The sequence below is a fragment of the Pseudaquabacterium pictum genome, assembly GCF_005403045.1.
Lineage (GTDB): Bacteria > Pseudomonadota > Gammaproteobacteria > Burkholderiales > Burkholderiaceae_C > Pseudaquabacterium > Pseudaquabacterium pictum.
Window position 1 is genome coordinate 55,552 of sequence record NZ_BJCL01000016.1, and the last position, 57,502, is coordinate 113,053.

Below are 57,502 nucleotides of genomic sequence, written 5' to 3' on the forward strand. Positions count from 1 at the left end.
ATGGTGAGGATGGTGTCGCTGTGCGCCGCCACCTCGGCCGGCGTGGCGGCCACCCGGGCGCCCGGGCCCAGGCGCTCGGCCACCTGGCGGGCGGCGGCGGCATCGGCATCCAGCAGCGTGAGGCGGTGGCCGGCGGCCGCCAGATGGCCGGCCATGGGCGCGCCCATCACGCCGAGGCCGATGAAACCGAGGGACAGGGACGGGGTGGCGGACATCGGGGCTCCTGGGGCGGGTGGGCAGCGCAGCCGCAAGCGTGCACAGGTGGCGGGCATGGGGCGTGTCGCGGGCATGACAGCCGTGCCGCCCGGCGGCGGAGACGCTCCAGGGTTGCCCCTGACCGCAGCCTGCGCCGCGCCCGCTCCTGATGCCCCTCATGATCTTGTCCCGCTACCAGCAGGCGCTGGCGCGGCGCAGCCAGCACTGGAGCCCGACCACCCGCGGCCTGCTGTGGACCAGCGCCGCCGGCTTCATCTTCAGCATGCTCAATGCGCTGATGCGGCTGCTGACCCAGCAGATCGACCCGTTCCAGGCGCAGTTCCTGCGGTATGCCTTCGGCCTGCTGGTGATCCTGCCGCTGGTCTGGCGCGGCGGCGTGGCCAACTTCATGCCGAAGAACATGCGCGACCAGTTCAGCCGCGGCCTGGCCCACACCGTGGGGCTGTGCCTGTGGTTCACCGCGCTGCCGCAGATCCCGCTGGCCGACATGACGGCCATCGGCTTCACCGGGCCGATCTTCATCATGATCGGCGCCTACCTGGCCTTCAAGGAGCCGATGCACTGGGAGCGCTGGGTGGCGGTGGCGCTGGGCTTCGGCGGCGTGCTGATCGTGGTGGGGCCGAAGCTGTCGGCCAGCGGCGGCTGGTACCACCTGATGATGCTGGCATCGGCGCCGGTGTTTGCGGTGAGCTTCCTGCTGACCAAGGCGATGACACGCTACGAGACACCGGGCGTGATCCTGGTGTGGCAGTCGATCACGGTGTCCATCATCACCCTGCCGCTGGCGCTGTGGGTGTGGGCGCCGTTGACGGGCTGGCAGTGGCTGGGCTTCCTGGTCAGCGGCTTCCTGGGCAGCGCCGGCCACTACTGCCTGACGCGCAGCTTCGCCGCGGCCGACATCTCGGCCACGCAGTCGGCCAAGTTCCTCGACCTGGTGTGGTCGGCGCTGATGGGCTTCCTGCTGTTCTCCGACATCCCCAGCCAGAGCACCATCATCGGCGGCGTGGTGATCGCCAGCGCCACGCTGTGGCTGGCGCGGCGGGAATCGGCCAAGGCGGCCGCCCGCAAGCGCAATGCCGCCGAGGTGGAAGCCGAGGCCGAGGCCAACGGCAGCCCCTGAGGGCCGGCCAATTGCCGACAATCGGGGCATGAAGACCTACGACATCGAGATCCGGCGGGTGAAGTCCATGCACCAGGGCCACGGCCTGGTCTACATGCGGCTGGACGCCGCGGTGCAGCCGCAGCCCCGCCACCGCGACGACGACGGCACGCTGGAGCCGTCCACGGTGCTGAAGCTGACCGAAGAGAACGCCCGCGTGCTGTTCCTGCTGCTCAAGCAGCAACTGGCCGACTTCGACAAGAAGAAGCCCAAGAGCCGGTTCTGAGCCCGCCCAGGCGTGGCAAAAGCCACCGCCGCACCTGGGCCATGCAGATTTGCCCACCCCAAGATTGCGGGTAAACCCTAGTATTGCGGCTGTGCTGGACAGGCGGCGATCCCGTTGCCCCGGCCACAGGAGCAATCACCATGTCGGCATCGATCACCAGCGGCACCTACCCCCGTGCCAACCGTTCCGCGTCCGGCGGCCTGCGCCGCACCGGCCTGGCCGTCTGGCAGGCCCTGCTGCAGGCCAGCGCCCGCCGTGCCCAGCCCGAGCTGCTGCGCATGGCCCGGCTGAAGGCCCACAGCGACCCCGCGCTGGCCCGCCAGCTGCGCGAGGCCGCGCGGGACTTGATGCAGGGCTGACCCGGCCTGGGCAGTGGTCAGCGCCAGCCGGCGCCAGCAAGATGAACGATGCACAGGCGGCCGCCGGTCGACACACTCGGCGCCGTCCGACGCTGCAGCTGTTGCGCGCGGACACCAACCCGCCCCCAAGGAGCCTGCCCATGCGCCGATTCATCCTGTTGCTGCTGGCGACTGCCGCCGGCAGCGCACTCGCCCAGACCGCCCCCACCAGTTTCCCCGAAGGCGCCACGCCACTGACGGCCGAGGACCTGGGCAAGGCGCTCACCGACAAGGTGTTCCATGTGCAGCCGGCCAGCGGCGCACCCTGGCGCGTGCAGTACAACGCCAACGGCTACTGGTTCATCAATGCCGGCAGCTTCGCCGATTCGGGCAAGTGGAGCGTCAAGGACAGCACCGTCTGCGGCGAAGGCAGGCAGCTCAAGCCCGCCTGCAACGAGATCCGGACCAAGGACGGCACGCTGTACCTGAAGCGCGAGAGCGGCGAAGTGGTGAAGTTCGAGCCGCGATGACTGCGCGGCCTCAGCCGCAGGCCAGGCGCCGGAAATCGCTGGGCGGCATGCCCAGGTCGGCACGCGCCACACGGCTGAAGTGGGCCATGTTCTGGAAGCCCAGCGACAGCGCGATGTCGGTCAGGCTGCGGTGCAGCTGGCTGCGGTCCTGCAGCAGGCGCCGGCAGGCCGCCAGGCGCTGCGCCAGGATGTAGCCGGCCACGCCGTCGGGCTCTTCGGCAAAGGCGTTGTAGAGCTGGCGGCGGCTGCAGTGCAACGCCGCGGCGATGCCGTCCACCGTCAGCCGCGGGTCGGCCAGGTGCAGCCCCACATGCTGCTTGATGCGGGCGCGCAGCGCCTCGCGCTGGGTCTGGGCGGTGGCCTGGCCGGCCAGGTCCAGCAGGCTCAGGTGCAGCAGCTGCACGATGGCGTCGCCCACGCCGCGGGCGGCCGCATCGGGCATGCTGGGCAGTTCGGCAAAGGCATTGCGCATGGTCTGCAGCGCCAGCGTGGAGATGCCGCCGCTGCCGCCCAGGCGGCGGGCCATCAGCGCGTCCAGGTCGAGCCCACGCTCGGCCAGCAGCGGCTTGGGCACCATCACGATCAGGTGCTCCACCCGCTCGGGGTTGGCCACCGCATAGCTGTCGGTGGTGTCGTAGATGCACCACTGGCCCGGCGTCACCCAGGTCTCGCGGCCCATCTGCTCGACGCCGGCGCAGCCGGTCCAGGGCGCGACGATCTTCAGGAACGGCGTGTCGCCCCGGCGCGCCGCCGCCGGTGAGCGGGTGACGCGGTGGCGCGTGGCCTCCAGCCGGGTCAGCACCAGATCACCGGCCTGCAGGGTGCGGGCGCGGCCGTCGAAATCGGTGTCGCCGTACTCGTCGCTCTTCAGCCCCTGGAACAGCCGGCCGATGAAGCCGCGCCAGTGCGCCACCCGCTCGGCGGGCGGGACGACACTGGTGTCCATGGTCTGCGGGCTTTGCGGCATCGGGTGGGTGCGGCGGCGGATGGAAGGGGCAGCGGCGCGGCAATGTAGCGCCCGGTGGCCTGGCGCGGGGCCGCGATAACCCTTCCCCGGGACCGGCCTGCGGGAAAGTCCGCCCCCGGCGTGCACGCCGCGTCAAGCCCGGTGCACGGCCAGCAAAGCCGGCCGGCCCCCGGCCGCGAAGAATCCGCTGCCACACCACCACCAGGAGACAGCCCCATGACCTTGCACCGCCGCACTGCCCTGCAGGCCCTGGCCGCCGCCGGCGCCAGCGCCGCCCTGCCCGCCCTGGCCCAGGCCGCGCCCGTGCGCATCGGCTACGCCATGGCCCGCACCGGCCCCTGGAGCGTGGGCGCCCAGACCAGCCAGGAACCCAACTACCTGCTTTGGGCCGAACAGGTGAATGCCGCCGGCGGGCTGGATGTGAAGGGCACCAAGCGCCCGATCGAGCTGATCAGCAGCGACGACCAGAGCAACATCGAGACCTGCGTGCGCACCTACGAGAAGCTGATGGGCAGCGACAAGGTCGACCTGATCCTGCCGCCCTGGGGCAGCAACGCCAACTTCGCCGTGGCCCCGCTGGCCAACCGCTTCCAGTACCCGTTCCTGGCGCCCACCGCGCTGAGCCGCCGGCTGGTGGAGATGAAGCTGCCGTACTTCTTCCTGCTGCTGCAGCAGCCCAAGCCGATGATGGACGCGCTGGTCGACATGCTCAAGGCCAACGGCGCCAAGACCGCGGCCGTGGTCTATGTGGACGACCTGTTCGGCCTGGAGAACTACGCCGCACTGAAGGTGGCGCTGCAGGGCAGCGGCATCAGCCTGGTCGAAGACAAGAGCTATCCGCTGGGCGTGAAGGACCTGGGGCCCGTTCTGCGTGGCATCCAGGCCAAGAACCCCGATGCCTTCATCGGCCTGACCTACCCGCCCGACACCATCCTGGCCAGCCGCCAGGCCAAGGAGATCGGCTTCAACCCGAAGTTCTTCTACGCCAGCGTGGGTACCGCCTTCCAGCTGTACCGCAACGTGATGAAGGACGGCGCCGAGGGCGTGCTGGGCATGGGCAGCTGGAACGGCAAGACCAGCCCCGGCGCCAAGGCCTACTTCGATGCCCATGCGAAGAAGTTCAGCGCCCAGAAGGAACCCGACCGCTGGGCCAGCGGCCACACCTGGGCCGGGTTGGAGATCCTGACCGCCGCAGTGGCCAAGGTGGGCCTGGACCGCAAGGCCATCCGCGACTACGTGGCCGCCGGCACCCACAAGACCATCATCGGCGACGTGAAGTTCGCCGGCAGCGAGAACGTGGGCGTGCCCGGCACCGTCAGCCAGTGGCAGAAGGGCGAGTTCGAGGTGGTCTGGCCCAAGGCCCGTGCCACCGCGCCGCTGAACCCGGCCAAGCCGGCCTGGGTCTGATCCAGTCGACTGCGGGCGCCTGACGCGATGACCTTCACCGCCTGGCTGGAACTGCTGGCCTCAGGCCTGATCACCGGCGCGGTGTATGCGCTGGTGGGCCTGGGGCTGAACCTGCAGTACGGGCTGATGCGCATCCTGAACATCGCCCATGGCGAGTTCCTGATGCTGGGCGCCTTCATCACCTGGATGGCGCACAGCCAGCTGGGCCTGCACCCGCTGCTGATGGTGCCGCTGAGCTTCGGCCTGCTGATGGCGGTGGGCATGGTGGTGCACCGCCTCACCTTCCGCCGGCTGGCCCGCACCAGCCCGGATGTGGACGTGTTCGAGGCGCGTGGCCTGATGGTGGCCTTCGGGCTGATGTTCCTGGTGCAGAACCTGGCGCAGAGCGTGTGGGGCGCCGACCTGCGTGGCTACGACTACCTGACCGAGCCGGTGAAGTTCGGCGGTGGCGTGCAGTTCGCCGGCAACAAGCTGCTGCTGGCGTTCTTCAGCCTGGCCTTTGCGGTGGCGCTGATCGTGGTGCTCCAGCGCACCCTGCTGGGCAAGGGCGTGCGTGCGCTGATGCAGAGCCCCACCGGCGCGCAGCTGGTGGGCATCGACACCCAGCGCCTGCACCCGCTGATGTTCGGCGTGGGGCTGGGCCTGTCGGGCGTGGCCGGCTGCCTGCTGAGCATGGCCTACACCATCACCCCGTCGATGGGCGAGCCCTACACCGTCACCGCGCTGATCGTCATCACCCTGGGCGGCTTTGGCAGCATGGGCGGCGCGCTGGCCGGCGGCCTGGCGCTGGGCGTGATCGAGGCCGTGGGCATGCACTTCACCAACCCCTCGCTGAAGAGCCTGCTGTCGTATGCGGTGTTCATCGGCGTGCTGCTGTGGAAGCCCAACGGGCTGTTCAACAAGCGATGAACTCCACCTCCTGGAATGAACGGCTCACTGGCTGGCTGCTGGACCGCCGCCTGCTCGGCCGCGACAGCCTGGTGCTGCTGGCGCTGACCGGCTGGGCCCTGGCCATCCCCCACTGGGGCAGCGAGTTCGCCGTCTCGATGGCACTCACCTGCCTGATGTACGTGGCCCTGGCCACCAGCTGGACGCTGTTCTGCGGCACCACGCGCTATCTGTCGTTGGCCACCGCGGCCTTCTTCGGCATCGGCGCCTACTTCAGCGCCATCTTCATCGAGAACCTGGGCTGGTGGGGCGTGATCGCCGCCGGCGCCGCGGTGGCCGCCGGCGTGGCCGGCATCATGGGCGCGGCCGTGCTGCACCTGCGCGGCACCTATTTCGCGGTGCTGACCTTCGGCATGACCGAGCTGATCCGCCATGCCGTCACCTACTGGGAGAAGCAGGTCACCGGCACCGTGGGCCGGGTGCTGACCGTGGTGCCCGAGCGCGACGTGATCTACGGCACCGTGCTGCTGCTGGCGGTGCTGGCGGTGGCCGCCAGCATCGTGCTGCGGCGCACCCGCTTCGGCCTGGCGCTGGCCGGCATCGGCGCCGACGAGCAGCGCGCCCAGACGCTGGGCGTCAACACCCGCGTCGTCAAGGTGCTGGGCTTCATGCTGACCGCCGCCTTTGCCGGCGCGGTGGGCGCGGCGATGAGCGTGCGCTGGACCTACATCGACCCCGGCACGGTGTTCAACCCCTTCATCGGTTTCCAGACGGTGCTGATCGCGCTGATCGGCGGCGTGGCCACGCTGTGGGGCCCGCTGATCGCCGCGGTGGTGTTCAGCCTGCTGGCCGAGACGCTGCGCCTGGCCGCGCCGCAGCTCTACCTGATGACGCTGGGCCTGCTGCTGATCCTGTGCGTGTTGTACCTGCCGGGCGGCCTGGCCTCGGTGCGCGCGTCCACCTTCACCCAGTGGCGTGACGACTGGCGCGGCTGGATGACCGAGTTGCGCCGCCGCCCGGGAGCAGCGCGATGACCAACCACCCCCTGCTGGAAGCGCGGGATGTGACGGTGCGCTTCGGCGGCCTGACTGCCGTGGACGCGGTGAGCGCGGCCTTCGGCGCCGGTGAGCTGGTGGGCATCATCGGCCCCAACGGCGCGGGCAAGACCACCTTCTTCAATGCGCTGTCGGGCGTGCAGCCGCCCACCGGCGGCGAGCTGTTTGCCGGTGGCAAGCGGCTGACCGGCGCCAAGCCGCACCGCTATGCCGCCGCGGGCGTGGCCCGCACCTTCCAGACGCCGCGGGTCTTCGCGGGCCTGGGCGTGGCGGCCAACATCGACTTCGGCCTGCAGTTCGCCGGCCGGGGCCGCCAGGCCAGCTGGCTGCTGAAGGACGCGGCCAGCATCCTGAACCTGATCGGCCTGACGGCTCAGGCCAATTTGCCGGCCGCCGCCATCACGCCCAGCCAGCAGCGGCTGCTGGAGATCGGCATGGCGCTGGCCACGCGGCCACGCATCCTGCTGCTGGATGAAGTGGCCGCCGGCCTGACCGAGGCCGAGGTGGACGCGATGGCGCAGCTGATCCGCCGCCTGCGCGACGAGCTGGACCTGACGGTGATCTGGATCGAGCATGCGGTGACCACCCTGCTGCGTTATGTGGAGCGGGTGATCGTGCTGCACCAGGGCCGCAAGATCGCCGACGGCACGCCGGCCGAGGTGGTGCGCAATGCCGAGGTGGTGGAGGCCTACCTGGGCGACGAGATGAGCGACATGGCGAGCACCCAGGAAGAGGCCGCGGCATGAAGAACGACATCGAGGCCGCGCTGGACCAGCGCCTGGCCCACCTGCGCATCCGCAACCTGTCGGCCGGCTACGGCGCCTTCCTGGTGCTGCGCGACGTCTCGCTGGAAGCCCGCCCCGGGCTCACCGTGATCCTGGGCCCCAACGGCGCCGGCAAGACCACGCTGCTGAAGGCGGTGAACGGCCTGATCCCGCGCGGCGGCACGCTGACGCTGGACGGCGAAGACCTGCCCACCGACGCCAAGACCAGCGATCTGGTGAAGCGTGGCCTGGTGCTGGTGCCCGAGGGCCGGCAGCTGTTCGCCCAGATGACGGTGCATGAAAACCTGGAACTGGGCGGCTGGCTGGTGGCGCCGGCCGAGCGGGAGCGCCGCATCGCCCAGGCCTACGAGGATTTCCCGAAACTGAAGCAACGCGCCCGCCAGCTGGCCGGCACGATGAGCGGCGGCGAGCAGCAGATGGTGGCGGTGGCCCGCGCCATGATGAGCGCGCCGCGCCTGCTGATGCTGGACGAGCCCTCGCTGGGCCTGGCGCCGAAGATGGTCGACGAACTGCTGGCCATCGTGCGCCGCATCGCCGACCAGGGCGTGACCGTGTTGATGGTCGAGCAGAACGTGAAGAAGGCGCTGGCCATCGCCGACCGCGGCTACGTGATGGAACGCGGCCGCCTGGTGGCCAGCGGGCCGGCCGGGCTGCTGACCCGGTCCAGCGTGGTGCGCGAGGCCTACCTGGGCAAGGCCGGCACCACATCCACCACCAAGACATCCTCTTCGACGCTATCCAAGGAGACCCCCGTGTCCGATGTGCAGATGCTGATCAATGGCCTGGCCGTGTCGGCCGAGCGTGGCGCCAGCTTCGAGCGCCGCAACCCGCTGGACGGCAGCATCGCCAGCCGCGCGCCGGCGGCCAGCACGGCTGACGCCGTGGCCGCGGTGGAAGCCGCGGCCGAAGCCTTCACCACCTGGCGCCACACCGGCCCCAGCGAGCGCCGCGCCCTGCTGCTGAAGGCCGCCGACGCGCTGGAAGCCAAGACGCCGAAGTTCGTCGAAGCCGTGCCTGCGGAGACCGGCGCCAGCGCCATGTGGGCCGGCTTCAATGTCATGCTGGCCGCCGGCATGCTGCGTGAAGCGGCCGCACTCACCACCCAGGTGGGCGGCAGCCTGATCCCCAGCGATGTGCCCGGCAGCCTGGCCATGGGCCTGCGCCAGCCGGCCGGCGTGGTGCTGGGCATCGCACCGTGGAACGCGCCGATCATCCTGGGCGTGCGGGCCATCGCCACGCCGCTGGCCTGCGGCAACACCGTGGTGCTGAAAGGCAGCGAGAACTGCCCGCGCACCCACCAGCTGATCATCGAGGCGCTGCAGGACGCCGGCTTCCCGGCCGGGGTGGTGAACTACGTGACCAATGCCCCGGCCGATGCCGGCGCGGTGGTGGAGGCCATGGTGGCCCACCCGGCGGTGCGGCGCGTCAACTTCACCGGCAGCACGCGGGTGGGCAAGCTGATCGCCCTGACCTGCGCCAAGTACCTGAAGCCCAGCGTGCTGGAGCTGGGCGGCAAGGCACCGATGGTGGTGCTGGACGACGCCGACCTGGAGGCCGCGGTGAACGCCGCCGCCTTCGGCGCCTTCGCCAACTCGGGCCAGATCTGCATGAGCACCGAGCGCTTCGTGGTCGACCGCAAGGTGGCCGACGACTTCGTGGCGATGTTCGCCCGCAAGGCCAGGAGCCTGCCGCTGGGCGACCCGCGCAAGCCCGAGCCGGTGGTGCTGGGCAGCGTGATCGGCATGGGCACGGTGGAGCACTGCAACGCGCTGATCGACGATGCGCTGGCCAAGGGCGCGAAGCTGGTGTGCGGCGGCAAGGCCGACAGCACGCTGATGCCGGCCACGCTGCTCGACCATGTGACACCCAAGATGCGCATCTACCACGAGGAGACCTTCGGCCCGGTGAAGTGCATCGTGCGGGTGGACGGCGTGGACGCCGCCGTGGCCTGCGCCAACGACAACGAGTACGGCCTGTCGGCCAGCGTGTTCGGCCGCGACACCGCGCGCGCCCTCACTGTGGCCCAGCGCATCGAGAGCGGCATCTGCCATGTCAACGGCCCCACGGTGCACGACGAGGCGCCGATGCCCTTCGGCGGTGTCAAGGGCTCGGGCTGGGGCCGCTTCGGCGGCCAGGCCGGCATTGCCGAGTTCACCGAACTGCGCTGGATCACGGTGCAGACGGCGCCGCGCGGCTACCCGTTCTGAACCAGTCCGACAAGCGCTCGACATAGTCCGTCGGCAACAGATGCCCTGACGCGAAGCGCAGGTGCCTCTTGTCCTGGCTGGGGATGGCCTGGAACAGGGCCTGGTTCTGCTGCGTGCTGGCATGCTCGTCGTCGTCACCCGTCAGCAGCCAGACGCGCTTGCCCTGCAGTCCGCCGACCAGGTTCATCGGTGCCACGACGGCCACGTTGTCGCCCAGGTGCGGCGGCACCATGGCAGCGACGGCCTGCACGCGGTCGTCCAGCCCCGCGAGCAGCAGCGCGCCCTGTGCGCCCATGCTGTAGCCGGCGGCCAGGATGCGCCCGGCGTCCAGCTGGGGTTGCGCGACCAGCCAATCGAGCAGCACGCGGTGGTCGCGCACGGTGTCGACGATCATCTGCTCGTAGGCCTGCCGCTGTCCGAACCAGTGCATGTCGCGCATGGCGCGTTGCGCCAGGGTCCGCTGGCCGAGGTGCCTGCGCTCACCATGCCCGCGCGCATCGATGGCCACCACGGCGTACCCCTGCTGCAGCGCCATCTGCGTGATGCGGTGCGTCTGCTCGATGGTGGGTCGTCCGCCGATGTCCGGCAGCCACCAGCGCAGGTGGCTGCGGCCCATCGCATGCATGCCGATCAGCACCGGAAACGGCCGGCGCGCCTGTGCCGGATCGCCGGGGTAGACGATGCGGCCGTGCAGCAGCGCGCCATCGAAGCTCTGCAGCCGGATGTGGACCGAATGGCCTTCGCCCGGGGTGAACGCCGCCTTGTACGCGTACCGCGCCTGCAGCTCGCTGGGGGTGATGCTGTAGGGCTTGAGCCAGACGAAGTGCCAGATGGCGGCGGCGACCGCAGCCGCCAGGCCCATGAAGATTCCGATCACGGTGAATGCGCGCTTGTGTTTCATCATCGCTCCGATGCATGTTGAGAACGCAGGGCCCGGCCCGGGTGGCAACGCACCGGGGCAGGCCTGCGACGCAACGCTAAGGAGGGCGGTGTGAATGGCGCGTGAAGCCCGGACCAGGGCTGCCGGCGGACCTTCAGTGCGGGCCGGTCAAGCGCTGGCAGAACCCGCAGGCGGGGCCAGCCAGCCCCTGGGGGCCCACAGCAACTGCACGCGGGTGTTGCCGTCCGCCTGGCTGAGCGCCAGCGCCAGGCCCTGGTGCTCGGCCAGACGGTGCACGATGGCCAAGCCGAGGCCGAAGCCCGCGCTGGCGGCACCCTTCTGGAAGGGTTGGCCCAGCCGTGCGCTCAACCCGGCCGGCAGCGCCTGGCTGCGGTTCTCCAACTGGAGACCCTGGACGTCGGCGGACACGCGCACCGGCCCGGGTTCGCCATGGGCAAAGGCATTGCCGACCAGGTTGGACAGCAGGATGTGCAGCACGCCCGGTGGCAGGTCCAGGCGCAGTGCCGGGCTGACATCGATCTCCAGCTGGATGTCCTTGCCCTGCAGCCGCGACATCTGCTCCAGCACCACGCGCTCCAGCAGCGGCAGCACCGCCAGCGCAGCGGCGGCGGTGGCCGGTGCCCCGTCGGCCAGCGCAACTGGCGCGGCTGGCGCATGGCCCTCGCGCGCCAGCGCCAGCAAGGTGTTGACGGTCTGCTCCAGATCCCACAAGGTCTGGCGCATCTGCTGCAGCTGGGCCGGCACACCGGTGGGCAGGTCGTGGCGCCCCATCAGGCGCTCGGTGGCCATGCCCAGCACGGCCAGCGGCGTGCGCAGCTCGTGGCTGACGTCGCGTGTGAAGACCCGTTCGCGGTCGATGAAGGCCTGGGTGCGCGCCGTGAGCGCGTCGAGGTGGCGGGCCAGCAGGCCCACCTCGTCGTCGCGGCGGTCCAAGGCGTCGGGGCTGGACCGTGTCGAACCGTCCCCCGGCCGGCTGCGTGCGATGGCGTCGGCCAGGCGCACCAGGGGCGCGCTGAGGCGCCGTGCACGCCAGGCAGCCAGCCCCAGGGCCGCCAGCACCAGGGCGCCGCTGCCAGCCGCCCACCACGCCAGCAACTCGCGGCGAAAGGGCCGCACCACCAGCAGCCCGCTGACCTCGGCCACCAGCAAAGGGTGGCGGGCGTCTGGCACGGGCGGGTCGGGCGGCGCGCCGCGCGGACGGTCCAGCCAATGGAGGTGGTAGTGGCGGCCCTGGGTGCCGGCATGTTCGCGCCGGAGCGGCCGGGCCTGCCAGGCCTCGCGCAAGTCGGCTGGCAGGCTGGCGGCCGAGTCGTGCCGCTGCATGAAGGCCTGCGGCGGCGCCGGCCAGCGTAAGCTGACCTGGTGCTGGCGCTGCATCGCAGAGGCCGCGCGGGACAGCGTGTCCGCGATGAAGCGGTCTTCCACCGCGTACACAAAGACCATGGTGAACAGGCCCAGCAGAACGCTCACGCCCAGGGTGAAGAGCGTGAAGCTGAGCATCAGCTGGCGTTGCAGCCCCTGGCGGGGCCTGGGCAGAGGCGGCAGCGTCGGTCCGGGCGCGCAGGACGCCGGTGGAATCTCAGGCACGCGGCAGTTCCAGGGTGTAGCCCACGCCGTGCACGGTCTTCAGCATCGGCGTGCCGAAGGGCTTGTCCAGCGCCTGGCGCAGCAGGTACAGGTGGCTGCGCAGGGCGTCGGACTCTGGCGGCTCATCACCCCACACGCTGCGCACCAGCTCCGACCGCGTCACGACGCGCGGCCAGGCCTGCGCCAGGTGCAGCAGCAACTGGTAGGCGATGGGCGTCAGGTCCAGGGACCGGTCGGCCCGTTCGGCCCGCCCGCGGGTGCGGTCCAGCCGCAGCGCGCCGAGCACCAGCACATGGGGCTGGCCCAGGCGGTGCCGGCGCGACAGGGCGCGGCAGCGCCAGAGCAGCTCTTCCCCGGCAAAGGGCTTGACGAGGTAGTCGTCGGCACCGGCCGCAAAGCCTTGCGCCTTGTCGTCCAGACTGTCGCGCGCCGTGAGCATCAGGACCGGCACGTGGACGGATGCGGACTCGCGCAGCGCGCGGCACAGCTGAACGCCGTCCAGGCCCGGCAGGCCCAGGTCCAGCACCAGCACATCGGGTGGCTGCTCCAGCGCCATCTGCAGGGCCAGGCGGCCGTCGCTGGCTTCCTCGACGGCGTGGCCCGCGTCACGGAGCAGGGCCACCACCTGGGTCCGCAGCGGCCCGTGGTCCTCGACCACCAGGACGTGCAGTGGTGCGACTTCGTTCATGCGCGCTTTCCTCCAACCGGCAACGCGGCACATGTCTTCCCGGGTGTGCGCTTCATCCAGGCCTCTCCAGGACGCGGAGGAACCAGTCTACGGGCGCCCATGTGAAGCCGATGTCAAGCCATGCCCTGGTGGCCGCGAATCGGCATCTGCAGACGCGCCACATTGGCCCATGGGAGGCCAGCGACCGGCACCGACCAGCGGCCGCGTTCCGGACCCGGTGGCCGGATCTGCCCGTGTCAGACCGGCAGGTCGACCGTCCGCACGCAGGCCTGCCCCGCGCTGTCGAACAGGTGCAGCGCCTCGGGCACCAGCCGCAACGTCAGCTGGCTGCCGGCAGCGCGGCTCACGCTGCCATCCATCTTCACCGTCATCGTCGGCAGGCCCGGGCCCACGTTGACGTAGAGCAGCGACGAATCGCCCAGCCGCTCCACATGCAGCAGGCTGGCCGGCAGGGCGGCGCCCTCGCCGCTGTCGGCCACCGCCATGTGCTCGGGCCGCACGCCGATCTGCACCGCGCTGCCGGCCGGCACCGCACGCGCATCCACCGCGGCGGTCAGCACCTGGCCGGCCACCTCCACGCGCGCATGGCCGGCCTCGGCCGACTGCAGCCGGCCGGGCAGCAGGTTCATCTTCGGGCTGCCGATGAACTCGGCCACGAAGGTGCTGGCCGGGCGGTGGTACAGCGTCATCGGGCTGCCCACCTGGGCCACGCTGCCACGTTCGTCGATCAGCTGGCCGGTGTGCAGCAGCACGATCTTGTCGGCCAGGGTCATGGCCTCCACCTGGTCGTGCGTCACGTAGATCATGCTGGCCGAGCCCAGGTCGTGGTGCAGCTTGGCGATCTCCAGCCGGGTCTGCACCCGCAGCGCGGCGTCCAGGTTCGACAGCGGCTCGTCGAACAGGAAGACCTTGGGCTCCTTGACGATGGCACGGCCGATGGCCACCCGCTGGCGCTGGCCGCCCGACAGCATCTTGGGCAGCCGGTCCATCAGCGGCGTGAGCTGCAGGATGTCGGCCGCGGCCTTCACCTTGGCGGCGATGGCCGCCTTGTCGGCGCCCATCACCTGCAGGCCGAAGGCCATGTTCTGTGCCACCGTCATGTGCGGGTACAGCGCATAGCTCTGGAACACCATGGCCACGCCGCGCTTGGCCGGCGGCAGGTCGTTCACCCGGGTGCCGGCAATGCTGAGATCGCCGCTGGTGATGTCTTCCAGCCCGGCCACGCAGCGCAGCAGCGTGCTCTTGCCGCAGCCCGACGGGCCGACGAAGACGCAGAACTCGCCGTCGTTGACGGTGAGGGTGGCGTCCTTGATGGTCAGCGGCAGGTTGGGGCCGTAGCGCTTGTTGACGCGGTTGAACTCGATGCGCGACATGCGGATCAGCCTTTCACAGCACCGGCGGTCAGGCCGGAGACGATCTTCTTCTGGAACACCAGCACCAGGCCCAGCAGCGGCAGGGTGACGATGACGGAGGCGGCCATGATCGAACCCCAGGGGATCTCGAATGCGGTGGCGCCGGCGATCAGCGAGATGCCCACCGGCACCGTGCGCTGGTCGTCCTCGACGATGAAGGTCAGCGCGAAGAGGAACTCGTTCCACGCGCCGATGAACGCCAGCAGCCCGGTGGACACCAGCGCCGGCCACAGCAGCGGCAGGAAGACCTGGAAGATGATGCGCAGCGGCCCGCAGCCGTCCATGATGGCGGCCTCTTCCAGCTCGTTCGGCAGGTCGCGCATGAAGGTGGTGAGGATCCACACGGTGAACGGCAGGGTGAAGATGGTGTACGGCACCACCAGGCCCAGCGCGCGGTTGAACAGGCCGAGCGACTGGATCAGCTCGAACATGCCCGACAGCACCGCCACCTGCGGAAACATCGACACGCCCAGCAGGGTGAGCATCAGCAGCTCCTTGCCCTTGAAGCGGATGCGACCCAGGGCATAGGCGGCGGTCACGCCCATCAGGATGGCGGCGCCCACGGTGAGCGTGGCCACCATGACGGAATTGAGCAGGTGCCGCCCGAAGGGCTGGGCGCCCTCGAACAGCGCGGTGTAGTTGGCCAGCGTCGGATGCTTGGGCCAGATCTGGCTGTCGAACAGCGCCGAGCCGGTCTTGAACGAGGTGGCCACCATGTACAGGAACGGGCCCACCGAGATGAAGACGATCATCGCGGCGGCGCAGTACAGCGCCACGCTGCCCCAGAGTGGACGTTGCTGCATCACTTCTCCGCCAGCTTGACGCGGGTGGCCCGCAGGAAGACCACCGCCGACAGCATGATGATCAGGAACAGCGAGGTCGACGCCGCCGAGCCGAAGCCCACGTTGCCGGCCTCCACCATCTCGCGCATCACCAGGCCCGACATGCTGATGGTGCTGCTGTCGTTGCTGGTCAGCACATAGATCAGGTCGAAGACCCGCAGTGCATCGAGCAGGCGGAACACCACCGCCACCAGCAGCGGCTGGCGGATCAGCGGCAGCGTCACCTTCCAGAACACCCGCAGCGGGTGCACGCCGTCCACCCGCGCGGCCTCGTAGCAATCCTTGGGCAGGGTCTGCAGCGCGGCCAGGATCAGCAACGCCATGAAGGGCGTGGTCTTCCACACGTCCACCGCCACCACGCTCCACATCGCGGTGCTGGCATCGGCCGTCCAGGCGATCTTCTCGGCGATCAGGCCCCAGTCCAGCAGCAGCTGGTTCACCACGCCGAACTGGTCGTGCAGCATCCAGCCCCACATCTTGGCCGACACGATGGTGGGGATGGCCCAGGGCACCAGCACCGCGGTGCGCACCAGGGTGCGGCCCTTGAACTCCTGGTTCAGCAGCAGGGCCACGCCCAGGCCGGCCAGCGTCTCCAGCGCCACCGAGACAACCGCGAACTGGAAGGTGTTGCGGATGGCCGTGCCCCAGTCGCTGGCCCAGAAGCCGTCGGCGTAGTTGGGGTTGAAGAACAGGCCGTAGGGGCCGAAGAAGTTCTCCAGCCCGATGAAGCGGCTGGCCTGCATGTTGTTGATGTTGGTCTCGGTGAAGGCGAACCACACCGAGCGCAGCAGCGGCCACACGGCCACCACCGCCATCAGCACCAGCATGGGCGCGAGAAACAGCCAGGCGGTGCGCACGCGGTTGTTCATGTTCTGGGCCTCCCTGCAATCACCAGCGCTCGCGCCGCACCAGCTTGAGCTGGCCTTCGAGCTTGCGCACCGCCGCCTCGGGCGTGGCCTTGCGGCCCAGCACATCGTGCGCGGCATTGCTCAGCGCCAGGCTCACCGACGGGTACTTCAGCCCCGCCTCGCCCGACGGCCGCGCCACCGAGTCCTCGAAGGTGCCCAGCAGGCTGGCCATGAAGCTGTTGGCCGCGACCACCTGCGGATCCTTGTACAGCGCCGGGCGGGTGGGGTTGAAGCTGCCCCGGATGGCGCGGTCCTTCTGCACCGCGGCGCTGGCCATGTGCATCACCAGATCGGCCGCCACCTCGGGGTGCTTGCTGTACTTGGACACCGCCAGCTGCCAGCCGCCCAGCGTGCCGGCGTGGCGGGCGCCCGGGCCGTCGCCCTTGGGCAGCGGCGACACACCCACCTTGCCGCGCACCACGCTGTCGGGGCTTTCCAGCAGCGACCAGGCATAGGGCCAGTTGCGCATGAACAGTGCCTGGCCGTTCTGGAACACGCCGCGCGCATCCTCCTCGGCATAGTTCAGCACGCCCACCGACGAGATGCTGCCCACCCACTGCGCGGCCGTGGCCAGCGCCCGCACCGCCTGCGGGTTGTTGATGGTGATGTCGCCGCGCTCGTCCACCAGCCGGCCGCCGCCGAAGCTGGCGATCCATTCCACCGCATTGCAGGTCAGGCTCTCGCCGCTCTTGGCCTGGAAGACGAAGCCCTGGAAGTCCTTCTGGCCGGCGGCCCGCTCGCCCGCCTGCACGATGGCGGCGGTGGCGGCCAGCTCGGCCCAGGTGGTGGGCGCCGGGCGCTTGTACTTGGCCAGCAGGTCGGCGCGGTAGTACAGCAGGCCGGTGTCGGTGTACCAGGGCATGCCCAGCAGCCGGCCGCCGATGGTGCTGTTGGCCACGAGGGCCGGGAAGTGCTCGGCCTCTTGCCCCAAGCTGTAGGGCTTCAGGTCGAGCAGGTGGTCCTTCAGGATGCCGGGCCAGATCACGTCGACACGGATGATGTCGATGTCGCTGCTCTTGGCGGCAAACAGCTGGCGGTAGACCGCCAGCGCCGCGGTGGCGCTGGCCGGCTGGGTGTAGTTGCGCACCGTGTGGCCGGTCTTCCTGGCCCAGGCCTCGGCATGCTTCCAGCAGTGCTCGATCTCGGGCGCGCTGGCACCGCAGGCGATGGTGATGGTGGCAGCCTGGGCCGTGGTGGCGCCCGCCACCAGGGCGGCCGCGGCCAGCAGCCGGTGCAGGGCAGGGAAGGTGGTCACGCGGGGCGGTCTCCGGTCTGGTTCTGGACGCACATCATCGGTCCACCACGAACACCACGGCGGTCCGACCCGGCACGCGGAAGGCGCCGGCGGTGCGGTAGAAGGCGGCGGAGGCGGCACGGCGGTCGGCCGCGCCGGCGGACCGGTGCACCGGGTGCAGCACCCAGGGCTGGCCACGGCTGCTGTCGATGGACAGGCTCTGGTCCGCCGGACTGGTGTTGAGCAGCACCAGCAGGCGGGCGAAGCCGGCGCCGGGCAGGCCGCGGCCGTCCAGCTCGGCGGCGATCAGTGCGGGGTTCTGCGCCGGGCCGGTGTCGTGCAGCACCAGCCGCTGCTGCACCGCATCGGCCGTGGTCAGGCGGAACAGGCTGCTGCTGGCGCGGATGCGCAGCAGGTCGAGGAAGCCGTCGCGCACGAAGGCGATGTCGGCCGGCGCCGGCCGCAGGCGTGCATCGGCCAGCCGGGGCGCGGCCAGCGGCCACAGCGCCTGGTTGTCGCCCGCCGGCGGCAGGCCTGTGCCGAAGTGGTTGGTCTGGTGGGTCCAGTCCAGCCGGTTGAACCAGTCGCCCGAGTCGTAGCTGTTGCCGTCCAGCGACTTGCTGCGCAGGACCTCGACGCCCGCATGGAAGTAGGCCACGCCCTGGCTGAAGGCGGTGGTGGCCAGCGCCAGCAGCTGCACCCGGGCACGCTCGGCGGCCGGCGTGTCGATCGGCAGCTTGAAGGCGTTGACATCCCACAGCGTGTGGTTGTCGTGGTTCTCGACGTAGTTCACCACCTCGCCGGGGGCGTCGACATAACCCGCTGGCTGGCCGGCATACACCAGCTGATCGCCGCGACGCGGCGCGCCGGTGTGGCTGGTGAAGGTGTAGCCGCGCAGCGTGCCGGCCAGGCCCAGGCGCACCAGGTCGGCGGCGGCCATCGCGGCGCTGCGGTCTGCACCGTCCGCCTGCCCATTCAGCCAGCCCTGGCGTGCCACCACCGCCGCCGGGCCATCGCCCACGCCACCGCCACGCAGCGCGTCGCGCGCGCGGTCGCTGAACGTGGCAATGCCGGTGCCCGACAGCATGCCCTGCGCCGCCTGCACGAAGCGCGCGCCGTTGGCCACCTCGCCGAAGTTCCAGCCCTCGCCGATCAGCTGGATGTCGCGGCCATTGTCCTGGCGCAGCAGTTGCTGCAGCGCCACCATCGCCTCTTTCGGCTGGTGGCCCATCAGGTCGAAGCGGAAGCTGTCGATGCGGTACTGGCGCGCCCACAGCCGCACCGAATCGAGCATCAGCTTGCGCATCATGCGGTGCTCGGTGGCGGTGTTGTCGCAGCAGGTGCTGCGGGTGATGCGGCCCTGGGCATCCAGCCGGTGGTAGTAGCCCGGCACGATGCGGTCCAGCACCGACTGCGGATGCTGCCCCGCGGCCGACATGTGGTTGTAGACCACGTCCATGCCCACCCGCAGGCCGGCGGCGTGCAGAGACATCACCATCTGGCGGAACTCGCGGATGCGGGTGGCGCCGTCGTCGGCCCGGCTGGCGTAGCTGCCCTCGGGCGCGTTGAAGTGCAGCGGGTCGTAGCCCCAGTTGAAGCAGTCGGTGGCGGCCTGCGCCATCACCGCAGCCTGCTGCGCCGGGCTGTCGGGCGGTGCCGCCGGGACGGTGGGGGTGGTGCAGCCGGATTCGGGCACGCTGGCAATGTCGAACACCGGCAGCAGGTGCACGTCGGTCATACCGGCTTGCGCCAGCGCGCGCAGGTGGCGCATGCCGGCGCTGTCGGCCTGGGTGAAGGCGCCGTATTGGCCGCGCAACGCCGGCGGCACGGTGGCGTCGCCGATGGAGAAATCGCGCACATGCAGCTCGTAGATCGCCAGGCCGGTGTTGCCGGGGCGGGGCGCCGGGCGCGGTGCGGTGGCCCAGCCGCGCGGCTGGGTGGCGGGCTCGTCCAGGCTGCCGATCCAGGTGTGGCGGCCGTCGGTGCCCAGGCTGATGGCGTAGGGATCGGTCACCCGCTGGCGGACCAGGCCGGTGCCCGGCACCCACACATCCACCAGGTAGCGGGCGTAGCGCGCCGGCGGCCGCCCGGGCAGCTGCAGCTGCCAGCTGCCGGTGGCGTCGTCGCGCTGCAGCGCCGGCACCGCGGGTTGGGCGGGGGCGGTGTCGCTGGCATGCAGGCACAGGTGCACCGCCTGGGCAGTGGGCGCCCACAGGCGCAAGCGGGTGGCCTGGCGCGACAGCGTCACGCCCAGGTCGGTGAGGGCCTCGGCGGGGGCGTAGAGATCGTCCAGCGCCGCCGCGGCCTGCACGCCGGTGGCCTGCAGCACGCGGCCGGCGGCGTCTTCCTGCACCAGCAGCAGCTGGCCGCGGTGCAGGGCCTGCAGCCGCGCCGGTGTGGCATCGGCCGGCGCCAAGGCCAGGCGCGCGCCGTCGGCCAGGTGGCGGTGGCGCAGCTGCAGGTCCACCGGCAGCGGCCGCGCCGCCGGCTGCAACACCAGGGCCGATTCGGCACCCTGCGCCGGCTGGCCCGGCGCGGCGACGATGCCGCCGGCCGGCGCATGCAGCAGGCGGAAGCGGCCGGCATCGGCGGTGCCCGGCCACTGCAGGCGGGTGGCATCCAGCCACACCGCGGCGGCGGTGGCCGGCGCGGCATCGGCGCGCAGCACGGTGGCGTGGGTGGAGGCATCGCAGGCGGCGCGCAGCATGCCGGGATCGGCCGCCCACGCCGGCAATCCGCAGGCCGCCAGCACCCCCGCGGCCAGCCACGGGCGCCAGGCCAGGCGGACAGCAGCGCAGAAGCGGAAGGACGGCAGCAAGGTCATGGCACGACAGGCACCCGGGCAAGACAAGCCCGGCAAGCGACTGGGCACCAAAATCATAGCGTAGCAAAACTACAAGACCGCACCCCGCACCATTGAATGCAGGGTAAACACTGGCTGCCAAGCACCTGAATCCAGCGTGCTAGAGTGTAGTTTCGCTACATTCTCAACCATGTCGCCCCACCTGAGCCTGCGCTTCCGTCGCCCATTCGCGCCTGCCGCCGTGGCCCTGGCCGGCGGCCTGCTGGCGGCCGGCTGCGCGTTGCCGCCGGCCACCCCGGGGCCGGATCTGTCGCCGGTGCCGATGCAGGACCCGGGCAGCCCACTCACCGAGGGCTGGCAGCACGGTGCGTTCATGGAAGTCTTCGTGCGCGCCTATGCCGACAGCGACGGCGACGGCATCGGCGACCTGCGCGGCCTCACCAGCAAGCTCGACCACCTGCAGCGCCTGGGCGTGCGCGGCCTCTGGCTGATGCCGGTCACCGCCAATGCCGACGGCGACCATGGCTATGCCACCACCGACTTCCGCGCCATCGCGCCCGAATACGGCACGCTGGCCGACTTCGACGACCTGATCCGCCAGGCCCATGCGCGTGGCATCGGCGTGATCATGGACTACGTGATCAACCACAGCGCCGCCGCGCACCCGCTGTTCGTGGCGGCGCGCCAGGGCCCGGCCAGCCCGTTCCGCGACTGGTTTGTCTGGGCCGATGCCGCGCCCGCTGGCTGGGACATCTGGGGCAACAACCCCTGGTACCACACCGCCAGCCAGCCCTGGCTGCACGGTGGCGACCCGAAGACGCTGGCCCGGCCGGCGCCGGGCGCACGGGATTTCTACTTCGCCACCTTCGGGCCGCAGATGCCCGACTTCAACTTCCGGCACCCGGCGGTGATGGACTACCACGCCAGCAGCCTGCGCTTCTGGCTGAACCGCGGGCTCGACGGCTTCCGGCTGGATGCGGTGCCGCACCTGATCGAGAACAACGCGACCGACTGGAACGACCAGCCCGAAAGCCGCGCGCTGACCGCCGGGATCCAGCGCCTGGTCAAGGCCTACAGCCGGCGCTACACCGTCTGCGAGGCAACCGCCCAGCCACTGGACTACGCCCAGCCCGGCCTGTGTGGCGCCGCCTTCGCCTTCGGCCTGGAATCGGCCCTGGTGCAGGCCGCGCAAGGCGATGCCGCAGCCGTGGCCAAGGTGGCCAGCTACACCGCCGGCGCACCGGCCAGCGCATTGGCCAACATCGGCACCTTCCTGGCCAACCACGACAAGTTCACCGGCCGGCGGCTGATGGACCAGCTGCGCGGCGACGCCGCCGCCTACCGCCTGGCCGCCGCCACCTACCTGCTGCTGCCCGGCACGCCCACCATCTACTACGGCGAGGAGATCGGCCAGGCCGGCGCCGCCGGGCTGGCCGAGGACCCCGAGATCCGCGGCCCGATGAGCTGGACGGCCGATGCCACCACCGGCGGCTTCACCACCGGCCGGCCGTTCCGCGCGCTGGCATCCAATCTCGCCACCCACAACGTGGCCGCCCAGGAGGCCGACCCCACCAGCCTGCTGCACCACTACCGTGCCCTGCTGGCCCTGCGCAACCAGCACCCGGCGGTGGCGCGCGGCAGCTTCCGCCAGGCCCGGGCCGAGGGCGCCACGCTGACATTCCAGCGCCAACTGGGCAGCGACCACCTGGTGATGGCCTACAACTACGGCCGCAGCCCGGCCCGCCTGGCGCTGGCCGGCCTGCCCGCTGGCGCGCGCCTGCAGCCGCTGCTGCGCACGGACGCCCCCGCCGCGCTGCGCGCGGATGGCTCCGGCAACGCCCCGGCCGACCTGGCCGCGCAGAGCTTTGCCGTCTGGCAGGTGCTGCCGGCCGGCGCCCCCTGATCCACCGCACCCCTGCATGCACCCCGACCACGCCCCCGATCCGGCCGACAGCGCTGTCTACGCCGCCCGCGAGGCCGACTGGCGCTGCGGCGCCGTCATCTACCAGGTGCTGGTCGACCGCTTCGCGCCCAGCGCCGACCTGGCGGCCAAGGCCCACCTGTACCCGGCGCCCAAGCAGCTGATGGCCTGGAGCGACACGCCGCGCAACGGCCGCTACCTGGACGACGCCCGGCTGTGGAGCCAGGAGATCCAGTTCTGGGGCGGCGACCTGGCCAGCACCGCCCGCCGGCTGGACCATGTGCGCAGCCTGGGTGCGGATGTGCTGTACCTCAACCCCATCCACCTGGCCTACACCAACCACAAGTACGACGCGCTGGACTACCTGCAGCTGTCGCCCGAGTTCGGCACGATGGACGACTTCCGCGCGCTGGCCGATGCCACCCATGCCCACGGCATGAAGCTGGTGCTGGACGGCGTGTTCAACCACATGGGGCGCAATTCGCCGAAATTCCGGTCGGCCGAGGCCGATGCCGCCAGCCCGTACCGCGCGTGGTTCAACGTCGGCCCCGAATTCCCCGGCGGTGCCCGAAGCTGGTGGCTGGCCGAGAACCTGCCCGAGCTGAACCTGGAGAACCCCGCGGTGCGCGACCACGTCTACGGCGCGACCGATTCGGCGGTGCGCCAGTGGCTGCGCGCCGGTGCCGACGGCTGGCGGCTGGACGTGGCGGTGGACATCGGCTTCCGCTACCTGGCCGAGCTGACCGCTGCCGCCCATGCCGAGAAGCCCGGCTCGCTGGTGGTGGGCGAGATCGCCAACTACCCGGCCGAGTGGTTCCCGCATGTGGATGCGGTGATGCACTTCACCCTGCGCCACATCCTGCTGAAGCTGGCCAGCGGCCAGCTCGACGGCGCCACGGCCATGCGCATGATCCACCGCATGACCGACGACTGCGGCATCGACCACATGCTGCGCAGCTGGATCTACCTGGACAACCACGACACCCCGCGGCTGGCCACCACCTTGCCAGATGCAGCGCAGCGCCGCCTGGCCCAGGTGCTGCAGTTCACGCTGCCTGGCGCGCCCAACCTGTACTACGGCAGCGAGGTCGGCATGGCCGGCGGTGACGACCCGGAAATGCGCGCGCCGATGCGCTGGGATCTGGTCGACGCCGGCCATCCCGAGCTGGACTGGACCCGCCGGCTGATCGCCCTGCACCAGGGCCAGCGGGCACTGAAGGTGGGCCACCTGCGCGCCATCACCAGCCACCGGCTGATCGGCTTCGAGCGCCACACCGACCGGGTGGCCGACACCGTGCTGGTGATCGCCAACCCCACCGACGAGACGGTCACCGAGACGGTGATGACCGGCAACTCGCGGCTGATGAACCCGTTCCACCTGCTTGACCTGCTGGGCACGGCGCCCGGCCCGCTGCGGGTGGAGTGCGGCATGGTGGCGCTGACGCTGCCGCCCAAGGGCGTCGTGGTGCTGCAGCCCGAGGTGCGGCCCGCAGGCGGCTACAGCAGCTACAAGCGGGTGCCGTGATGCGGCAAGCCGCGGCCCTGGCACTGGCGCTGCAGATGGGCGCCGCCCTGGCCCAGGCGCCGGCCGAGGCCAGCGTCTACGACCGCCGCGCCGCCGACTGGCGCAACGGCGCCATCGTCTACCAGGTGCTGGTCGACCGCTTCGCGCCGCCGGCCGACCTGGCCGCCAAACGCCACCTGTACCCGCCGCCCAAGGTGCTGCGCCGCTGGGATGAACCCGCGCGCCGCGGCACCGACAGTGCCGAACTGCGCCTGAACACCCAGGAGCTGGACTTCTGGGGCGGCGACCTGGCCAGCCTGTCGGCCCGGCTCGACCATGTGCGCGGCCTGGGTGTGGACGTGCTGTACCTCAACCCCATCCACCTGGCCTACACCAACCACAAGTACGACGCGCTCGACTTCCAGCAGGTCTCGCCCGAGTTCGGCACGCGTGACGACTTCCGCCGGCTGGCCCGGCAGGCCCATGCCATGGGGCTGAAGGTGGTGCTCGACGGCGTGTTCAACCACATGGGCCGCAATGCGCCGATCTTCCAGCAGGCGCTGGCCGACCCCGCCAGCCCGTACCGCAACTGGTTCGCCATCGGCCCGCAGTACGCCGGCGGCTACCGCAGCTGGACTGGCTTCCAGAACCTGCCCGAACTGAACCTGGAGCACCCGCCGGTGCGCCAGCACCTGTGGCAGGCACCCGGTTCGGTGCTGCGCAGCTGGCTGCGCGACGGCGCCGACGGCTGGCGGCTGGACACCTCGTACGAGCTGGGCACCGCCTACCTGCAGGACCTGCGCACCGCCGCCCGGGCCGAGAAGCCCGATGCGCTCATCGTCGGCGAGATGGTGAACTACCCCGGCGCCTGGATGCAGAGCATCGACGCGGTGATGAACTTCAGCCTGCGCCACATCCTGCTGGGCACGTCCGCCGGCGAGATCAGCCCGGCCGCCGCCAACCGCATGACGGCACGGCTGCTGGCCGACGCCGGCATCGAGCCGATGCTGAAAAGCTGGCTGGTGATCGACAACCACGACATCCCGCGCATCGACACGCTGCTGCCCGATGGGGCCCAGCGGCGCTGGGTGCAGGCGCTGCAGTTCACCCTGCCCGGCGCGCCCAACATCTACTACGGCGCCGAGCTGGGCATGACCGGCGGCGGCGACCCCGAGAACCGCGGCCCGATGCAGTGGGAGCGCCTGCGCGACGACAACCCCGCGCTGCAGTGGATGCGCCAGCTGATCGCATTGCGCCAGCAGCACCGCGCGCTGCGGGTGGGCGACTACCGCACGGTGGAGGCCGAGCGCCTGCTGGCCTTCGAGCGCCACACCGACCGCGCGCTGGAGACGGTGGTGGTGCTGGCCAACCCGGCCGATGTGCCCGTCACCGAGCGGGTGATGGTGGCCAACCCCTGGCTGATGGACGACATGCCGATGATCGACCTGCTGCGCCCGCTGGCCGGCAACAACACGCCGGAGACCGCGCCGCGCTTCGGCGCCGGCTTCCTGACCGTGACCGTGCCGCCGCGCGGCGTACTGGTGCTGCAGCCGCGCCAGCGCGACCTGGGCGGCTACGACCGCTTCAAGCGGGTGCCCTGATGCGCGCTGTCGCCGCCGCCCTGGCCACACTGGCCTTGCTGACGGCCTGTGCCGGCCCCGCCGGGCCGGGCACGCCGGCCACGGCCGCCGGCTGCAGCGCACCGCCGCTGGGCCCCACCACGCTGTACCTGCGCGGCACCATGAACCAGTGGCAGCCCGACGAGTCGGCCGAGTTCCGCTGGACCTGCCATGCCTACCTGCTGAACGTGCAGCTCAGCGGCACCCAGCGCTTCAAGATCGCCGACGACAGCTGGAGCGCGTCCAGCATCTTCGGCAACGCGCCCGGCCAGGGCGGCGACGGCCTGCCGGCGGTGCTGTCGGTCGGCACCACCACCGCCGACCTGCAGGCCCGCTTCGACGGCCAGCCGCAGACCCTGCGCCTGGCGCTGGACGCCGCCGGCCCGCGCCTGCAACTGCTGCCCGGCCATGTGGACGCCGCCCGGCCGCAGGCCGTCACCGACCCGGTGGCGCTGAGCCTGCGCCACGACAGCCGGGCGCTGGCCGACAAGTCGCCCTTCGGCGCGGTGCCGGCCGGCACCACGGTGCAGTTCGGCCTCACGGCCCTGCCCGGCGTGGAATCGGCCACGCTGGTGGTGGAACGTCGCCGGCTGGAAGGCGACCAGACCCGGCTGGACTACACCGAGGTGGCCCGCATCCCGATGCAACGAGGCCAGGGCACCACCGCCGGCACCGAGCGCTTCACTGCCAGCCACCGCTTCGGTGATGTCAGCGTGCACGGCTACTGGTTCGCCGTGCGCATCGGCGGACGCGACTACGTCCTGCAGAACAACCGCGACGCCATCCACTGGACGCGCGAGCGCGGCAGCAACGGCCTGGCGGTGGTCGACTGGCAGCCGCCCACCGAGCGGCGCGTCCGCCGGCTGCGCCTCAGCGTCTACCAGCCCGGCTTCCAGACGCCCGACTGGGCGGCCGACGCGGTGTACTACTACGTCTTCCCCGAGCGCTTCCGCAATGGCGACCGCAGCAACGACCCCCAGCCCGGCAGCCGCCGCTACCAGACCCACGGCATCGAACTGCACCCGCGCTGGACCGGTGTGCCCTTCAAGCCCGGCAGCGGCGATGGATCGGATGCCGCGCACAACAACGACTTCTTCGGCGGCGACCTGGCCGGCATCATCGAGAAGCTGGACCACATCCGCGCGCTGGGTGCGAACACGCTGTACATGACGCCGGTGTTCCAGGCCGCCAGCAACCACAAGTACGACACCGGCGACTTCACACGCATCGACCCCGGCTTCGGCAGCAACGCCGACTTCACCCGGCTGACGCTGGAGGCCGCGAAGCGCGGCATCCGCGTGGTGGTCGACACCTCGCTGAACCACACCGGCAGCGATTCGCCGTACTTCGACCGCTACGGCAACTTCACCACCGGCGCCGATGGACAACCGAACATCGGCGCCTTCTCGAACGGGCGCATCCGCGCCGATTCCCCCTTCGCCGCCTGGTACCGCTTCGACCCGACGCAGACCAACCCCGACCGCCAGTACACCGGCTGGGCCGGCACGCCCGACCTGCCCGAGCTGGACAAGAACGCGCCGGCCTGGCGTGACTTTGCCTACCGCGCGCCCGACAGCGTGACACGCCGTTGGCTGCAGGCCGGCGCCAGCGGCTGGCGCATGGACGTGGCGCCCTGGGTGCCCGACGACTTCTGGCGCGAGTGGCGGGCCGTGGTCAAGCAGACCGACCCGCAGGCCATCACCATCGCCGAGACCTGGTGGGACGCCAGCAAGCACCTGCTGGGCGACATGTTCGACTCGACGATGAACTACATCTTCCGCAACGCGGTGCTCGACTATGCGGCGGGCGGTGCGGCCAGCGCCAGCCTGCGCCACCTGGAGCTGGTGCGCGAGCAGTACCCGGCTCCGGCCTTCCATGCGCTGATGAACCTGCTGAGCACGCACGACCAGCCGCGCGCGCTGCACCGCTTCGGCGACACCCGCATCGGCGGGCCGGTGGTCGATGCCACCACCGTGGCCCGTGCCAAGCGCCGGCTGGAACTGGCAGTGCTGCTGCAGATGAGCTACCCCGGCGCGCCGGCCATCTACTACGGCGACGAGGTCGGCCTGACCGGCGGCGACGACCCCTACAACCGCGCACCCTTCCCCTGGGCCGACCAGGGCGGCCAGCCCGACGAGGCCCTGCATGCCCAGTTCCGCCGCATGACGGCGATGCGCCAGGCCCACCCGGTGCTGCGCCGCGGCACCCTGCTGGCGCCGCTGGCGCTGGAGTCGCCCGACGAGGCGGTGGTGGTGCTGGCCCGGAGGCTGGGCGATGGCGCACAGGCCACCTGGGCGCTGACCGCCTTCAACAACGCCGAGGCGCCGCGCACGGTGCAGGTGCGGCTGCCAGATGGCGCGCCCGCGGGCGCCTGGACAGCCGCCTGGGGCGACGGCCCGGCCACGGCGCAGGATGGCCGGATGACGCTGACCCTGCCGCCGCTGGGCGGGCGGGTGCTGGTGCGCCAGCCCGGATAGCAGCCGGACAGTGCTGTCAGCCCGGGAAAGCCGGGCTGGGCAGCGCGGCGTCAGGCTGCCATGCTGCAGCCGAATGAATCCGTACCGCATCGGCAGCGGCGCCGGCTACGCCGGTGACCGCATCGACCCCGCCCAGGCGCTGGCCGAGCATGGCCGGCTGCACGCCTTGGTGTTCGAGTGCCTGGCAGAGCGCACCATCGCCCTGGCCCAGCTGCGCCGCAGCCGCGATCCGTCGCAGGGCTACGACCCGCTGCTGCCCGAGCGCCTGCGCGCCGTGCTGCCGGCTTGCGTGCGCCAGGGCACCACGGTCATCAGCAACATGGGCGCCGCCCACCCGCTGGCCGCCGGCCAGGCCGCACTGGCGGTGGGCCGCGAACTGGGCCTGCCGCGGCTGGCGGTGGCGGTGTTGACCGGCGACGACGTGCTGCCCTGGGTGCGCCGCCACAACCCGGCCTTGCTGGATCCGGCGCCCGGCGGCCCCACCTGCGCCGCCGACCTGGGCGACCGGCTGCTGTCGGCCAATGCCTACCTGGGCGCCGATGCCCTGCTGCCGGCGCTGGCGATGGGTGCCGACGTGGTGCTCACCGGCCGGGTCGCCGACCCGGCGCTGTTCCTGGCGCCGCTGATGCACCACCACGGCTGGGCGGCGGACGACTGGCCGCGGCTGGGCCGGGGCGTGCTGGTCGGCCACCTGCTGGAGTGCGCGGGCCAGGTCAGCGGCGGCTACATCGCCGAGCCGGGTCGGCTGGACATCCCCGGCCTGGCGGACCTGGGCTTTCCGCTGGCCGAGGTGCAGGCCGATGGCAGCGCCGTCATCACCAAGCTGCCCGGCACCGGCGGCTGCGTGACCCGGCTGACCTGCACCGCCCAGCTGCTCTACGAGATCGAGGACCCGGCGCGCTACCTGCAGCCCGACGTGGTGGCCGACTTCGCCCGCGTGCAGTTTGCCGACCTCGGCGGCGACCGGGTGCAGGTGCAGGGCGGCCACGGCCACCCGCGGCCCGACCAGCTGAAAGCCACGCTGGGCTACCGCGACGGCTGGATCGGCGAGGGCCAGATCTCCTACGCCGGCCCGGGCGCGGTGGCGCGCGGCCGGCTGGCGCTGCAGTTGCTGCAGCACCGCCTGGACCGGCTGGGCTGGGCCGGCCTGGAGCACCGGGCCGACCTGATCGGCGTCGATGCGATGCACGGCCCCGGCCTGGGCGCCGACCGCGCGCCCTACGAGGTGCGGGTGCGTCTGGCGGTGCGCTGCACCACCCAGGCCCAGGCCGAGCGGGTGGGCCAGGAGGTGGAGGCGCTGTACCTCAACGGCCCGGCCGGTGGCGGCGGCGTCACCCAATCGGTGCGCGAGGTGATCGCCGCCGCCTCGGCCCTGGTGCCGCGCGCCGCCGCGCAGCCGGCCGTCACCCGGATGGACCTGTCGCCCCATGAAGCTGCATGACATCGCCATCGCCCGCTCGGGCGACAAGGGCAACCGCGCCACGCTCAGCGTGATTGCGCTGGACCCGGCGCACTACCCGCTGCTGGAACAGCTGCTGACGCCCGAGCGCGTGCAGGCCCACTACCGCGGCGTGGTGCACGGCCCGGTGACGCGCCACCTGCTGCCGCAGCTGGGTGCCGTGCACTTCGTGCTGGCGCAGGCGCTGGGCGGCGGCGTCACCCGCTCGCTGGCGCTGGATGCGCACGGCAAGACACTCGCCAGCGCCATCCTCGACCTGCCGCTGGACGCAGACGGCAGCCACCAGCCGGCAGCGCGCTGACAATCCGCCCGCACGACCCCGCACCCAACACCACAACGCGACAGGAGACCGTCCCCATGCCCCAAGTCAACCGCCGCCTCGCCCTGGCCACGGCCGCCCTGCTGTGCATCGGCACCGCGCAGGCCCAGTCCTGGCCGACCAAGTCCATCCGCGCGGTGGTGCCGTTTGCCGCTGGCAGCGCCACCGACCAGATCGGCCGTGCCTTTGCCGAGAAGATGTCGGCCACGCTGGGCCAGCCCATCGTCATCGACAACAAGCCCGGCGCCAACGGCATGCTGGGCGCGGACATCGTGGCCAAGGCGCCAGCCGACGGCTACACCATCCTCGTGGGCACCAACAGCACCAATGCGGCGCTGAAGTTCCTGATGAAGCAGCTGCCCTACGACCAGGACAAGGCCTTCACGCCAGTGGGCTTTCTGGGCTCGGTGCCGCTGATGGTGGCCGTCAACAACGACGTGCCCGCCAAGACGCTGAAGGAGTTCGTCGACCTGGCCAAGGCCAAGCCCGGCCAGGTGAGCTTCGCCTATGCCAGCACCTCGCAGCAGGTCAGCTCGGAGATGCTGGCCAGCATGGCCGGCATCACGATGAACCCGATCCCCTACAAGGCCGGCCCGGCGGCGATGACCGACCTGATCGGCGGCCAGGTCAACATGTTCAGCGCCGACTTCGGCGTGACCGTGCCGCAGCACAAGGCCGGCAAGATCCGTGGCCTGGCGGTGACATCGATGAAGCGCTCGGCCGCCGTGCCGGACCTGCCGACGGTCAACGAGGCGCTGGGCCTGAAGGACTACGAGCTGATCGCCTACTTCGCGGTGTTCGCCCCGGCCGGCACGCCGCCGGAGATCGTGAACAAGCTCAACGCGGCCATCAACGCCGCCGCCGCGGCCAAGGACCTGCAGGACAAGTTCCAGGCCATCGGCTTCGCCATCGACCCGGGCACGCCGGATGCGCTGGCCAAGCGCAACCAGGCCGAGACGGTGAAGTGGGCCAAGGCCATCCGCGACGCGAAGATCGAGCCGCAGTGAGTGGATGGTCGGCGCCGTCAGCGGCTGCCGGCCGTCAAGCCAGCGGGGTGCCTGCCGATATTGACCCGAGGCCGCACACCCGCGGTCAGCGGCCCGCATGGACCCTTCCACCGTCATCCTGATCCTGGCGCTGAACCTGATCGCCATCGGCGGCTTGCTGGCGATGATCGGCCGCCGCATGGACGACGCGGCGGGCATGCGCGGCTTCGCCACCGGCTCGCTGGTGTTCGGCCTGGCCTACCTGCTGCGCCTGGCCCTGGGCCACGCCAGCACGTCCCTGGCGGCCGTGCTGCCGGATGCGGCCATGGTCTACGCGACGCTGTGCTACGCCACCGGCCTGCGCCAGTTCGGTGGCCGGCCGCCGCTGGGCCAGCGCGCCATCGCCGGCTGGACGCTGGGCTTCGCCACGCTGTCGCTGGCCTGCACCCTGGCCTGGCAGGACGTGGGCCGGCATGCGGTGCTCAATGCCGGCCTGGCCCACAACTACCTGTGGCTGTCGGTGCTGGCGACGCTGGGCACACGGCGCGTCATCGGCACCATGCGCTGGCCGCTGACGGTGCTGGCGGTGATCACCGGCATGCTGGGCCTGCTGACGGCCGTGCGCGCGGTGGCCGCCGTCAGCCTGGGCGTGCAGCCGCTGTTCAACGGCCTGCCAGCGCAGATCTACTACGGCTATGCCACCATCACCACCGTGCTGCTGGGCCCCAACCTGCTGTGGATGGTGTTCGTGCAGCTCAACGACCGCCTGGCCCGGCTGGCCACGCACGACCCGCTGACCGGCCTGCTCAACCGCAACGGTCTGGACGCCGCGCTGGACCGCCACTTCGGCAGCCGGCCAGCCCAGGCCCTGGTGCTGTGCCAGATCGACATCGACCACTTCAAGCAGATCAACGACAGCCACGGCCATGCCGCGGGCGATGCCGTTCTGCAGGGCGTGGCCGGCACGCTGGCGGCCCATGTGCGCGGCGGTGACTTCGTGGCCCGCCTGGGCGGCGAGGAGTTCCTGGTGGGCTGCTGTGGCGCCGGTCTGGCGCAGGACCAGGCCCTGGCCTTGGCCGAGCGCCTGCGCGACGCACTGGCTGCGCAAAGCCACCCGCTGGCCGGCGGCACCAGCCTGCGCTGCACCGTCAGCATCGGCGTGTCGCCGGCCATCGTGGCACGCAGCGGCTGGGAGGCGGCACTGCGCGCCGCCGACGCCGCGCTGTACCAGGCCAAGCATGCAGGCCGCAACCGGGTGGTGGTGGCGGCGCCGTCGGTCTGAAGGCGGCTACCGCGCCGCCGCGCGCGCGGCGGCCAGCGCCGGCAGCAGCCGGTCGCGCCAGACGGCGTAGCCGGCCTCGCTGGGGTGCAGGCCATCGACGAACAGCCGCGCCTGCTGCCGGCCCTGTGCATCGACGAAGGCGGGGTACAGGTCCAGCCAGGTGGTGAAGCCGGCGAACTCGGCGCTGCGCGCCAGCGCCGCCAGCCGCATGTTCACCGGCTTGACGACGGCGTCGTCGCGCGCCGGCTCGCTGGTGGGCAGGATCGACTGCAGCAGCAACCGCGCGCCGGGTTGGCGGGCGTGCAGGGCGCGCGCCACCGCCAGCACGCCGGCGTACACGCTGTCGGCCACCGGCTGCTCGGCGGCGTAGGAGTTGTTGATGCCGACCATCAGCACGATGAACTCGGGTGCCAGCGCGGGATTGTCCAGTTGGCCGAGCCCGCCCTGCGACTTGGGCAGGATGCGGTGCAGCAGGTGCTCGGTGCGGTCGCCCGAGATGCCGATGTTCAGCGCCAGGTTCTCGGGCACCGCGCCGCCGAAGGCGGTGTCCCAGATCGCACGGCCGTGCAGGCGGCCCGGGATCCAGGGGTCATCGCCGAGCAGCCAGAAGTCGGTGATCGAGTCACCGACGAACAACAGCTTCACCGCGCGCAGGCGGTCGCTGTCGGCCACCTGGGCATCGATGGTGGCCTGGCGCTGCTGCCAGTACTCGATGCGCGGCACCGGCCGGGTCGACGCGAAATCGGCCGCCAGCGCGCTGTGGGCGCCAAGGCCGGCGCCGGCGGCGCACAGGGTGGCCAGCAGGCCGTGGAAGGATGTCGGGCGCACGGGCGGTCTCCGGTGTTGGGGGGTGGACGCCCGGCGCAGCCCCCGGCCGCTGCCGGTCAGCCACCCGCCGCGCAGTGCGCGGCCAGGTAGTCGGCATGGCGCGGCATCGCGCCGGCATGCTGGGCCACGCCGCGTTCGATGTTGGCCAGGAAGAACGCCGCCTCGTCGTCGCTCAGCACATCGGCCAGCGGCTGGTGCGCCTGCGGCACCAGGCCCTGGCCCACCAGCACCTGCAGCCAGCTCACCTCGCTGAAGATGTCCGACGGCGCGCGGAACAGCCGGCCGGTGGCGCGGAACAGCTGCAGCTTCTCGGTCAGCGTGGCCGGCAGCTCCATCGTGCGCACCCGGGTCCAGAACGGCGTGTCGTCGCGCCGCGTCAGGTGGTAGTGCAGGATGATGAAGTCGCGCACCCGCTCGAACTCGGAATCGGCCTGGCGGTTGTGCTCGGCGGTGTTCAGCGGGTCGAAGTCCAGCGTGGGGAAGAACTGCAGCAGCCGCGAGATGCTGCTCTGCACCAGGTACAGGCTGGTCGATTCCAGCGGCTCCAGGAAGCCGCTGGCCAGGCCCACCGCCACCACGTTGCGGTGCCACAGCTTGCGCCGCTTGCCGGTGACGAAGCGCAGCGGCCGCGGCTCGGCCAGCGGCCGGCCGTCCAGGTGCGCCATCAGCTGGGCGGTGGCCTCGTCCTCGCTGATGTGGCGGCTGCAGAAGACATGGCCGTTGCCGATGCGGTGCTGCAGCGGGATGCGCCACTGCCAGCCGGCGCCGCGGGCGGTGGCGCGGGTGTAGGGCTCGGGCGGGCCGGTGCGCTCGCAGGGCACGGCCACCGCGCGGTCGCAGGGCAGCCAGTGGCTCCAGTCCTCGTAGCCGGTGTGCAGGGCCCGCTCGATCAGCAGGCCGGTGAAGCCCGAGCAGTCGATGAACAGCTCGCCCTCCACCCGCCGGCCGTCGGCCAGCACCACCGCCTGCACGTGGCCATCGCCGGGGCGCAGCTGCACATCGGCGATGCGGCCTTCGGTGCGCACCACGCCCTTGGCCTCGCTGTAGCGGCGCAGGTAGCGGGCGTACAGGCCGGCGTCGAAGTGGTAGGCATAGGCCGTGCCCACGGTGGGCAGGCCGGGCGCCTGGGCCTGCGGTGCGAAGCGGCCGGCCAGCGCCGCCACGGTGTTGAGGGTGTAGTGGCCCAGCGGCTGCGCGCGGCCCTGGCGCAGCATCTTCAGCCAGTAGTGGTGGAAGGGCACCAGGCCCAGGTCCTGGCCCACGCCGCCGAAGCTGTGCAGGTAGCGCTCGCCGCGCTGGCCCCAGTCGACGAACTCGATGCCCAGCTTGTAAGTGCCCTGGGTGGCGCGCACGAAGTCGTGCTCGTCAATGCCCAGCGCGCTGTTGAACAGGCGCATCTGCGGGATGGTGGCCTCGCCCACGCCCACGGTGCCGATCTCGTCGGATTCCACCAGCTGGATGCGCACCCGCCCTTCCAGCACCTGGGCCAGCGCGGCGGCCACCATCCAGCCGGCGCTGCCGCCACCGACGATCACCACCTCGCGCACTGCACGTCCGTCCTGCATGGCTGGCTTGCTCCTCAAGCAGGCGGGCCCTGGCTGCCGAAGCGGCACAGGGCCCGCGGTTTCAATCCGGTGCCGGGCCCGCAGCCCGGCACCCCCGGCATCACAGCTTGTAGTTGATGCCGAACAGCACGGTGCGGCCGTACTTGGTGTTCTGGCGCACCTGCGTCGGGTCGTTGTTGTAGTACTCCTCGTACGGCTCGTTGGTGGCGTTGTTCACCTGCACCAGCAGCGACAGGCCCTTGGCCGCACCCGACTGGAACTCGTAGCCGAACTGCAGGTCGACGATGCGCTCGGCCTTGGCGTACTCGAACGAGCGGTCGGCGCCGAAGCCGGTCACCTCGGCCACGTACGGGCCGCGGTAGCGGTAGCTGGCGCGGGCCGAGAAGCCGCGCTTCTCGTAGTAGCCGGTCAGGTTCCACACATCCTTCGACAGGCCGGGCAGCGGCCGGGTGTCGCCGGGGCCGAAAGGCGAGATCTTGCTCTCGGTCAGCGAGGCGGTGTAGATCACGCCGAAGCCGTCCAGCGACTTGCTGACCATCTCCAGCGGCACCGACAGCGAGAACTCCGCGCCGCTGATCGAGCCGCCGCTGCCGTTGGCCGGCTGCTCGAACAGGCCGATGTCCGACGCCGGCGCGGGCTTGCCGGTGGGCACGGTGATGCCGGCGAAGCTGCGCGGCACCTTCTGCTTGTAGATGTAGGTCTTCAGGTCCTTGTAGAAGCCGGCGATCGAGACATAGCCCTTGTTGCCGAAGTACTTCTCGAAGGACAGGTCCAGCGCATCGGCGCGCCAGGGCTTGAGCTCCGGGTTGCCGCCGTCGCCGGTCCACACCGACGGCACGCGGCTGGCGTCGACGTCGAACTTGCGGGTGGCGCGCAGGTCGTCCATGCGCGGGCGGGCGATCTGCTTGGCCACACCCAGGCGCAGCACCTGCGAGTTGGGCAGCGACAGCGCCAGGTTCAGGCTGGGCAGGACGTCGGTGTAGGTGGTGCCGGCGGTGTTCTGGCGCTGCTTGGACTTGTCCGACAGGTCCACGTCGAAGGCGGTGGAGCTCTGGTTGGTGTGGATCACCTGCAGGCCCACGTTGCCGCGCAGGCCCATGCCACCCACCTCGGTGTCGATGTCACCCTTGACGAAGGCGGTGGTCACCTTCTCCTTGACCGTCCACTGCTTGTTGATGATGTCGCTGTTGTTGATGTTCTCGCGCAGCGTGTAGAGCTGCGAGAACGCCTGCGCCGGGTCGTAGCTCAGCATCGACGGGATGCCGATGAAGGCCAGCGAGGTGCTGCTGCGGAGCATGCCCGCGGGCACGGTGGTGGGCGCGGTCTTCAGGTCGGTGAAGTACTCGGGCACGTTGCGCGACTTCTCGCGCTCGGTGTAGTTGGCGCCCAGGTCGATGCGGGAGATGAAGCCCAAGTCCAGGTCACGCTGGCCGCCGAGGCGGAACGACTTGATCTCGTCGGTGACCTGGGGCTCCTTCAGGTAGCCGGCCTGGCCCCAGCCGCCGGAGTCGACCAGCTTGATGATCGCCGGATCGGCGTAGTTCAGGCCCGCGCGCACGCTGGGCACGCCGCCACCCACCGGCAGGTTGACGGTGAAGGTGTCGGTGGCACCGGCGCTGCCCGGCACGGTGCCCGAGTACAGCTCGAGGATGGACTCGCTGCGCGTGGCCTTGGACCAGCTGATGTCGGTGGTGGCCGTCCAGCCCGCCAGCTTCAGCTTGTTGTTCCAGCCGAAGGCCTTGATGTCGTCCTCGCGGGTGTTCAGGTCATGGCGGAACACCGGCTTCACGCCCACGTAGTCGGCCGAGGTGAGCACGCCGCCGCTGAAGGTGTTGGGGCCGGTCGAGGTGGCGCCGCTGACCTTGGGGTTGGTCAGCGTCGCGCCCGACCAGGCCAGGCCGCTCTCGAAGCCGCGCTGCAGCGCGGTCTTCTCGTACTTGGAGTAGTACAGGTCGACCAGGCTCTCGAAGTCCTTGTTCGGCTTGTACTGCAGCACGGCCATCAGGCCGTCGCGCACCTGCTTGGCCGATTCGGCCCGCACCTGGATGCCGCCAGGCAGGCGCACGTCGTTGTAGGTGTCGGCGCCGATGGTGCCGCTGCCGCTGGGGTAGCCCCAGCTGCGGTAGTACTCGTTCTGGTTCGGAGAATCCAGCCGCGCATAGCCCAGGGCGACGCCGATGGTGCGGTTGGCGAACTGGTCGATGTAGGAGACGCTGAAGCGGCTGCCGTTGGCGCCGGCGCCGCCGGCGTTCAGGCCGCCCATCGAGTTGCGCTCGCCACGCAGGTTGACGGCGATGGCACGGCTGTTGAAGTTCAGCGGCCGCACGGTCTGCATGTCGATGGTGCCCGACAGGCCCTGGCCCACGAGGTTGGCATACGGCGTCTTGTAGATCGACACGCCGCTGAGCAGCTCCGACGGGTACTGGTCGAACTCGGCGGCGCGGTTGTCGCCGGTGCTGACCTGCTCGCGGCCGTTGAGCAGCGTGCCGGCGAACTGGCCGGCCAGGCCGCGGATCTGGATTTCCTGCGCGCGGCCGTTCACCCGCTGGGCGGTCAGGCCCGGCAGGCGGGCCAGCGATTCGGCGATGCTGTTGTCGGGCAGCTTGCCGATGTCCTCGGCCGAGATCGCCTCGACGATGCCGTCGGCGTTCTTCTTGACCGAGATGGCGTTCTCGATGCCGCGGCGAATGCCGGTCACGGTGACCTGCTGCTCGGCCTGCTGCTGGGCCACGGCCATGTCGGTGGCGGCGAGCAGCAGGGCGGCGCAGCTCAGGGCCACGGGCCGCAGGCGGAACACCTGGCGGCCGCGGCTGGTGCGGGCGGGTTGGGGGCTGTGGGTCTTCAAGGTGGTCTCCTCTGGAACAGGAAGGTCTGCAGGGCGTGCCGGATCGCGGTCTGTGTCGCGCCAGCTGCAGCGTTTGCAAAACTGTGCAAAGAAGATCCTGTACTAAAACTAGATCCGTTGCCAGGGGGCCTGCCCCAATCCGACCCGCATTTGGAGTGCCGCCCCCAGCAGCCAACCAGTTCACCACGCTGGTAGATCAGGGAAAACACCAGAGTGAAGTTGCAAAATCGCAACGGCCGCCGAGCGGCCGGAATGTAGCCTTACTACATGCTGACCCGCCACCCAGGAGCTGCCGGCCCGCCATCCGGCGCGGACCACCAACCGCCGCAGCGGCCACGGCCGGCCCTGCCACGGCGCCGCGCCCTGTTGAGCCTGGCCGCTGCCGGGCTGCCGCCGGCACTGCTGGGCGGCTGTGCTGCGCCGGGCGCCGCCGAGACCGGCCCGGCCGGTGGCGGCCGCTTCGTCACCACGCCAGCCTTTGCCTCCGCCCATGCCGCGCCGCGGCGGGTGACGGTGTGGCTGCCGCCGGGCTATGACAGCGGCACCGGGCGCCACCGCGTGCTCTACATGCACGATGGCCAGAACCTGTTCGACCCCGCCGACGCCCACGGCGGCCAGACCTGGGGCGTGGTGCCGGCGCTGCTGGCGCTGCGCGCGGCCGGCCGGGTGGCGCCGACCATCGTGGTGGGCGTCTGGAACACGCCGCTGCGCCGGCAGGAATACGGCCCCGCCGCGCCGCTGGCCGGGCTGCCGGCCGCCTGGCGCGATGCCGTCTACGGCGGCCCGGCGCTGTCCGACGGCTACCTGCGCTTCCTGGTCGACGAACTGAAGCCGCACATCGACGCCACCTACCGCACGCTGCCCGGTGCGGCCCACACCCGGGTGATGGGCTCCAGCATGGGCGGGCTGATCTCGCTTTATGCGCTGGTGCAGCACCCGGGCGTGTTCGGCGCGGCAGGCTGCGTGTCCACCCACTGGCCGCTGAGCACGCAGCCCGCCTGGATCACCCCGCCGGGTGACCCGCGGGCGGCGCAGGCCCAGCAGGCGCTGCGCGACTGGCTGGCCGAGCGGCTGCCGGCACCCGGCGCGCACCGCCTGTACTTCGACCACGGCACGGTGAACCTGGATGCGCTCTACCCGCCGCTGCAGGCGCAGGTGGATGCGGTGCTGGCCGCGCGCGGCTGGCAGCGCGGCCTGCACTTCACCAGCCGGCAGTTCGACGGCGGCGACCACAACGAGGCGGCCTGGCGCGCCCGGGTGCGGCTGCCGCTGGAATTCCTGCTGTCAGCCTGACCCGGGTTGCCGCCAGCCTCGCCGGGCGCCCGGCTCGGTCAGGCGCCGCGCACCACCGACTGCTCGATGGCCAGGGCCGAGCCGCCCAGCGCGGCCAGGGTGTCGGTGATCAGCGCGGTGGGGATGGCCGCCAGGTAGGGCTGGAAGCGGCCCTTGGCCTCGAAGCGCTGGCGGAAGGCCGAGCGGAAGAAGCGGTCGGCAAAGCGCGGCACGATGCCGCCGCCGATGAAGACGCCGCCGCGCGCGCCCACGGTGAGCGCCACATTGCCGGCAAAGCCGCCCAACAGGGCGCAGAACAGGTCCAGCGTCTGGCCGCACAGCGCGTCGGTGCCGGCCTCGCCGGCATCGACGATCTCGGCCGCCGACAACGCCGGCGCCACCTGGTCGTGCACCGCCGCCAGCCCCTGGTGCAGCACTGGCAGGCCGATGCCCGACAGCAGGCGCTCGGCCGAGACATGGCTGTACTGGCGGCGCACCGCGGCCAGCAGCGCACTCTCCAGGTCGTCGGCCGGCGCCAGCGTGGCATGGCCGCCCTCGCCCGGCAGGGCCACCCAGCCGCCACGGCCGTCGGGCACCACCGCGCCCACGCCCAGGCCGGTGCCCGGGCCCACCACCGCCAGGGTGCCGCCGGCCGGCCGCGGCACGCCCGGGTGCGCCCGCACCTGGGCAGCCTGCAGGCCGGGCAGCGACAGCGCCAGCGATTCGAAGTCATTCAGCAGCAGCAGGCTCTGCAGCCCCAGCGCCGTCTGCACCGCGCTGCGCGAGAAGTCCCAGTGGCTGTTGGTGAAACAGACGCGGTCGCCGGCCACCGCGGTGGCCACCGCAAACGCGGCGTGGCAGGGCGGGCGCGCATCCCCATCGGGGGTGGCCGCCAGCTTGGCCAGGTAGGCGCGGGCGGCCTCGGCCGGGCCGGCGTAATCGGGCACCGGCAGCTTGTGCACATGGGCCACCGGCGCGCCGGGCGCCGCCACCCAGCCGAAGCGCGCATTGGTGCCGCCGATGTCGGCCACCAGCCGCGGATGGCTGGTGCTGGCCGGTGCGGGGCCGGTGGCACCCGGGATGCTTGCAGTGATGGTCGGCACGGTCGGTTCTTCTTGGAAGTGCGGGGCCGGCACCGGCGGCGCCGGGCACGGCCGCGGGCATGCAAGCGGCGGGCCCGGCCGCGCCACCGGCACGGGCGCCATCGGGATCAGCTCTGAACAGGTAGCGAAACTACACGCACCCGGCCACAAAATCCATCCCGGCGATCCAGCAGAGCTGCCGCCGCGCCCTCTGCGCAACCGCAATTCCCCAGGAAAACACGGTGCCGGATGGCCGCCCAACGCGGCGCCGGGGCATGTAGTCGAGCTACACATTGTGCAATACTCGATCGCGTTCCACGGCCCCGGCCGGCGCCCGTCTTGCAGCGTCCGGCCACAGCTCCGCACCGCATGGCGACCTACGACCCCCCGCGCCTGATTGCCGACATCGGCGGCACCTACGCCCGGTTCGCGCTGGAGACGGCGCAGGGGCGCTTCAGCGCGCCGGCCTCGCTGCGCTGTGCCGACCATGCCGATTTCCATGCCGCGGTGCGTGCCTACCTGGCCACGCTGCCGCCAGGCACCGCGGTGGAGCATGCGGCGGTGGCCATCGCCAACCCGGTGGAAGGCGACCGGGTGCGCATGACCAACTACCACTGGGAGTTCTCCATCGAGGAGATGCGCCAGCAGCTGAAGCTGGACACCCTGCTGGTGGTCAACGACTTCACCGCGCTGGCGATGTCCCTGCCGCGGCTGGACAGCCAGGGCAGCCGCCAGGTGGGCGGTGGCCAGGCGGTGGCGCGCAGCGTGATCGGCCTGCTGGGCTCGGGCTCGGGCCTGGGCGTGTCGGGCCTGATCCCGGCCGGCGACGGCTGGGTGTCGCTGGGCAGCGAAGGCGGCCACACCGCGGTGGCGCCCCGCGACGAGCGCGAGATCGTGGTGCTGCGCCATGCCTGGCAGCAGTTCGACCATGTCTCGTTCGAGCGCCTGCTGTCAGGCCCCGGCCTGGCGTTGATGTACAAGGCCCTGGCCGCGCATGCCGGCGTGCCGGCCGAGAACCTGGCCGCGCCCGAGATCACCCGCCGTGCGCTGGCCGGCGGCTGCCCGGTGTGCCTGGACACCATCGAGGTGTTCTGCGCCATGCTGGGCACGGCGGCGGCCAACCTGGCCGTCACGCTGGGCGCCTTCGGCGGCATCTACATCGGCGGCGGCATCGTGCCGCGGTTGGGTGCGTACTTCGACCGCTCGCCGTTCCGCAAGCGCTTCGAGGACAAGGGCCGCTTCAGCCGCTATGTGGCGGCCATCCCCACCTACGTGATCACGGCCGAGCACGCCACCTTCGTCGGCGCCTCGGCCATCCTCGATTCGCAACTCAAGACGCTGAAGGCCACGCCGGGCTCGGCCATCCTGGGCCAGATCCGCCGTGCCTGCAGCGAGCTGTCGCCGGCCGAGCTGCGGGTGGCCGAGCATGTGCTGGCCCACCCGCGCGCGGTGCTGAACCAGCCCATCGTCGAGATCGCCAAGGCGGCGCAGGTCAGCCAGCCCACGGTCATCCGCTTCTGCCGCAGCCTGGGCTGCGAGGGCCTGAGCGACTTCAAGCTGCGCCTGGCCTCGGGCCTGACCGGCACCGTGCCCATCACCCATGTGCAGGTGACCGACGACGACTCGTCGGTGGAGCTGGGCAGCAAGGTGCTGGGCAACACCGCCAGCGCCATCCTGCAGATGCGCAGCCAGCTCAACAGCGACATGATCGACCGCACCATCGCGCTGCTGGCCCAGGCCAGCCGGGTGGAGTTCTACACCGTGGGCCAGTATGGCGGCGTGGCGGTGGATGCGCAGTTCAAGTTCCTGCGCTTCGGCATCCCCAGCGCGGCCTACACCGAGACGCGGCTGCAGACCCTGGCCGCCGGCGTGCTGAAGCCCGGCGACGTGGCGGTGGTCATCAGCAGCGGCGGCCGCCTGCCCGAGCTGCTGGAGGTGGCCGACGTGGCCCGCGCCCGCGGCGCCGCAGTGGTGGCCATCACCGCCAGCCAGAGCCCGCTGGCGCGCAAGGCCGACACCGTGCTGGCCGTCGACCATGTCGAAGACGCCAGCACCCATGTGCCCATGGTCAGCCGCATCCTGCAGCTGCTGATGGTCGACATCCTGACGGTGGGCGTGGCCATGCGCCGGCCGGTGCCGCCGGCGCTGGAAGCCAGCGTGCAGGCGCTGGAGAGCGCTGCCGCCGCCCGGCCGCCGCGCAGTGCGCCGCCGGCACCCGGCAGCGACGCCGGTGCGTCGCTGTCCCGCATGACGCTGCACAGCCGCTGACGCGGCAGCGCCCCTGCGGCCGGGCCGCCGGCCCGATCCATGGCATCGGTCGGCCGCCATGGCCGAGTTCCCCCGCACCCTCAAGCACATCACCGTCTGGCTGCTGCTGGGCGCCGGCGTCTTCCTGGGCGTGCAGGCCTGGCAGCGCCAGCAGGCCCACAGCCGCTTCAGCAGCCAGGGCGGCGTGATCGAACTGCGCCGTGCGGCCGACGGCCACTTCCACTGGCCGGGCCGGGTCAACGGCGTGGCGGTCGAGTTCCTGGTGGACACCGGCGCCACCCGCAGCGCCCTGCCCGAGCCGCTGGCCCGCGCCGCCGGGCTGGTGGCCGAGGGCCGGGTGCAGTCGGCCACCGCCGGCGGCACGGTGACCGGCTGGGTGGGCCGCGGCGACCTGCGGCTGGACGGCGGCGTGCAGGTCGAACGCATGCCGATCACCGTGCTGCCGGCACTGGGCGCGCCGCTGCTGGGCATGGACGTGCTGGGACGGCTGGACTTCAGCCAGGCCGACGGCGTGCTGCGGCTGCGGCCACCGACCGATTGACCAGCGACACCGCCGCGCCGCGCCGGGTGTGACTTCGCCCCGCCCGGCGGCTACCATGGCCCGGCACCACCCACACAACAACCCCAGGAGATGCCATGACCGACCCCACCAGTGCCTTCGCCAAGATGGTGCCGGGCTTCGACTTCCTGCAGGGCCTGGTGAAGAACGCCGGCGCCGCCATGCCCGGCGTCGGCCAGTGGATCGCCCCGACGCTGGACCCGGAAGAGCTGGACAAGCGCATCAACGACCTGCGCACCGTGCAGTTCTGGTTGGAGCAGAACGCCCGCATGCTGGGCGCCACCATCCAGGCGCTGGAGGTGCAGCGGATGACGCTGAGCACGCTGAAGACGATGAACGTGTCCTTCGGCGACCTGACCGAATCCCTGAAGATCCGCCTGCCGGCCGAGGCACCCGAGCCGGTGGCCGTGGCGCCGGCCCCCGCGCCGCCGCCTGCACCGGCACCGGCGCCAGCCGCCGCCGTCGCGCCCGAGGTGCCGCCCGGCGTGATCGACCCGATGCAATGGTGGGGCGCGCTGACCCAGCAGTTCACCCAGCTGGCCGCCAACGCCATGCAGGAAGGCGCCACCGACAGCGCCCGCAACCTGGCCGGCAACCTGGTCAAGCAGGGGCTGGACGCCGCCAGCGAGACCTTCCGCCAGGCTGCGGCCATGCCGGTGGCGGTGGCCAAGACCGCCGGCGCCGCCGCGCAGAAGCTGGGTGGCCGGCCGGCCGCCGCAGCGAAGAAGGCGCCCGCCGCCAAGCCGGCGGCCCGCAAGGCCGCCCGCCGGCCGGCCGCCAAGACCCGCTGATCCTGTCTCCCCGAACCACTTGAACCGCAGCACCATGCAGGCCTTCATCGTCGGCCATGCCACCCACCCCGATGGCCACATGGCCCTGGCCCTGGCCGCCGCCCAGGTGGAGGCACGCCGCGCCGCGCGCCAGCCGGCCTTCCTGCCCACGCTGGGCCTGGTCTACCTGACCGATGCGCTGGCGCCGCAGGCCGACGCCCTGCTGGCCGAGCTGCAGCAGCGCTGGCCCGGCGTGCACTGGGCCGGCACGGTGGGCGTGGGCGTGCTGGCCGGCGGCGTGGAGTACATCGACGAGCCGGCCCTGGTGCTGATGCTGTGCAACCTGCCGCCGGCCAGCTTCCGGCTGTTCAGCGGCCGGCTGCCGATGCCCGCCGGCTGGGCCGACAGCGCCCTGGTGCATGCCGATCCGGCCACGCACGACCTGGACGACCTGCTGCTGGAACTGGCCGGCCGCACCGGCAGCGGCTACCTGTTCGGCGGCCTCACCGCGTCGCGCAGCCGCCGGCTGCACATCGCCGACGGCGTGTTCGAGGGCGGCCTGTCGGGCGTGGCCTTCCTGGCCCATGAGCCGTCGGACCCGGTGCCGGCGCCGCGGCTGGTCTCGCGCGTCACCCAGGGCTGCCAGCCGCTGGGGCCCACCCGCCAGGTGACGGCGGCCGACGGCAACCTGGCGCTCACGCTCGATGGCCAGCCGGCGCTGGCGCTGCTGCTCGATGAGCTGCAGGTCAGCCTGCAGCAGCCGCAGCGGGCGATGGCGGCGCTGCGCGGCACCCTGGTGGGGTTGACCGATGGCGGCGATGCGGCGCTGAACCGCGGCGGCCAGTTCGGCAGCGACACCCGGGTGCGCCACCTGATCGGCATCGACCCCGGCCGCCAGGGCATCGCCGTGGCCGAGCACCTGCAGCTGGGCCAGCAGTTCGCCTTCTGCCGGCGCGACGTGGCCGGCGCCCGGCGCGACCTGGTGCGCATCTGCGCCGAGATCCGCGAGGAGATCGAATCCGCCGCCGAGGCGCAGCCGGCTGCCGGCGGCGGGCCGCCGCCGGTGCCGCGCATCGTCGGCGCGCTGTATGTCTCCTGCTCGGGCCGCGGCGGGCCGCACTTCGGCGCGCCGTCGGCCGAGGCGCAGATCGTGCAGCATGCGCTGGGCGATGTGCCGCTGGTGGGCTTCTTCGCCGGTGGCGAGATCGCCCGCCACCACCTTTACGGCTACACCGGCGTGCTGACCGTCTTCACCGCGGTGTAGCCGCGCCAGCCGGCGGCCAGGTGCGCCAGGCCTGGTGGCGCGCCGCCAGGCCCTGCAGGCCCAGCCGGTCGACCAGCGCGCCGGCCTCGGCCCGGCGGGCCTGGCCCGCAACGGGGTCGTCCAGCGCATCGGCTTGCAGCAGCCAGGCCTCGGCCAGCGCTTCCTGCAGGCCGGCGGCCTGGGCCACCGCCGCCATCTCGGCCGCGGCAGCGGCAGCGCCCGTGCGGTCGCCGGCGGACCAGGCCCGATCGGCCGCGGCGCGGGCCCGGCGCCACTGCACCAGCGGGTGGTGGCTGCGTGCGCCCGCGTCCTGCAACCGCTGCAGGGCCGCAGCGTCGGCTGGCCGGCCCAGGGCACAGGCGGCCTGCACCTGGGCCAGCGCCAGCTGGCTCAGGCGCAGCGGCTCGGGGGTGGCGGCCAGCAGTGGTGCGGCAGCGTCCAGCGCCTGCTGCGCCTCGGCGGCCCGGCCCCATTGCAGCAGCAGGCGGGCGCGGCGCACCAGGGCCTCGGCTTCGAAGCCGGGGCTGGACTGCTCACGCGCCATGGCGAGCGCCCGCTGCAGCGCGGCATCGGCCTCGCCATGGCGGCCGGCGCTGGTCAGCACCAGGCCCAGCACCAGCAGCGACAGCGTCTCGGTGTGGGCCACGCCGGCCCAGCTCTGCAGGCTGCGGCGGGCCATGGTCTCGGCCTCGCCGATGCGGCCCAGGGCCTGCAGCATCACCGCCAGGTCGTTCTCCACCGTGATGCCGCGGCAGTAGTCGGGGTGCAGGTCCAGCAGCCGGGCCAGCGCATCGTGCGCGGCCTGCACCTGACCGCCGAACCAGTGGATCTGGCCCTCGTAGCTGAGGAGCGTGGGACGCCGCGGCGCCAGCGCGCGCAGTTGCGCCAGCAGGGCCCAGGCGCCGGGGATGTCGGGCGCGCGCATGGCCAGCTCGATCAGCACCTCCAGCGCATCCACCTGCTCGGACGAGGGCAGCGCGGGCAGCAGCTGGCGCAGCCGCCCGGCATGCTGGCCGGCGCGGGCGATGTCGCCGGCGAACACCCGGTTGTCGACCAGGGCGGCCAGGGCCCGGCCTTCGATGTGGCGGCGCTGGGCGGCATCCGCCACCGCGCCCAGCTGGGCCAGCACCGCGTCCAGCGCGGTCTGGCCGCGGGCCAGGTCGTCGAACAGGTCGCAGGCGGCCAGCTCCAGCCGCGCGCGCAGGGCCTGGGTGGCATCCAGCGAGTCGTCGGCCACGGTGCGCCATTGCGCCCGGGCCTCATCGAAGCGGCCGCGGGCCTTGAGCTGCTCGGCGCCGCGGTGCTGCCAGGCCAGCGCGGTCTGCGGCTCGCCGGCGGCCTGCCAGTGGCTGGCGATGCCCAGCGCATCGGCCTCGGGCTGGCCGGCCAGCCACAGCGCGGCATGGCGGTGCAGCGCCTGGCGCTGGGCCAGCGGCAGGGCATCGGCCACGGTCTGGCGGATCAGGTCATGCCGGCAGGCCAGGCCGGCGCCGGTGTCGCCCAGCAGGCCGCTGGCCACCGCCAGCGGGCCGGCGGCCGCCCAGTCGGCGTCGCTGGTGCTGCCGGGCATGTCGCCGGCGGCGGCCGGCGGGCGCAGCGCCGCCGCCGGCACCGGCTGCACGAACACCGCTGCCGCCTGCACCGCCTGGCGCACCGCCGCCGGCTGGGCCTGCAGCCGCGCCAGCACCAGGCGCGCCACCCGGGCGCCGGTGGGGCCGGCCGCGTCGACACCGCTCATGCCGGCGGCCACCAGCTCGCCCAGCAGGAAGGCATTGCCACCGCTGAGCGCATGCAGCCGGTCCAGCGCCTCGGCATTGAAGGCCTGGGCGGGCCAGCGGGCGGCGCAGGCATCGGCCAGCGCGGTGCGCGACAGGGGCGGCACGGCCAGCTCCTCCAGCCGCACGGCACTGCGCAGCGCGTCCAGCGCCTGGGCCAGCGCCGGGCCGATGGCATGGGTGCGTGCCGCCGCGCGCCAGGGCAGGCGGCCGCTGTGGGCCAGCATCAGCAGCCAGTCGACGGTGGCGCTGTCGCACCACTGCAGGTCGTCGACCAGGAGCACCGGCGCGAGCGATTCGAACGCGCGCGCCAGGGCTTCGGCCAGGCGGGTCTGGGCGGTCAGCGCGTCCAGCGGCGGCAGGGGTTCGTCGGGCGCCAGGTCGGGCAGCAGGCGGGCCAGGTCGAGCCGGTAGGGCCGCAGCGGGTGCTGCGGCTCGCGCAGCCAGCGCGCCAGGCTGTCCAGATGCGGGCGCAGCGCATCGAGCAGCGGGCGGTAGGGCATGCCGTGCAGGCCCTCCAGCCCGCGCAGGCAGGGCGCCTGGGGCCAGGCAGCGCGCAGCAGCGTGGTCTTGCCGGCGCCGGGCTCGCCCAGCAGCAGCAGCGCCGGGCTGGGGCTGGCCAGCAGGCGCTGCCACTCGGCCTGGCGGCCGGGCGGGGCGGCGGTCTGCGCCAGCGCGGCGGCCGGCGCGGTGGCCGGGGCGGGCACCAGGCCGCGGCGGCCGGCCTGCAGCCAGTCGGCCTGCAGCTGCTGGGCGGTGTCGTCGCACCACTGGACGAAGCCGTCGTAGCCGGGCAGGCGCCAGCCCTGCAGCCACTGCGCCGGACTCAGCCGCGCCAGCAGCGCGGCATCGCCGCTGGCCTGGGCGGCGCGCAGCTGGGCCAGGTCGGTGGGCAGGGCCAGGCGCAGGCGGGCGCGCTCGCCTTGCAGCGCATCGGCCAGGCCCCAGGTGGTGAGCAGCTTGCGGGCGCGGTTGAGGTTGGTGCGCAGGTGGTGCAGCGCATCGGCGGGCGCGGCGTCGGGCCAGAACACCGCGGCCAGCTGCTCGCGGGTCATCCAGCCACCCTGGGTGGCCAGCACCACCAGCAGCGCGGCCGGCAGGGTCAGCGGCAGCGGCTGGGGCGGCTGGTCTTCAGGGGCCCAGGCGGGCGAGTGCAGCAGGTACAGCATGGCGGACCGCAGTGTCGCTGCAGTGGTGCCGGGCGGGCGCCGCGCAGGCGCCATGGGCGGCGCGGCGGTGCCGCCGCCGATCACGCCGGCTGGCGCCCGGCGCGGCGCCCGGCGCGGCGGTTCGCCAGGCCCACCAGCGCTGCACCGGCAAGCGCCAGCGCCCAGGTGGCGGGCTCGGGCACCGCCGCCGCGACGCCGAAGACATCGATCTCCCGGTAGCCGGCAAAGCCGTAGTCCAGCCCGTCGTTGAAGGCGAAGCGCAGGCTGTGCACCTGCCGGGCCAGCACGCCGCTGCTGTCAGTGAGCAGCACGCGGGTGTTGGTGTTGCCGCCGGGTGTGGTGGCATTGAAGAACACCGTGGCCAGCGGGAGAAAGCGCAGCGGATCGGCCACCGTGGCGTACGACAGCGTGTAGGCCTGGCCGCCGCGGTTGCCGTCCCAGCCGGCATGGGTGGCGATCGCCGTGATGTCCTGGCCCAGACCGGTGCCGGCCTGCAGGATGAAGGTGGCGGTGTTGCTGCCGTCGGCGGTGGCCGCCTCGCCGCCCGGGCCCTGGAAGCCCTGGCCGCCGTAGATGCCGTTGGCCAGCGCCGCGGCGCCCGCGGTGCCGGTGCGGGCAAAGTCGCCGGTGAACTGGCTGCCCGCCAGCGCCGTCTGCAGCAGATCGTCGGCGGCGACGGTGAAGCCGAGGTTCGCCTGTTGCTGGGTGGTGATCTGCACGGTGGCGTGGGCGTCGAGGGTCAGCAGACCGAGCGTCGAGAGCGTCAGGCAGGCGAGGTGGCGCATGAAGGGGCGGTTCCGGTGGGTGGGTGACAGACAGGCGGATCGTCGGCCCGCAGCGTCTCCGCGCCGTCTCCGCCGCTGGCCCGGGCACCCCCGCGGTTGTGGGGGCGCGGGCGCGGTCGGACCCGCGGCGTACAGTGGGCGGACCGCGCCCCATCGCCGATGCCCCCGATCCGCATCCCGCCCATCCACTGCCTGCAGGCCTTCGAGGCCCTGGCGCGGCTGCGCAGCGTGACGCTGGCCGCCGAGGAACTGCATGTGACGCCCAGCGCGGTGAGCCACCGCATGCGCCAGCTGGAGACGCTGCTGGGCACGCGGCTGTTCGCCCGCAGCGACTTCACGCCCAGCGCCGACGGTCAGGCCTACCTGGTGCAGGTGCGCCAGGGCCTGCAGGTGCTGGCCCAGATGCCCGGCCACCGCCAGGCCGCGCCCAGCGCCGCGCGGCTGCGGCTGGCGGTGACGCCGACCTTCTCGCGCGCCATCCTGATGCCGCGGCTGGCCGCCTTCCGCCGCGCCTGGCCCGAGGTGGACCTGGTGCTGCAGGTGGCCATCCCGCTGCTGGACGTGAAGGCCGAGGAGGCCGACCTGGAGGTGCGATTCGGCACCGGGCCCTACCCCGGCGTGGAGCAGGTGCGCATCCTCAGCGACGATGTCTGCCCGGTCTGCAGCCCCGACTACGCCATCGAGGCCGGCCCGTTCCCGCGGCATTTCGAGACCGCCGACGAGGTGGCCCGCGCCCGGCTGATCCGCAGCCCGCTGGTGCCCTGGAGCGTGTGGTTCCAGGCCTGCAACATCCACCTGCCCGAACCGCACGAAGGCGCGCAGTTCAACGACGTGGGCCTGATGCTGGACGCCGCGGCGGCCGGCTTCGGCGTGGCGCTCACCCGGCCCAAGCTGGCCGCCGCCTGGCTGGACAGCGGCCGGCTGCTGCGGCTGTCGCCGCGCAGCGTGCCGTCGCCGTTCCACCACTTCCTGTGCTGGAAGCCGGGCACGCTGGCGCGCTGGGAATGCGCCGCCTTCGTCGACTGGCTGACGGCCTCGCTGCAGGCCTGAGCCGCGCGGCACGGCTGACGCGGGCCTGACGGCCTGAAATCTCCTCACGCCGCGGCGCAGTGAATTTCACGCGCCGCCGCTCCCCCGTCGGCACCATGCGCAGCGACGAGGTGCAGCGCCCGCTGCAGGCATGCCGGTGGTCCCCGACAGAGGTGGCCCAGGCGCACACGAGGAGACATCCATGGTTTGGCAACAGGTCTACGACCCCTTTCACAACATGTTCATCTCCACCGCCCTGGCCGCCGTGCCGGTGGTGGTGATGCTGGTGGCACTGGGCTTCCTGCACATCAAGGCCCACATCGCCGCCGGCCTGGGCCTGCTGGCCGCGGTGGCGGTGGCGGTGTTTGCCTACGGCATGCCGGCCGACCTGGCCGGGCGCGCGGCCATGTACGGCGGCTTCACCGGCCTGCTGCCGATCGGCTGGATCGTGCTGAACATCATCTTCCTGCAGCAGCTGGCCGAGCAGAACGGCAGCTTCCAGGTGCTGCAGGACTCGCTGTCGGGCATCACCGAGGACCGGCGGCTGCAGCTGCTGCTGATCGCCTTCTGCTTCGGCGCCTTCTTCGAAGGCGCGGCCGGCTTCGGCACGCCGGTGGCGGTGACCGCGGGCATCCTGATCGGCCTGGGCTTTTCCCCGCTGGCGGCCTCGGGCCTGAGCCTGATCGCCAACACCGCGCCGGTGGCCTTCGGCGCACTCGGCACGCCGGTGATCACGCTGGCCAAGGTGCACGGCTACGACCTGATGGAGGTGACCGCGATGATCGGCCGCCAGCTGCCGTTCTTCAGCCTGCTGGTGCCGTTCTGGCTGATCTGGGCCTTTGCAGGGCGCAAGGCGATGTGGGAGATCTGGCCGGCCATCCTGGTCACCGGGCTGAGTTTCGCGATCCCGCAGTACCTGGTCAGCAACTTCATCGGGCCGGAGCTGGTGGACATCATCGCGGCCATCGTCTCGATGGTGGCGCTGATCGCCTTCCTGCGGGTGTGGCAGCCGAAGACGGTGTGGACCTCGCCGTCGCTGCGCGGCAAGGACGTCAGCGCGGCGGAGGCCAAGCCGCCGCGGCGCATGGTGCGGCACGCCCGGGCCGACCTGGTGCGGGCCTGGACGCCCTGGGCCATCCTGACGGTGGCGGTGTTCATCTGGGGCCTGCCGCCGGTCAAGGAGTTCCTGAACGGCGTGTACGCGCCCAAGTTCCCGATCGACGGCCTGCACAACCTGATCCAGAAGGTGCCGCCGGTGGTGCCCACGCCGCACTTCGAATCGGCCATCTACACGCTGAACCTGCTGTCGGCCACCGGCACCGGCATCCTGCTGGCGGCGGTGCTGGGTGCGCTGGTGATGGGCTACCGGCCGGTGGCCATCGTGCAGTGCTTCGGCCGCACGCTGTGGCTGGTGCGCTACTCGCTGCTGACCATCGTGCTGATGCTGGGCCTGGGCACGCTGACCCGCTTCTCGGGCACCGACACCACGCTGGGCCTGGCCTTTGCCAACACCGGCTGGCTGTACCCGTTCTTCGGCACCCTGATGGGCTGGATCGGCGTGGCCATGACCGGCAGCGACACCGCCAGCAACGTGCTGTTCGGCGGCATGCAGAAGGTGGCGGCCGAGCAGCTGGGCCTGAGCCCGAACCTGATGGGCGCGGCCAACAGCTCGGGCGGCGTGATGGGCAAGATGATCGACGCCCAGAGCATCGTGGTGGCCAGCACCGCCACCCGCTGGTTCAACCACGAGGGCGACATCCTGCGCTATGTGTTCTTCCACTCGGTGGCGCTGGCCTGCCTGGTGGGCGGCTTCGTCACGCTGCAGGCCTATGTGTGGCCATTCACCCTGATGGTCGTGCACTGATTGCATGCCACCCGGGTGCAGGTGGCTTGCAGCCGGGTCGCCAATGCCGGGCGTGAAACTGCTTACAGTGCAGCCCAGCCACCAGGAGACACCATGAACGCCCCGACGCCGGCCGCCGCCCTGGCCGAGCCGGCCCACGCTGACGCCGCCCAGCGCACCGCCCGCCAGCAGCAGGTGGTGGCGGCCCTGCGCGGCCTGCTGCCGGCCCATGCGCTGCTGCACCACCGCGAGGACACCGTGCCCTACGAGTGCGACGGCCTCACCGCCTACCGCGCCCTGCCGCTGGCCGTGGCCCTGCCCGAGACGGAAGCCCAGGTGGCCGCGGTGCTGAAGGCCTGCCACGCCATCGGCGTGCCGGTGGTGGCACGCGGCGCGGGCACCGGCCTGAGCGGTGGCGCCATGCCGCACGAGCTGGGCGTGGTGCTGTCGCTGGCCAAGTTCAACCGCATCCTGAAGGTCGACCCATTCAGCCGCACGGCGGTGGTGCAGTGCGGCGTGCGCAACCTGGCCATCAGCGAGGCCGCCGCGCCGCACGGCCTGTACTACGCACCCGACCCCAGCAGCCAGATCGCCTGCACCATCGGCGGCAACGTGGCCGAGAACTCCGGCGGCGTGCACTGCCTGAAGTACGGCCTGACGGTGCACAACGTGCTGCGGGTGCGCAGCTTCACCGCCGAGGGCGAGCCGGTGGAGTTCGGCAGCGAGGCGCTCGATGGCGCCGGCCTCGACCTGCTGGCGGTGGTGATCGGCAGCGAAGGCATGCTGGCGGTGACCACCGAGGTCACCGTCCGGCTCACGCCCAAGCCGCAGCTGGCGCGCTGCATCATGGCCAGCTTCGGCGACATCCGCGACGCCGGCAACGCGGTGGCCGCAGTGATTGCCGCCGGCATCATCCCGGCCGGGCTGGAGATGATGGACAAGCCGATGACCGCCGCGGTGGAAGACTTCGTGCACGCCGGCTACGACCTGGATGCCGCCGCCATCCTGCTGTGCGAGAGCGACGGCACGCCGGAAGAGGTGGAAGAAGAGATCGGTCGCATGCTCGCGGTGCTGGAAGATTGCGGCGCCACCCGGCTGCAGGTCAGCGAGAGCGAGGCCCAGCGGCTGAAGTTCTGGAGCGGCCGCAAGAACGCCTTCCCGGCCAGCGGCCGCATCAGTCCCGACTATATGTGCATGGACTCGACCATCCCGCGCAAGCGGCTGGCCGACATCCTGATCGCCATCGCCGAAATGGAGAAGAAGTACGACCTGCGCTGCTGCAACGTCTTCCATGCGGGCGACGGCAACCTGCACCCGCTGATCCTGTTCGATGCGAACGACCCGGATCAACTGCACCGCTGCGAGCTGTTCGGCGCCGACATCCTGGAGACCAGCGTGGCCCTGGGCGGCACCGTCACCGGCGAGCATGGCGTGGGCGTGGAGAAGCTCAGCAGCATGTGCGTGCAGTTCAGCCCCGCCGAGCGCGAACAGATGTTCGGCGTCAAGCGCGCGTTCGATGCCGCCGGCACGCTGAACCCGGGCAAGGTGATCCCGACGCTGCACCGCTGCGCCGAGTACGGCCGCATGCATGTGAAGAAGGGGCTGCTGCCCTTCCCCGAGCTGGAGCGGTTCTGACGATGGCAGCCGATGCCGCACTCGATGCCCTGATCGACCAGGTGCGCGCCGCGCGCGCCGACAAGACGCCGCTGGCCATCACCGGCGGCGGCACCAAGGCCTTCTACGGCGGGCCAGTGCAGGGCACGCCGCTGGATGTGACGCCGCTGGCCGGCATCAGCAGCTACGAGCCCAGCGAGCTGGTCGTCACCGTGCGCGCCGGCACGCCGCTGGCCACGCTGGAGGCGGCGCTGGCGGAGAAAGGCCAGTGCCTGCCGTTCGAGCCGCCGCGCTTCGGGCCGGCATCCACCGTGGGTGGCATGGTGGCCGCCGGCCTGGCCGGGCCGGCGCGGGCGGCGGTGGGCGGCGTGCGCGATTACGTGCTGGGTGCCACCCTGCTCAACGGCCAGGCCGAGGTGCTGAGCTTCGGCGGCCAGGTGATGAAGAACGTGGCCGGCTATGACGTGTCGCGTCTGCTGGCCGGCAGCCTGGGCGTGCTGGGCGTGCTGTGCGAGGTCAGCCTGAAGGTGCTGCCGGTGCCGGTGGCCAGCGCCACACTGCGCTTCGAGCTGGACCAGGCCGCGGCGCTGAAGCAGCTCAACACCTGGGGCGGCCAGCCGCTGCCGGTGAACGCCAGCGCCTGGTGGGACGGCATGCTGGTGCTGCGGCTGTCGGGTGCGGCAGCCGCGGTGCAGTCGGCCCGGCGGCGGCTGGGCGGCGAGCCGGTGGACGATGCGCTGGCGGCCTGCTTCTGGCAGGGCCTGCGCGACCAGACCGACGAGTTCTTCATCGGCGCGCACAAGGCGGTGCAGGCCGGCGCCACGCTGTGGCGGCTGTCGGTGCCGCAGACGGCGCCGGCGCTGGCCCTGCCGGGCGAGCAGCTGCTGGAATGGGGTGGCGGCCAGCGCTGGGTGGTGACCACCGCCACCGCGGCCACGCTGCGCGAGGCGGCGGCGCGGGTGGGCGGCCATGCCAGTGCCTTCCGTGGCGGTGCGCCGGGTGACGCGTTTGCGCCGCTGGCCGCGCCGCTGCTGCGCATCCACCAGGGGTTGAAGGATGCCTTCGATCCCGACCGGATCTTCAACCCCGGCCGGTTGTACCCGGGGCTGTGACCATGGCCGGCACGCCCGCCGCCACGCCGCACAGCATGGCGCAGTACTACCGGCAGCGCGCGGCCTGTTACGAGCGGGTGTATGCCAAGCCCGAGCGCCAGGCCGACCTGCGGGCGATGGAGGCCTGGCTGCCCGGGCTGTTCGCCGGCCGGCGGGTGCTGGAGATCGCCACCGGCACCGGATGGTGGACACCGCATGGCGCCGCACAGGCCGCGCACTGGCGCGCCACCGACCTGAACCCCGAGACCCTGGCCGTGGCCCGCGCCAAGCCGGCGATGCCGGCGGGCGTGCAGTTCCAGACCGTGGACGCCTACACGCTGGCCGAACTGGGCGATGACACCTTCGACGCGGCGTATGCCGGCTGCTGGTGGAGCCATGTGCCGCTGGCCCGCCTGCCCGCCTGGCTGGACACCCTGCACGCCCGGCTGGCACCCGGCGCGGTGGTGGTGATGCTGGACAACCGCTTCGTGCCCACCAGCAGCACACCCATCACCCGCAGCGACGCCGACGGCAACACCTACCAGCTGCGCCCGCTGGACGACGGCAGCACCCACGAGGTGCTGAAGAACTTCCCCACGCCCGACCAGGCGGTGGCGGCCCTGGGCCCGCGGGCGCGGGACGCGCAGTGGGTGGACTGGACCCACTACTGGGCCCTGGTCTACACGCTGTCATGACCCTGCTGCACGGCCTGGCGATCCTGCTGCTGTGCCAGTCGGCCGGCGAGGCGCTGGTGCGCCTGCTGCACCTGCCGCTGCCCAGCCCGGTGCTGGGCCTGCTGCTGCTGATGGCCGCCCTGGCCTGGCCGCGGCTGCGCGCGCCGGCCGGCCAGGCGGCCGATGCGCTGCTGCAGCACCTGTCGCTGCTGTTCGTGCCGGTGGGCGTGGGCGTGATGACGCACCTGGCCCTGCTGTCGCAGCATGGGCTGCGGATGGCGCTGGCGCTGCTGCTGTCCACCTGGCTGGGCCTGGCCGTCACCGGCTGGGTGCTGGATGCCCTGCTGCCGGCCGAGCCGGCCCCCGCGCCATGACCACCACCCCCGCGATGCAGGAGGTGGTGCAGCTGTGGGTGTACCTGTCGGCCACGCCGCTGTTCGGGCTGACGGCCACGCTGAGCGTCTACCTGGCAGCCCAGGCGGTCTACCAGCGGCTGGACCACGCGCCCTGGGCCAACCCGGTGCTGTGGACGGTGGTGGCGCTGGCCGGCCTGCTGCTGGCCACCGGCGTGCCCTACCCGGCCTACTTCTCCGGCGCGCAGTTCATCCATTTCCTGCTGGGGCCGGCGGTGGTGGCGCTGGGCTGGCCGCTGTGGCAGCGCCGGGCGCAGCTGCGCCAGCGTGGCCTGGCCCTGCTGGCCGCGGCGCTGACCGGCGGTGTGGCGGCCAGCGCCAGCGCGGTGGCCATCGGCTGGGCGCTGGGCCTGCCGGTGGAGGTGCTGGCCTCGCTGGCGCCGAAATCCACCACCGCGCCAGTGGCCATGGGCATCGCCGCGCAGCTGGGCGGCATCCCGGCGCTGGCGGCGGTGCTGGCGGTGCTGACCGGCCTGGTCGGCGCCATCAGCGGCCCGTACCTGTTCACCCTGCTGCGCATCCGCCGGCCGCTGGTGCGCGGCTTTGCACTGGGCACGGCCAGCCACGGCATCGGCGCGGCCCGCGCGCTGCAGGTGCACCCCGATGCCGGCGCCTACGCCGGCCTGGCCCTGGGCCTGCAGGCGGTGCTGGCCGCGCTGCTGATGCCATTGCTGGCCGGCTGGCTGACCTGACCCCATCAAGAACCCGAGACAACGCCCCGCGATGCAAACCAACCTGGCTCCCGAGTTCCAAGGCACGCCCGACGGCGAGGCGGCTGAGGCCATCCTGCGCAAGTGCGTGCACTGCGGCTTCTGCACCGCCACCTGCCCCACCTACCAGCTGCTGGGCGACGAGCTGGACGGCCCGCGCGGCCGCATCTACCTGATGAAGCAGGTGCTCGAAGGCGCCGCGCCCACCCGCGCCACGCAGCAGCACCTGGACCGCTGCCTCACCTGCCGCAACTGCGAGAGCACCTGCCCCAGCGGTGTGGACTACGGCCACCTGGTCGACATCGGCCGCAAGATCGTCGAGGCCAAGGTGCCGCGCCCGGCCGGCGAACGCACCGTGCGCTGGCTGCTGAAGGAGGGCCTGACCTCGCCGCTGTTCGGCCCGGCCATGGCCGTGGGCAAGCTGGTGCGGCCGCTGCTGCCGGGCACGCTGAAGGACAAGGTCCCCGGCGCCCGCCATCCGCGCGCCGGCCAGTGGCCGAAGAAGGAACGTGCCCGCAAGGTGCTGATGCTGGCCGGCTGTGTGCAGCCGGCGATGCTGCCCAACATCAACGCCGCCACCGCCCGCGTGCTCGATGCCATCGGCATCCAGACCGTCATCGCCGACAAGGCCGGCTGCTGCGGCGCGCTGCGCACCCACCTGAACGACCACGCCGGCGGCCTGGACGACATGCGCCGCAACATCGACGCCTGGTGGCCGCTGGTCGAGGCCGGCCAGGTCGAGGCCATCGTGATGAACGCCAGCGGCTGCGGCGTGCAGGTCAAGGACTACGGCCATGCGCTGGCCGGCGATGCCGCCTACGCCGAGAAGGCGGCCCGCATCAGCAGCCTGACGCGCGACCTGAGCGAGCTGCTGCCCGAGATCGTGGCCGTGCTCAAGCCCCGCATGGCCGATGCCCAGCCCGGCAGCCTGGCCTTCCACCCGCCCTGCACGCTGCAGCATGGCCAGCAGCTGCGCGGCGGCGTGGAGCAGGGCCTGCGGGCGCTGGGCTTCGACGTGGCGGTGGCGCTGAACGAGCCGCACCTGTGCTGCGGCTCGGCCGGCACCTACAGCGTGCTGCAGCCCGAGCTCAGCCACCAGCTGCGCGACCGCAAGCTCGGCCACCTGGCCGAGCTGCAGCCCACCGCCATCGTGTCGGCCAACGTCGGCTGCATCCAGCACCTGCAGAGCGGCACCAGCACGCCGGTCAAGCACTGGGTGGAGGCGCTGGACGAGGCGCTGCATCCGGCCCCTTGACCACGGGGGCGCAGCGCCGGGCCACGTGACGCCCGCGTGACGCCTGCCCGCCTACAACGGCGGCAGGACGACACGATGGAGCGCACGATGACCCGACGTTGGCCCACCGCTTGGCTGCTCGCCGCAGCCACCCTGCTGGCCGCCTGTGGCGGCGGCAACGACCCGGCCACCGGCGATGCCGGCCAGGCGGAGCGCCGCAGCGGCCAGGCGCTGCTGGGCACCGGCGGCGGCCGGGTGCTGGGCATCGACGGTGCATCGGTCGAGGTGCCGGCCGGTGCGCTGGGCGCCGACGCCACCGTCGGCATCGCGCGCGACGACACCGGTGCGCCACCGTTGCCGTCGCGCTTCGTGCCGGCCAGCAGCACCTTCGCCGTCACCCCGCACGGCCAGAACTTCCGCCAGCCGGTGACGGTGCGCATCCCGTACGACGCCGGCGCACTGCGCGCCGACCAGCGCCCGGCGGTGTTGAAGGGCAGCCCGGGCCAGCGCTGGCAGCTGCTGATGGACGCGGTGGTCGAAGACGGCACCGTGGCCGTGCAGGTGCAGAGCCTGTCCTACTTCGTCGTCGTGCCGGTGCCGCGCGCGGGGCTGATCTCCGGGGCCGGGACCGGCATGCCGGATCCCGCGGTGTCGACAGTCCAGGTGCGGCTCGACAATGGCTGGAGCGCCCTGCCCGTGACCGGCAGCACCGCCCGGCTGGTGCAGCAGCCGGCGGCCGACACGCCGGCCCAACTGCGCATCACCGCGGCCATCGGCAGCGCGTCGGACCTGGCCAACCTGTGCAGCGGGCAGTTCGTCATCGGCAACGTCACCCGCAGCGGGGTGGTCTACCGCCTGCCGGGCGACGTCGCCGGCGTCAACCGCATCGCCACCGACCCGGCCAGCGAGCGCGCGTCGCGCCTGGCGGCCTACGTGCCCGACAGCGCCACCTGGCTGATCTGGGGCGACGAGAGCACGCCGCTGGCGCGTGA

Annotated in this window: 47 protein-coding genes and 1 pseudogene (2 of these 48 running past the window's edge); 32 read left to right on the top strand and 16 right to left on the bottom strand. The window is 72.0% G+C overall.

Annotation, left to right across the window (positions count from 1 at the left end):
- On the bottom strand, positions 1-215 hold the 5' end (the start) of the coding sequence (locus FFT10_RS22485; protein WP_137735127.1) for an NAD(P)-dependent oxidoreductase. It extends 721 nt beyond the left edge of the window; 215 of the gene's 936 nt are visible here — the first part of the coding sequence; the start codon lies at positions 213-215; its stop codon lies off the left edge, out of view.
- A 158-nt stretch (positions 216-373) separates the two neighbouring features.
- On the opposite strand from FFT10_RS22485, the gene FFT10_RS22490 reads away from it, so the two are divergent.
- The 4 genes from FFT10_RS22490 (at position 374) to FFT10_RS22505 (ending at position 2,469) form a co-directional block, all read left to right on the top strand.
- Positions 374-1,336 (top strand): DMT family transporter, encoded by a 963-nt coding sequence (locus FFT10_RS22490; RefSeq protein ID WP_228027249.1) that lies wholly within the window; start codon positions 374-376, stop codon positions 1,334-1,336.
- 28 nt (positions 1,337-1,364) lie between these two features.
- Positions 1,365-1,601, top strand: a complete 237-nt coding sequence (locus FFT10_RS22495) for a hypothetical protein (RefSeq protein ID WP_137735129.1) — start codon at positions 1,365-1,367, stop codon at positions 1,599-1,601.
- 140 nt (positions 1,602-1,741) lie between these two features.
- Positions 1,742-1,960, top strand: a complete 219-nt coding sequence (locus FFT10_RS22500) for a hypothetical protein (RefSeq protein ID WP_137735130.1) — start codon at positions 1,742-1,744, stop codon at positions 1,958-1,960.
- A 140-nt stretch (positions 1,961-2,100) separates the two neighbouring features.
- A complete protein-coding gene (locus tag FFT10_RS22505; RefSeq protein WP_137735131.1) occupies positions 2,101-2,469 on the top strand; it encodes a hypothetical protein in 369 nt (122 codons plus the stop codon).
- A 10-nt stretch (positions 2,470-2,479) separates the two neighbouring features.
- Here FFT10_RS22505 and FFT10_RS22510 read toward each other — a convergent pair whose 3' ends face one another.
- Positions 2,480-3,415, bottom strand: coding sequence for an AraC-like ligand-binding domain-containing protein (locus tag FFT10_RS22510; protein ID WP_137735132.1), 936 nt, complete (start codon positions 3,413-3,415; stop codon positions 2,480-2,482).
- 237 nt (positions 3,416-3,652) lie between these two features.
- On the opposite strand from FFT10_RS22510, the gene FFT10_RS22515 reads away from it, so the two are divergent.
- From FFT10_RS22515 to FFT10_RS28410, 6 genes and pseudogenes are all read left to right on the top strand, one after another.
- Positions 3,653-4,843 carry an amino acid ABC transporter substrate-binding protein gene (locus FFT10_RS22515; protein ID WP_137735133.1) on the top strand — a complete coding sequence of 397 codons (1,191 nt, stop codon included), beginning with the start codon at positions 3,653-3,655 and terminating at the stop codon, positions 4,841-4,843.
- A gap of 27 nt (positions 4,844-4,870) precedes the next feature.
- Positions 4,871-5,752, top strand: coding sequence for a branched-chain amino acid ABC transporter permease (locus tag FFT10_RS22520; RefSeq protein WP_137735134.1), 882 nt, complete (start codon positions 4,871-4,873; stop codon positions 5,750-5,752).
- Positions 5,749-6,765 carry a branched-chain amino acid ABC transporter permease gene (locus FFT10_RS22525; protein ID WP_137735135.1) on the top strand — a complete coding sequence of 339 codons (1,017 nt, stop codon included), beginning with the start codon at positions 5,749-5,751 and terminating at the stop codon, positions 6,763-6,765. Before FFT10_RS22520 ends, FFT10_RS22525 begins: the two co-directional genes overlap by 4 nt.
- Positions 6,762-7,532: an ABC transporter ATP-binding protein gene (locus FFT10_RS22530; RefSeq protein ID WP_137735136.1), complete on the top strand. Its 771-nt coding sequence runs from the start codon at positions 6,762-6,764 to the stop codon at positions 7,530-7,532. The genes FFT10_RS22525 and FFT10_RS22530 overlap by 4 nt, the downstream gene beginning before the upstream one ends.
- Positions 7,529-8,038: pseudogene (locus FFT10_RS28405) on the top strand (ABC transporter ATP-binding protein); the annotation flags it as partial. The gene FFT10_RS22530 and the pseudogene FFT10_RS28405, both read left to right, overlap by 4 nt.
- 285 nt (positions 8,039-8,323) lie before the next feature.
- Entirely contained in the window at positions 8,324-9,778 is a 1,455-nt protein-coding gene (locus tag FFT10_RS28410; protein ID WP_228027256.1) for an aldehyde dehydrogenase, read from the top strand.
- Here FFT10_RS28410 and FFT10_RS22540 read toward each other — a convergent pair.
- The 8 genes from FFT10_RS22540 to FFT10_RS22575 form a co-directional block, all read right to left on the bottom strand.
- Positions 9,741-10,682: an alpha/beta hydrolase family protein gene (locus FFT10_RS22540; protein ID WP_228027250.1), complete on the bottom strand. Its 942-nt coding sequence runs from the start codon at positions 10,680-10,682 to the stop codon at positions 9,741-9,743. The two genes, FFT10_RS28410 and FFT10_RS22540, sit on opposite strands and share 38 nt — an antisense overlap.
- Positions 10,683-10,826: 144 nt before the next feature.
- Positions 10,827-12,266 (bottom strand): sensor histidine kinase, encoded by a 1,440-nt coding sequence (locus tag FFT10_RS22545; protein ID WP_137735139.1) that lies wholly within the window; start codon positions 12,264-12,266, stop codon positions 10,827-10,829.
- Positions 12,259-12,954: a response regulator transcription factor gene (locus FFT10_RS22550; RefSeq protein WP_137735140.1), complete on the bottom strand. Its 696-nt coding sequence runs from the start codon at positions 12,952-12,954 to the stop codon at positions 12,259-12,261. Before FFT10_RS22550 ends, FFT10_RS22545 begins: the two co-directional genes overlap by 8 nt.
- Before the next feature lie 236 nt (positions 12,955-13,190).
- Entirely contained in the window at positions 13,191-14,327 is a 1,137-nt protein-coding gene (locus tag FFT10_RS22555; protein ID WP_137735141.1) for an ABC transporter ATP-binding protein, read from the bottom strand.
- Positions 14,328-14,332: 5 nt separating this feature from the next.
- On the bottom strand, positions 14,333-15,169 hold the full coding sequence (locus FFT10_RS22560) for a carbohydrate ABC transporter permease (RefSeq protein WP_137735142.1): 837 nt from the start codon (positions 15,167-15,169) through the stop codon (positions 14,333-14,335).
- Positions 15,169-16,077 (bottom strand): carbohydrate ABC transporter permease, encoded by a 909-nt coding sequence (locus FFT10_RS22565; RefSeq protein WP_137735143.1) that lies wholly within the window; start codon positions 16,075-16,077, stop codon positions 15,169-15,171. Before FFT10_RS22565 ends, FFT10_RS22560 begins: the two co-directional genes overlap by 1 nt.
- Before the next feature lie 19 nt (positions 16,078-16,096).
- Positions 16,097-17,371, bottom strand: coding sequence for an ABC transporter substrate-binding protein (locus FFT10_RS22570; protein WP_228027251.1), 1,275 nt, complete (start codon positions 17,369-17,371; stop codon positions 16,097-16,099).
- A gap of 34 nt (positions 17,372-17,405) precedes the next feature.
- On the bottom strand, positions 17,406-20,174 hold the full coding sequence (locus FFT10_RS22575) for an alpha-1,6-glucosidase domain-containing protein (RefSeq protein WP_137735144.1): 2,769 nt from the start codon (positions 20,172-20,174) through the stop codon (positions 17,406-17,408).
- Positions 20,175-20,343: 169 nt separating this feature from the next.
- Between FFT10_RS22575 and FFT10_RS22580 the strand changes: the two genes are divergently transcribed.
- From FFT10_RS22580 to FFT10_RS22615, 8 genes are all read left to right on the top strand, one after another.
- Positions 20,344-22,056 (top strand): alpha-amylase family glycosyl hydrolase, encoded by a 1,713-nt coding sequence (locus FFT10_RS22580; RefSeq protein ID WP_137735145.1) that lies wholly within the window; start codon positions 20,344-20,346, stop codon positions 22,054-22,056.
- A 16-nt stretch (positions 22,057-22,072) separates the two neighbouring features.
- Positions 22,073-23,599, top strand: a complete 1,527-nt coding sequence (locus tag FFT10_RS22585; RefSeq protein WP_137735146.1) for an alpha-amylase family glycosyl hydrolase — start codon at positions 22,073-22,075, stop codon at positions 23,597-23,599.
- Positions 23,599-25,179, top strand: a complete 1,581-nt coding sequence (locus FFT10_RS22590) for a glycoside hydrolase family 13 protein (RefSeq protein WP_137735147.1) — start codon at positions 23,599-23,601, stop codon at positions 25,177-25,179. The genes FFT10_RS22585 and FFT10_RS22590 overlap by 1 nt, the downstream gene beginning before the upstream one ends.
- Positions 25,179-27,674 carry a glycoside hydrolase family 13 protein gene (locus FFT10_RS22595; protein ID WP_137735148.1) on the top strand — a complete coding sequence of 832 codons (2,496 nt, stop codon included), beginning with the start codon at positions 25,179-25,181 and terminating at the stop codon, positions 27,672-27,674. Before FFT10_RS22590 ends, FFT10_RS22595 begins: the two co-directional genes overlap by 1 nt.
- A gap of 73 nt (positions 27,675-27,747) precedes the next feature.
- Entirely contained in the window at positions 27,748-29,115 is a 1,368-nt protein-coding gene (locus tag FFT10_RS22600) for an acyclic terpene utilization AtuA family protein (protein WP_137735149.1), read from the top strand.
- Positions 29,102-29,434 carry an AtuA-related protein gene (locus tag FFT10_RS22605; protein WP_137735150.1) on the top strand — a complete coding sequence of 111 codons (333 nt, stop codon included), beginning with the start codon at positions 29,102-29,104 and terminating at the stop codon, positions 29,432-29,434. Before FFT10_RS22600 ends, FFT10_RS22605 begins: the two co-directional genes overlap by 14 nt.
- A 56-nt stretch (positions 29,435-29,490) precedes the next feature.
- On the top strand, positions 29,491-30,459 hold the full coding sequence (locus FFT10_RS22610; protein WP_137735151.1) for a Bug family tripartite tricarboxylate transporter substrate binding protein: 969 nt from the start codon (positions 29,491-29,493) through the stop codon (positions 30,457-30,459).
- Between the two features lie 97 nt (positions 30,460-30,556).
- Positions 30,557-31,720: a GGDEF domain-containing protein gene (locus FFT10_RS22615; protein ID WP_137735152.1), complete on the top strand. Its 1,164-nt coding sequence runs from the start codon at positions 30,557-30,559 to the stop codon at positions 31,718-31,720.
- 6 nt (positions 31,721-31,726) lie between these two features.
- On the opposite strand, the gene FFT10_RS27830 is transcribed toward FFT10_RS22615, so the two are convergent.
- The 3 genes from FFT10_RS27830 to FFT10_RS22630 form a co-directional block, all read right to left on the bottom strand.
- Positions 31,727-32,548, bottom strand: coding sequence for a GDSL-type esterase/lipase family protein (locus FFT10_RS27830; RefSeq protein WP_162520883.1), 822 nt, complete (start codon positions 32,546-32,548; stop codon positions 31,727-31,729).
- A gap of 56 nt (positions 32,549-32,604) precedes the next feature.
- Entirely contained in the window at positions 32,605-34,113 is a 1,509-nt protein-coding gene (locus tag FFT10_RS22625) for a tryptophan halogenase family protein (RefSeq protein WP_137735154.1), read from the bottom strand.
- A 100-nt stretch (positions 34,114-34,213) separates the two neighbouring features.
- Positions 34,214-36,958 (bottom strand): TonB-dependent receptor, encoded by a 2,745-nt coding sequence (locus tag FFT10_RS22630; protein WP_228027252.1) that lies wholly within the window; start codon positions 36,956-36,958, stop codon positions 34,214-34,216.
- 366 nt (positions 36,959-37,324) lie between these two features.
- Here FFT10_RS22630 and FFT10_RS22635 point away from each other — a divergent pair, with 366 nt between their 5' ends.
- Positions 37,325-38,251, top strand: coding sequence for an alpha/beta hydrolase (locus tag FFT10_RS22635; RefSeq protein ID WP_162520884.1), 927 nt, complete (start codon positions 37,325-37,327; stop codon positions 38,249-38,251).
- 38 nt (positions 38,252-38,289) lie between these two features.
- Here FFT10_RS22635 and glk read toward each other — a convergent pair whose 3' ends face one another.
- Positions 38,290-39,333, bottom strand: coding sequence for a glucokinase (glk, locus tag FFT10_RS22640; protein WP_228027253.1), 1,044 nt, complete (start codon positions 39,331-39,333; stop codon positions 38,290-38,292).
- Between the two features lie 348 nt (positions 39,334-39,681).
- Between glk and FFT10_RS22645 the strand changes: the two genes are divergently transcribed.
- From FFT10_RS22645 to FFT10_RS22660, 4 genes are all read left to right on the top strand, one after another.
- A complete protein-coding gene (locus FFT10_RS22645) occupies positions 39,682-41,580 on the top strand; it encodes a glucokinase (protein WP_137735157.1) in 1,899 nt (632 codons plus the stop codon).
- 58 nt (positions 41,581-41,638) lie between these two features.
- A complete protein-coding gene (locus FFT10_RS22650; RefSeq protein ID WP_137735158.1) occupies positions 41,639-42,121 on the top strand; it encodes a retropepsin-like aspartic protease family protein in 483 nt (160 codons plus the stop codon).
- A 95-nt stretch (positions 42,122-42,216) separates the two neighbouring features.
- Positions 42,217-42,930, top strand: a complete 714-nt coding sequence (locus FFT10_RS22655) for a PhaM family polyhydroxyalkanoate granule multifunctional regulatory protein (protein WP_137735159.1) — start codon at positions 42,217-42,219, stop codon at positions 42,928-42,930.
- Positions 42,931-42,964: 34 nt separating this feature from the next.
- Positions 42,965-44,173, top strand: coding sequence for an FIST signal transduction protein (locus tag FFT10_RS22660; protein ID WP_137735176.1), 1,209 nt, complete (start codon positions 42,965-42,967; stop codon positions 44,171-44,173).
- Here the strand turns inward: FFT10_RS22660 and FFT10_RS22665 are convergent.
- Positions 44,160-47,117: an AAA family ATPase gene (locus FFT10_RS22665; protein ID WP_162520885.1), complete on the bottom strand. Its 2,958-nt coding sequence runs from the start codon at positions 47,115-47,117 to the stop codon at positions 44,160-44,162. The genes FFT10_RS22660 and FFT10_RS22665 overlap by 14 nt on opposite strands.
- A gap of 80 nt (positions 47,118-47,197) precedes the next feature.
- Positions 47,198-47,902, bottom strand: coding sequence for a PEP-CTERM sorting domain-containing protein (locus tag FFT10_RS22670; protein WP_137735161.1), 705 nt, complete (start codon positions 47,900-47,902; stop codon positions 47,198-47,200).
- Positions 47,903-48,061: 159 nt separating this feature from the next.
- Between FFT10_RS22670 and FFT10_RS22675 the strand changes: the two genes are divergently transcribed.
- The 9 genes from FFT10_RS22675 to FFT10_RS22715 form a co-directional block, all read left to right on the top strand.
- Entirely contained in the window at positions 48,062-48,952 is an 891-nt protein-coding gene (locus tag FFT10_RS22675; RefSeq protein ID WP_137735162.1) for a LysR substrate-binding domain-containing protein, read from the top strand.
- Positions 48,953-49,133: 181 nt separating this feature from the next.
- Positions 49,134-50,795 (top strand): L-lactate permease, encoded by a 1,662-nt coding sequence (locus tag FFT10_RS22680; protein ID WP_137735163.1) that lies wholly within the window; start codon positions 49,134-49,136, stop codon positions 50,793-50,795.
- 93 nt (positions 50,796-50,888) lie between these two features.
- Positions 50,889-52,409, top strand: coding sequence for an FAD-linked oxidase C-terminal domain-containing protein (locus FFT10_RS22685; RefSeq protein WP_137735164.1), 1,521 nt, complete (start codon positions 50,889-50,891; stop codon positions 52,407-52,409).
- Between the two features lie 2 nt (positions 52,410-52,411).
- Positions 52,412-53,500 (top strand): glycolate oxidase subunit GlcE, encoded by a 1,089-nt coding sequence (gene glcE, locus FFT10_RS22690; protein ID WP_174246140.1) that lies wholly within the window; start codon positions 52,412-52,414, stop codon positions 53,498-53,500.
- A 2-nt stretch (positions 53,501-53,502) separates the two neighbouring features.
- Positions 53,503-54,174, top strand: a complete 672-nt coding sequence (locus FFT10_RS22695; protein ID WP_228027254.1) for a class I SAM-dependent methyltransferase — start codon at positions 53,503-53,505, stop codon at positions 54,172-54,174.
- Positions 54,171-54,527, top strand: coding sequence for a CidA/LrgA family protein (locus tag FFT10_RS22700; protein ID WP_137735165.1), 357 nt, complete (start codon positions 54,171-54,173; stop codon positions 54,525-54,527). Before FFT10_RS22695 ends, FFT10_RS22700 begins: the two co-directional genes overlap by 4 nt.
- Positions 54,528-54,541: 14 nt before the next feature.
- Complete coding sequence (locus FFT10_RS22705) at positions 54,542-55,258, top strand: LrgB family protein (protein WP_137735179.1); 717 nt, start codon at positions 54,542-54,544, stop codon at positions 55,256-55,258.
- A gap of 31 nt (positions 55,259-55,289) precedes the next feature.
- Complete coding sequence (glcF, locus tag FFT10_RS22710; RefSeq protein WP_137735166.1) at positions 55,290-56,531, top strand: glycolate oxidase subunit GlcF; 1,242 nt, start codon at positions 55,290-55,292, stop codon at positions 56,529-56,531.
- A gap of 87 nt (positions 56,532-56,618) precedes the next feature.
- A protein-coding gene (locus FFT10_RS22715) for an immunoglobulin domain-containing protein (protein WP_162520886.1) crosses the window boundary here: on the top strand, positions 56,619-57,502 show its start. 3,274 nt of this gene lie beyond the right edge of the window; only the first 884 of its 4,158 coding nucleotides appear in the window; it begins with the start codon at positions 56,619-56,621; the stop codon falls past the right edge of the window.

Bases quoted from the DNA above. Each gene is read 5' to 3' on its own strand.
- FFT10_RS22490 (WP_228027249.1), top strand. From the start codon at position 374: ATGATCTTGTCCCGCTACCAGCAGGCGCTGGCGCGGCGCAGCCAGCAC.
- FFT10_RS22495 (WP_137735129.1), top strand. From the start codon at position 1,365: ATGAAGACCTACGACATCGAGATCCGGCGGGTGAAGTCCATGCACCAG.
- FFT10_RS22500 (WP_137735130.1), top strand. From the start codon at position 1,742: ATGTCGGCATCGATCACCAGCGGCACCTACCCCCGTGCCAACCGTTCC.
- FFT10_RS22505 (WP_137735131.1), top strand. From the start codon at position 2,101: ATGCGCCGATTCATCCTGTTGCTGCTGGCGACTGCCGCCGGCAGCGCA.
- FFT10_RS22510 (WP_137735132.1), bottom strand. From the start codon at position 3,415: ATGGACACCAGTGTCGTCCCGCCCGCCGAGCGGGTGGCGCACTGGCGC.
- FFT10_RS22515 (WP_137735133.1), top strand. From the start codon at position 3,653: ATGACCTTGCACCGCCGCACTGCCCTGCAGGCCCTGGCCGCCGCCGGC.
- FFT10_RS22520 (WP_137735134.1), top strand. From the start codon at position 4,871: ATGACCTTCACCGCCTGGCTGGAACTGCTGGCCTCAGGCCTGATCACC.
- FFT10_RS22525 (WP_137735135.1), top strand. From the start codon at position 5,749: ATGAACTCCACCTCCTGGAATGAACGGCTCACTGGCTGGCTGCTGGAC.
- FFT10_RS22530 (WP_137735136.1), top strand. From the start codon at position 6,762: ATGACCAACCACCCCCTGCTGGAAGCGCGGGATGTGACGGTGCGCTTC.
- FFT10_RS22540 (WP_228027250.1), bottom strand. From the start codon at position 10,682: ATGATGAAACACAAGCGCGCATTCACCGTGATCGGAATCTTCATGGGC.
- FFT10_RS22550 (WP_137735140.1), bottom strand. From the start codon at position 12,954: ATGAACGAAGTCGCACCACTGCACGTCCTGGTGGTCGAGGACCACGGG.
- FFT10_RS22555 (WP_137735141.1), bottom strand. From the start codon at position 14,327: ATGTCGCGCATCGAGTTCAACCGCGTCAACAAGCGCTACGGCCCCAAC.
- FFT10_RS22560 (WP_137735142.1), bottom strand. From the start codon at position 15,169: ATGCAGCAACGTCCACTCTGGGGCAGCGTGGCGCTGTACTGCGCCGCC.
- FFT10_RS22565 (WP_137735143.1), bottom strand. From the start codon at position 16,077: ATGAACAACCGCGTGCGCACCGCCTGGCTGTTTCTCGCGCCCATGCTG.
- FFT10_RS22575 (WP_137735144.1), bottom strand. From the start codon at position 20,174: ATGACCTTGCTGCCGTCCTTCCGCTTCTGCGCTGCTGTCCGCCTGGCC.
- FFT10_RS22580 (WP_137735145.1), top strand. From the start codon at position 20,344: ATGTCGCCCCACCTGAGCCTGCGCTTCCGTCGCCCATTCGCGCCTGCC.
- FFT10_RS22585 (WP_137735146.1), top strand. From the start codon at position 22,073: ATGCACCCCGACCACGCCCCCGATCCGGCCGACAGCGCTGTCTACGCC.
- FFT10_RS22590 (WP_137735147.1), top strand. From the start codon at position 23,599: ATGCGGCAAGCCGCGGCCCTGGCACTGGCGCTGCAGATGGGCGCCGCC.
- FFT10_RS22595 (WP_137735148.1), top strand. From the start codon at position 25,179: ATGCGCGCTGTCGCCGCCGCCCTGGCCACACTGGCCTTGCTGACGGCC.
- FFT10_RS22600 (WP_137735149.1), top strand. From the start codon at position 27,748: ATGAATCCGTACCGCATCGGCAGCGGCGCCGGCTACGCCGGTGACCGC.
- FFT10_RS22605 (WP_137735150.1), top strand. From the start codon at position 29,102: ATGAAGCTGCATGACATCGCCATCGCCCGCTCGGGCGACAAGGGCAAC.
- FFT10_RS22610 (WP_137735151.1), top strand. From the start codon at position 29,491: ATGCCCCAAGTCAACCGCCGCCTCGCCCTGGCCACGGCCGCCCTGCTG.
- FFT10_RS22615 (WP_137735152.1), top strand. From the start codon at position 30,557: ATGGACCCTTCCACCGTCATCCTGATCCTGGCGCTGAACCTGATCGCC.
- FFT10_RS22625 (WP_137735154.1), bottom strand. From the start codon at position 34,113: ATGCAGGACGGACGTGCAGTGCGCGAGGTGGTGATCGTCGGTGGCGGC.
- FFT10_RS22645 (WP_137735157.1), top strand. From the start codon at position 39,682: ATGGCGACCTACGACCCCCCGCGCCTGATTGCCGACATCGGCGGCACC.
- FFT10_RS22650 (WP_137735158.1), top strand. From the start codon at position 41,639: ATGGCCGAGTTCCCCCGCACCCTCAAGCACATCACCGTCTGGCTGCTG.
- FFT10_RS22655 (WP_137735159.1), top strand. From the start codon at position 42,217: ATGACCGACCCCACCAGTGCCTTCGCCAAGATGGTGCCGGGCTTCGAC.
- FFT10_RS22660 (WP_137735176.1), top strand. From the start codon at position 42,965: ATGCAGGCCTTCATCGTCGGCCATGCCACCCACCCCGATGGCCACATG.
- FFT10_RS22665 (WP_162520885.1), bottom strand. From the start codon at position 47,117: ATGCTGTACCTGCTGCACTCGCCCGCCTGGGCCCCTGAAGACCAGCCG.
- FFT10_RS22670 (WP_137735161.1), bottom strand. From the start codon at position 47,902: ATGCGCCACCTCGCCTGCCTGACGCTCTCGACGCTCGGTCTGCTGACC.
- FFT10_RS22675 (WP_137735162.1), top strand. From the start codon at position 48,062: ATGCCCCCGATCCGCATCCCGCCCATCCACTGCCTGCAGGCCTTCGAG.
- FFT10_RS22680 (WP_137735163.1), top strand. From the start codon at position 49,134: ATGGTTTGGCAACAGGTCTACGACCCCTTTCACAACATGTTCATCTCC.
- FFT10_RS22685 (WP_137735164.1), top strand. From the start codon at position 50,889: ATGAACGCCCCGACGCCGGCCGCCGCCCTGGCCGAGCCGGCCCACGCT.
- glcE (WP_174246140.1), top strand. From the start codon at position 52,412: ATGGCAGCCGATGCCGCACTCGATGCCCTGATCGACCAGGTGCGCGCC.
- FFT10_RS22695 (WP_228027254.1), top strand. From the start codon at position 53,503: ATGGCCGGCACGCCCGCCGCCACGCCGCACAGCATGGCGCAGTACTAC.
- FFT10_RS22700 (WP_137735165.1), top strand. From the start codon at position 54,171: ATGACCCTGCTGCACGGCCTGGCGATCCTGCTGCTGTGCCAGTCGGCC.
- FFT10_RS22705 (WP_137735179.1), top strand. From the start codon at position 54,542: ATGCAGGAGGTGGTGCAGCTGTGGGTGTACCTGTCGGCCACGCCGCTG.
- glcF (WP_137735166.1), top strand. From the start codon at position 55,290: ATGCAAACCAACCTGGCTCCCGAGTTCCAAGGCACGCCCGACGGCGAG.